This window comes from Bacteroides sp. AM32-11AC, from assembly GCF_003603515.1.
Taxonomy (GTDB): domain Bacteria; phylum Bacteroidota; class Bacteroidia; order Bacteroidales; family Bacteroidaceae; genus Bacteroides; species Bacteroides uniformis.
Map to the genome: position 1 here is coordinate 230,685 of NZ_QTNH01000005.1, position 57,671 is coordinate 288,355.

Annotated in this window: 37 protein-coding genes and 1 pseudogene (2 of these 38 cut by a window edge); 17 read left to right on the top strand and 21 right to left on the bottom strand. The window is 46.9% G+C overall.

All coding sequences use genetic code 11. The annotated features are described in order from the left end of the window. Window positions 1-665: the 5' portion of a transporter gene (locus DW800_RS07405; RefSeq protein ID WP_117599994.1), read on the bottom strand. It extends 289 nt beyond the left edge of the window; 665 of the gene's 954 nt are visible here — the first part of the coding sequence; its start codon is at window positions 663-665; the stop codon falls past the left edge of the window. A 200-nt stretch (window positions 666-865) separates the two neighbouring features. Here DW800_RS07405 and DW800_RS07410 point away from each other — a divergent pair, with 200 nt between their 5' ends. From DW800_RS07410 to dnaA, 3 genes are all read left to right on the top strand, one after another. Further along, window positions 866-2,101 carry an N-acetylmuramoyl-L-alanine amidase gene (locus DW800_RS07410; RefSeq protein WP_009037934.1) on the top strand — a complete coding sequence of 412 codons (1,236 nt, stop codon included), beginning with the start codon at window positions 866-868 and terminating at the stop codon, window positions 2,099-2,101. A 13-nt stretch (window positions 2,102-2,114) separates the two neighbouring features. Then, complete coding sequence (locus DW800_RS07415; protein WP_005827282.1) at window positions 2,115-3,008, top strand: MlaD family protein; 894 nt, start codon at window positions 2,115-2,117, stop codon at window positions 3,006-3,008. A 351-nt stretch (window positions 3,009-3,359) separates the two neighbouring features. Continuing rightward, window positions 3,360-4,745: a chromosomal replication initiator protein DnaA gene (gene dnaA / locus DW800_RS07420; RefSeq protein ID WP_005827286.1), complete on the top strand. Its 1,386-nt coding sequence runs from the start codon at window positions 3,360-3,362 to the stop codon at window positions 4,743-4,745. Between the two features lie 78 nt (window positions 4,746-4,823). Here the strand turns inward: dnaA and DW800_RS07425 are convergent, their stop codons facing one another. Further along, window positions 4,824-5,558, bottom strand: coding sequence for an NADPH-dependent oxidoreductase (locus DW800_RS07425; RefSeq protein ID WP_044468986.1), 735 nt, complete (start codon window positions 5,556-5,558; stop codon window positions 4,824-4,826). Between the two features lie 417 nt (window positions 5,559-5,975). On the opposite strand from DW800_RS07425, the gene DW800_RS07430 reads away from it, so the two are divergent. The 3 genes from DW800_RS07430 to folB all read left to right on the top strand — a co-directional run bounded on the left by DW800_RS07430 (window position 5,976) and on the right by folB (window position 11,978). After that, complete coding sequence (locus tag DW800_RS07430; RefSeq protein WP_009037933.1) at window positions 5,976-8,513, top strand: adenosylcobalamin-dependent ribonucleoside-diphosphate reductase; 2,538 nt, start codon at window positions 5,976-5,978, stop codon at window positions 8,511-8,513. A gap of 131 nt (window positions 8,514-8,644) precedes the next feature. Next, the gene (locus DW800_RS07435; RefSeq protein WP_119957938.1) at window positions 8,645-11,338 is read left to right on the top strand and encodes a 4-alpha-glucanotransferase; all 2,694 of its coding nucleotides are present in this window, start codon (window positions 8,645-8,647) and stop codon (window positions 11,336-11,338) included. Between the two features lie 274 nt (window positions 11,339-11,612). Further along, window positions 11,613-11,978 carry a dihydroneopterin aldolase gene (folB, locus tag DW800_RS07440; RefSeq protein ID WP_005830212.1) on the top strand — a complete coding sequence of 122 codons (366 nt, stop codon included), beginning with the start codon at window positions 11,613-11,615 and terminating at the stop codon, window positions 11,976-11,978. 653 nt (window positions 11,979-12,631) lie between these two features. Here folB and DW800_RS07450 read toward each other — a convergent pair. Genes DW800_RS07450 through mtaB form a run of 4 tightly spaced genes read right to left on the bottom strand, consistent with a single transcriptional unit; the run spans window position 12,632 to window position 16,477 of the window. Further along, window positions 12,632-13,150 (bottom strand): methylglyoxal synthase, encoded by a 519-nt coding sequence (locus tag DW800_RS07450; protein ID WP_005830204.1) that lies wholly within the window; start codon window positions 13,148-13,150, stop codon window positions 12,632-12,634. 47 nt (window positions 13,151-13,197) lie between these two features. Beyond that, the gene (locus DW800_RS07455; protein WP_119957939.1) at window positions 13,198-14,214 is read right to left on the bottom strand and encodes a glycosyltransferase family 2 protein; all 1,017 of its coding nucleotides are present in this window, start codon (window positions 14,212-14,214) and stop codon (window positions 13,198-13,200) included. After that, window positions 14,207-15,106, bottom strand: coding sequence for a lysophospholipid acyltransferase family protein (locus tag DW800_RS07460; protein ID WP_005833230.1), 900 nt, complete (start codon window positions 15,104-15,106; stop codon window positions 14,207-14,209). The genes DW800_RS07455 and DW800_RS07460 overlap by 8 nt, the downstream gene beginning before the upstream one ends. A gap of 54 nt (window positions 15,107-15,160) precedes the next feature. After that, entirely contained in the window at window positions 15,161-16,477 is a 1,317-nt protein-coding gene (gene mtaB, locus DW800_RS07465) for a tRNA (N(6)-L-threonylcarbamoyladenosine(37)-C(2))-methylthiotransferase MtaB (protein ID WP_005830199.1), read from the bottom strand. Window positions 16,478-16,562: 85 nt separating this feature from the next. Here mtaB and DW800_RS07470 point away from each other — a divergent pair, with 85 nt between their 5' ends. The 3 genes from DW800_RS07470 to DW800_RS07480 all read left to right on the top strand — a co-directional run bounded on the left by DW800_RS07470 (window position 16,563) and on the right by DW800_RS07480 (window position 19,185). Next, entirely contained in the window at window positions 16,563-18,236 is a 1,674-nt protein-coding gene (locus DW800_RS07470) for a long-chain fatty acid--CoA ligase (RefSeq protein WP_005833234.1), read from the top strand. Between the two features lie 157 nt (window positions 18,237-18,393). After that, window positions 18,394-18,606, top strand: a complete 213-nt coding sequence (locus tag DW800_RS07475) for a hypothetical protein (protein WP_005833237.1) — start codon at window positions 18,394-18,396, stop codon at window positions 18,604-18,606. A gap of 333 nt (window positions 18,607-18,939) precedes the next feature. Continuing rightward, entirely contained in the window at window positions 18,940-19,185 is a 246-nt protein-coding gene (locus tag DW800_RS07480; protein ID WP_005830186.1) for an RNA recognition motif domain-containing protein, read from the top strand. Window positions 19,186-19,450: 265 nt separating this feature from the next. Here the strand turns inward: DW800_RS07480 and rplI are convergent, their stop codons facing one another. The 3 genes from rplI to rpsF are packed head-to-tail and all read right to left on the bottom strand — an operon-like array spanning window position 19,451 to window position 20,535. Continuing rightward, window positions 19,451-19,900, bottom strand: coding sequence for a 50S ribosomal protein L9 (gene rplI / locus DW800_RS07490; RefSeq protein ID WP_016273037.1), 450 nt, complete (start codon window positions 19,898-19,900; stop codon window positions 19,451-19,453). A 15-nt stretch (window positions 19,901-19,915) separates the two neighbouring features. Beyond that, window positions 19,916-20,188 (bottom strand): 30S ribosomal protein S18, encoded by a 273-nt coding sequence (rpsR, locus tag DW800_RS07495; protein ID WP_004288442.1) that lies wholly within the window; start codon window positions 20,186-20,188, stop codon window positions 19,916-19,918. Between the two features lie 2 nt (window positions 20,189-20,190). Next, complete coding sequence (gene rpsF / locus DW800_RS07500; protein ID WP_005657357.1) at window positions 20,191-20,535, bottom strand: 30S ribosomal protein S6; 345 nt, start codon at window positions 20,533-20,535, stop codon at window positions 20,191-20,193. A 159-nt stretch (window positions 20,536-20,694) separates the two neighbouring features. Here rpsF and DW800_RS07505 point away from each other — a divergent pair, with 159 nt between their 5' ends. Together DW800_RS07505 and DW800_RS19640 are read left to right on the top strand one after the other, a co-directional pair. Further along, entirely contained in the window at window positions 20,695-21,141 is a 447-nt protein-coding gene (locus DW800_RS07505) for a MarR family winged helix-turn-helix transcriptional regulator (protein WP_005830183.1), read from the top strand. 200 nt (window positions 21,142-21,341) lie between these two features. Then, complete coding sequence (locus DW800_RS19640; RefSeq protein WP_005830181.1) at window positions 21,342-21,518, top strand: hypothetical protein; 177 nt, start codon at window positions 21,342-21,344, stop codon at window positions 21,516-21,518. A gap of 88 nt (window positions 21,519-21,606) precedes the next feature. Here DW800_RS19640 and DW800_RS07510 read toward each other — a convergent pair whose 3' ends face one another. From DW800_RS07510 to DW800_RS07520, 3 genes are all read right to left on the bottom strand, one after another. After that, window positions 21,607-22,308: a response regulator transcription factor gene (locus DW800_RS07510; protein ID WP_005830176.1), complete on the bottom strand. Its 702-nt coding sequence runs from the start codon at window positions 22,306-22,308 to the stop codon at window positions 21,607-21,609. A gap of 5 nt (window positions 22,309-22,313) precedes the next feature. Then, on the bottom strand, window positions 22,314-23,858 hold the full coding sequence (locus DW800_RS07515) for a sensor histidine kinase (RefSeq protein WP_005830174.1): 1,545 nt from the start codon (window positions 23,856-23,858) through the stop codon (window positions 22,314-22,316). Between the two features lie 300 nt (window positions 23,859-24,158). Continuing rightward, the gene (locus tag DW800_RS07520) at window positions 24,159-26,315 is read right to left on the bottom strand and encodes an elongation factor G (RefSeq protein WP_008664112.1); all 2,157 of its coding nucleotides are present in this window, start codon (window positions 26,313-26,315) and stop codon (window positions 24,159-24,161) included. A gap of 250 nt (window positions 26,316-26,565) precedes the next feature. On the opposite strand from DW800_RS07520, the gene DW800_RS07525 reads away from it, so the two are divergent. Further along, complete coding sequence (locus tag DW800_RS07525) at window positions 26,566-28,335, top strand: gamma-glutamyl-gamma-aminobutyrate hydrolase family protein (RefSeq protein ID WP_119957940.1); 1,770 nt, start codon at window positions 26,566-26,568, stop codon at window positions 28,333-28,335. A 147-nt stretch (window positions 28,336-28,482) separates the two neighbouring features. Further along, window positions 28,483-31,803, top strand: a complete 3,321-nt coding sequence (locus DW800_RS07530) for a beta-galactosidase (protein WP_119957941.1) — start codon at window positions 28,483-28,485, stop codon at window positions 31,801-31,803. A gap of 114 nt (window positions 31,804-31,917) precedes the next feature. Here the strand turns inward: DW800_RS07530 and uxuA are convergent, their stop codons facing one another. From uxuA to DW800_RS07560, 7 genes and pseudogenes are all read right to left on the bottom strand, one after another. Further along, the gene (gene uxuA / locus DW800_RS07535; RefSeq protein WP_044468165.1) at window positions 31,918-33,099 is read right to left on the bottom strand and encodes a mannonate dehydratase; all 1,182 of its coding nucleotides are present in this window, start codon (window positions 33,097-33,099) and stop codon (window positions 31,918-31,920) included. A gap of 129 nt (window positions 33,100-33,228) precedes the next feature. After that, window positions 33,229-35,568: a glycosyl hydrolase 115 family protein gene (locus tag DW800_RS07540; protein WP_044468166.1), complete on the bottom strand. Its 2,340-nt coding sequence runs from the start codon at window positions 35,566-35,568 to the stop codon at window positions 33,229-33,231. Window positions 35,569-35,628: 60 nt separating this feature from the next. Continuing rightward, entirely contained in the window at window positions 35,629-36,939 is a 1,311-nt protein-coding gene (locus tag DW800_RS19795) for a family 43 glycosylhydrolase (protein WP_227224301.1), read from the bottom strand. After that, window positions 36,940-38,298, bottom strand: a pseudogene (locus tag DW800_RS19920) (glycoside hydrolase family 28 protein); the annotation flags it as partial. Window positions 38,299-38,306: 8 nt separating this feature from the next. Then, a complete protein-coding gene (locus DW800_RS07550; RefSeq protein WP_119957943.1) occupies window positions 38,307-40,391 on the bottom strand; it encodes a six-hairpin glycosidase in 2,085 nt (694 codons plus the stop codon). Window positions 40,392-40,414: 23 nt separating this feature from the next. After that, entirely contained in the window at window positions 40,415-42,439 is a 2,025-nt protein-coding gene (locus tag DW800_RS07555) for a RagB/SusD family nutrient uptake outer membrane protein (RefSeq protein ID WP_044468179.1), read from the bottom strand. Between the two features lie 12 nt (window positions 42,440-42,451). Then, window positions 42,452-45,775 carry a SusC/RagA family TonB-linked outer membrane protein gene (locus DW800_RS07560; protein ID WP_044468177.1) on the bottom strand — a complete coding sequence of 1,108 codons (3,324 nt, stop codon included), beginning with the start codon at window positions 45,773-45,775 and terminating at the stop codon, window positions 42,452-42,454. A 316-nt stretch (window positions 45,776-46,091) separates the two neighbouring features. On the opposite strand from DW800_RS07560, the gene DW800_RS07565 reads away from it, so the two are divergent. The 3 genes from DW800_RS07565 to DW800_RS07575 all read left to right on the top strand — a co-directional run bounded on the left by DW800_RS07565 (window position 46,092) and on the right by DW800_RS07575 (window position 53,308). Next, window positions 46,092-50,132, top strand: a complete 4,041-nt coding sequence (locus tag DW800_RS07565) for a two-component regulator propeller domain-containing protein (protein ID WP_044468176.1) — start codon at window positions 46,092-46,094, stop codon at window positions 50,130-50,132. Window positions 50,133-50,201: 69 nt separating this feature from the next. Next, on the top strand, window positions 50,202-50,642 hold the full coding sequence (locus tag DW800_RS07570) for a DUF6078 family protein (protein WP_044468175.1): 441 nt from the start codon (window positions 50,202-50,204) through the stop codon (window positions 50,640-50,642). Window positions 50,643-51,214: 572 nt separating this feature from the next. Beyond that, the gene (locus DW800_RS07575; RefSeq protein ID WP_005830140.1) at window positions 51,215-53,308 is read left to right on the top strand and encodes a BT4734/BF3469 family protein; all 2,094 of its coding nucleotides are present in this window, start codon (window positions 51,215-51,217) and stop codon (window positions 53,306-53,308) included. On the opposite strand, the gene DW800_RS07580 is transcribed toward DW800_RS07575, so the two are convergent. Then, window positions 53,305-54,525 (bottom strand): ATP-binding protein, encoded by a 1,221-nt coding sequence (locus DW800_RS07580; protein WP_005830138.1) that lies wholly within the window; start codon window positions 54,523-54,525, stop codon window positions 53,305-53,307. The genes DW800_RS07575 and DW800_RS07580 overlap by 4 nt on opposite strands. 137 nt (window positions 54,526-54,662) lie before the next feature. Between DW800_RS07580 and DW800_RS07585 the strand changes: the two genes are divergently transcribed. Further along, window positions 54,663-55,241: a DNA-3-methyladenine glycosylase I gene (locus tag DW800_RS07585; RefSeq protein ID WP_119957944.1), complete on the top strand. Its 579-nt coding sequence runs from the start codon at window positions 54,663-54,665 to the stop codon at window positions 55,239-55,241. A 125-nt stretch (window positions 55,242-55,366) separates the two neighbouring features. On the opposite strand, the gene DW800_RS07590 is transcribed toward DW800_RS07585, so the two are convergent. Beyond that, window positions 55,367-57,671: the 3' portion of a glycoside hydrolase family 2 TIM barrel-domain containing protein gene (locus DW800_RS07590; protein WP_117681301.1), read on the bottom strand. It continues 791 nt past the right edge of the window; only the last 2,305 of its 3,096 coding nucleotides appear in the window; its start codon lies off the right edge, out of view — the gene reads right to left on this strand; the stop codon is at window positions 55,367-55,369.

The following is a 57,671-nucleotide window of genomic DNA, read 5'->3' on the forward strand; positions in this document are numbered from 1 at the left end:
CGTACCGTCTGCCCTGAGACAATGGCAAGAGCTACCGCCCACAAATAGAAGGCTGCATCATGGAAACCCAACAGAAAATGATGCACCTTCGGCACAAACGCACGCAGAAACCATGCCAGCAAGAAAGGACAAAGCAGCAATGGAAAGACTTTACTCAGAATTTTCAGGAATGCAACAAAAAAAGTAATGTCAGCATGAGGCTCCACCAACGGGAAAACCAAAGGAACAGCCACAGCCGCCAGAAGATTGGACAACAACGTATAGGTCGTCAGGCTGGATGCGCTTCCACCCAGTTTACCGGTAATGACAGCCGCAGCGGTTGCAGTGGGACAAATGAGACAGACCATTGCACCTTCAAACACTTCCCGGTAGACCTCCTCCATAGGGCAACACACCAACAATACCGCAACAATCAAGCAAGAAACCGTCTGGAACAGCAGTAACCATCCATGCCACGATTTGGGTTTCAGTTCATGCACCTCCACCTTACAGAAAGTGAGCAGAAGTTGGGAAAAAATCAAAAGTGGAGTCAGGAAAGCCACTAACACATTCACATAAGGTTTGGCAGGCGCCACAAAAGGAATGTCTGCAAAAAAGAAATATCCCAAAGTACCGGCAAGCATTGCCAAAGGCAACGTCCAGTTCTTTATAAAACGAACCAGCATACTTGATTTGCTATTTTAATTATCTGCCGCAAAGTTACGCATATTATCAATACATTGAGCCACTAATTACTCAAACACAGACATTAATTACACTAAAAATGAGAAGAAGAACAATAAAACTGAACATAATCCATTAGTTTTCTATAAATTTCCACTACATTTGCCAAGCGAAAAGGAAGCATTGTCTTTGCTACAATTATATGAAACTATACAGACGATACATATTATATATAAGTATATGCTTAGGGCTGCTTATCTCCCCCTTTTGCAGTGGCAGCGCTGAAGCGAAAGACTTTGTTGTCGTTATAGACCCCGGACACGGTGGACACGACCCGGGTGCAGTGGGAAAAATTTCCAAAGAGAAGAATATCAACCTGAATGTAGCACTCAAACTTGGCAAACAAATCAAGAAGAACTGCCCTGATGTAAAAGTTATCTATACGCGGGACCGGGACATATTCATCCCCCTGGACCGGCGCGCTGAAATTGCCAATAACGCCAAAGCTGATTTGTTCATCTCCATACATACCAATGCCCTGGCCAAAAACCGGACGGCCAAAGGAGCCTCCACCTGGACACTGGGTCTGGCAAAATCGGATGCCAATCTGGAAGTAGCCAAGCGCGAAAATGCCGTTATCCTCTACGAAAGCGACTACAAGACGCGGTATGCCGGCTTCAATCCCAACTCGGCAGAGTCCTACATCATCTTCGAATTCATGCAAGACAAATACATGTCACAGAGTGTGCACCTCGCCTCCCTCGTACAAAAGCATTTCCGCCAAACCTGCAAACGTACAGATCGGGGCGTGCACCAGGCAGGTTTTCTGGTATTGAAGGCCAGTGCCATGCCAAGCATACTGGTGGAACTCGGATTCATCTCCACACCGGAAGAGGAACGGTACCTGAACACTGAAGCAGGAACCACCTCACTTGCCAACGGTATCTTCCGCGCTTTCCTCACCTATAAGCGCGAGCAGGAAATCCGGTTGAACGGAAGCAGCAATACCATTCTTCCGGAGGATGTACCCGAGCCCGTTCAAGAAGAAGGCAACGCAGCTACAGCGACACCGGAAAAGAAAAATGCACCTCAAGCGGAGAGTAACCAAGCTGCCCAACGCCCGCAAAGGTCAGAAAATGCAGCCGTTTCCCAAACAGAACAGAGCGGCATCGTGTTTAAGATACAGATACTCACTTCTTCACGTCCTCTGGCCAAGAATGACAAAAGACTGAAAGGAGTGAAAGACGTGGATTATTATAAAGAAGGCGGAATCTACAAATATACGTACGGCGCATCACCCGATTACAACAAGGTGCTGCGCAGCAAACGTAGCATTACGGACAAATTCAAGGACGCATTCATCATTGCGTTCAAGAATGGAGAAAAGATAAACGTCAACACAGCCATCAGCGAATTTAAAAAGAACAGAAATAAATAACAAAAGATACATCATGAAGTATATTACAAAAGAAGTTAGAATAGGAATAGCAGGCATAGCTGCACTTTGCATATTGGTATACGGCATCAACTACCTGAAAGGGATAAATATGTTCAAGCCCTCCAGCTATTTCTACGTAAAATTCCAGAATGTCAATGGACTGACAAAATCCAGCCCGGTCTTTGCCGACGGCTTCCGCGTGGGTATTGTCCGCGACTTGTACTACGACTATACCCAACCGGGCAAAGTCGTTGCCGAAATAGATGTTGACCCAGAGCTACGCATTCCCAAAGGAAGTACGGCAGAACTGGCAGCCGAAATGCTTGGCGGCGTAAAGATGAACCTGCTGCTTGCCAATAACCCACGGGAGAAATACCAGATTGGAGACACAATCCCCGGCGTGCTGAACAACGGAATGATGGAAAAAGTTGCCACCATGATGCCGCAAGTAGAGAAGATGCTGCCCAAGCTGGATTCCATCCTCGCATCCTTAAATGTCATACTAGCCGACCCCGCCATCCCTGCAACCTTGCATAACGTACAAGATTTAACAGCAAGTATGGCCGTCACAAGCCGCCAGTTGCAAACTCTAATGAAGGATGATATTCCACAACTGACCGGCAAGCTCAATACCATTGGAGACAACTTTGCACTCATTTCCAACAACTTAAAGGAGATAGATTATGCTGCCGCCATGCAAAAGGTAGACGCAACTTTGAACAATGTAAAAATGATTACAGACAAATTGAACCAGAAAGACAATACCGTCGGACTTTTGCTAAACGACCCTTCTCTATATAATAATCTGAACGCCACCACTGCCAACGCAGCAAGTTTATTGGAAGACTTGAAATCGCATCCGAAACGATACGTCCATTTCTCCCTATTCGGCAAGAAAGATAAGTAAAAGATGGACGTTATATAGATTTTGTCTAAATAACAAGTCTATAAAGGAATTAAAAGGAAAGCCCTCATTTGCTCTATACAAGGAGCGAAAAAGGGCTTTTTCCTGCTCTGGGCACAGAAAGAAAACAAGAGACGCAAAGCTACATAAACCACTATATGACAAAGTATTAGATAAATGCAACACACCTTATATAAGGAGTATACTCATAGTAACCGATAAGTAGCTGAAAGTAAAGAGCTTATTACTTTCCCTAAAAACGCAAGAAAAAAAGGATTTGTTTTTCTCGAATAAGATTGCCAATTTTGCAATCGTAGAAGTTATGCTTAATTAATAAATGTATTTATAGCCGTTATGAGTGAAATAGATCATGTCGGGCTGTGGAACCGCTGTCTTGAAATCATCAGAGACAATGTTCCGGAGCAGACATACAAAACATGGTTTCTTCCCATCATACCTTTAAAATATGAAGACAAAACGCTGGTCGTACAAGTGCCCAGCCAGTTCTTCTATGAGTTTTTGGAGGACAAATTTGTTGATTTGTTGCGCAAGACTCTCTATAAGGTCATTGGTGAGGGAACTAAATTGATGTATAACGTAATGGTGGACAAGAGCTCGCGGAAAACCGTCGACCTGGAGTCTACACAGCGTACCATCATACCGCAAAAACAAGTGATGGACAAAAGGATTCCGCAGATTCCCGTCCCCGAACTTGACCCGCACCTTAATCCAGAATACAACTTTGAAACCTTCATCGAAGGTTACAGCAACAAGCTGTCGCGCAGCGTTGCAGAAGCTGTCGCTCTCAATCCGGCTAAAACAATCTTCAATCCGCTGTTCCTATACGGAGCATCAGGTGTAGGCAAAACCCATCTTGCCAATGCTATCGGAACCAAAATCAAGGAACTATACCCGGAGAAAAGGGTATTGTATGTATCTGCACACCTATTCCAAGTGCAATACACCGATTCCGTACGTAACAATACGACTAACGACTTCATCAACTTCTACCAGACCATTGATATTCTAATCATTGATGATATTCAGGAATTTGCCGGCGTGACCAAAACGCAGAATACATTCTTCCATATCTTCAACCATCTGCATCAGAACGGCAAGCAGCTCATCCTCACTTCCGACCGTGCACCGGTATTGCTGCAGGGCATGGAAGAGCGTCTGATTACACGTTTTAAATGGGGAATGGTGGCTGAGCTGGAGAAACCTACCGTAGAACTCCGCAAGAACATTCTGCGCAACAAGATACACCGTGACGGCCTGCAGTTCCCCCAGGAAGTGATTGACTATATTGCAGAGAACGTGGGCGACAGTGTACGTGACCTGGAGGGCATCGTCATTTCCATTATGGCGCATTCCACCATATACAATAAAGAAATAGACCTGGAACTGACGCAACGTATCGTCCGCAAGGTAGTGAACAGCGAAAGCAAGGCAGTGACTGTCGATGAAATCATCAACACCGTATGCAAGCACTTCGGATTGGAAACTGCCACCATCCACACAAAATCCAGAAAGCGGGAAGTGGTGCAAGCACGACAAATAGCCATGTATTTAGCCAAAAACCATACAGACTTCTCTACTGCAAAAATCGGTGCGCTAATTGGACATAAAGACCATGCCACCGTATTGCATGCATGTAAAACCATCAAAGAACTGAAAGAGGTGGACAAATCATTCCGTGCGGAAATCGACGAGATTCAAGCCGCACTGAAAAAAGGATAAGAATAAAGGATAAGGGATTAAATGCAGCTAAGTATGCATTAGCTTAACCCCTTATCCCTTATCCCTTATCCTTAATTTTCAAAATCCCTGCTTTTTCATTATCTTCCAAAGATTCTCCGACATTGCCTCACTGTCTTTCTTCGTATAACGCACATCTGTAAAGACCTGCGCCAGCGTTTCCTTATTGTTCTCCAAGATGAACTGCTTGTTCTCAGGAAGCGATTCTTTATAGGCATACAACCGGTCAATGTCCTGAGGAGTATAATCATGATAAACCTCTTCGTGTACAATGGCCTCCAGCGGCAAACGGTCCACTTGTTCCGGCTGTTCGGCAGGCCATCCCACTGTGACTGTCGTGATGGGAAACACCAATTCCGGCAACTCCAACGCTTCGACAATCATCTGAGGGTTGTAAGTGGTAGTTCCCAGATAGCAAATGCCCAACCCCTTCTCCTCGGCAGCCACACAAAAAGTCTGTGCCACCAGCAAGGTATCGACAGCCCCCGTCACAAACCACTCAAAGTTGTTGTATCCCGGCTCAGCCTTACGTTGCTCACACCACTTGCTGAAGCGGCGCAAATCTATGCAGAAAGTAAGCACTACCGGCGCCGTCCGAACCATCGGCTGATTGAAATGTGCAGGCGCCAGTTTGGCTTTACGCTCTGCATCACGCGTCACAATCACACTATAAACCTGCATGTTCCCGACTGTAGAAGCCCGGAAAGAGGTTTCAAGCAAATCATTTAACAAATCAGCAGAAATATCCTTCTGCTGGTATTTTCGGATTGTTCTCCTTTGTTTCAAGCTTTCCATTCTTTCTTTTTTTGCAAAGATAATGTAATCCACGAACAATTCATTCAAGAGTTCACACTTTTTTTATCATCATATATCCGGAATAAAATACATCTTTTCAACAAGAAATGAACAATTATTATCTCTACGAGCAGATAAAAGTAACCTTATGTTCGACTAAACCGAGAACCTTTCAGCCCAACAAGTTGTTAATAAATTCCATTTTGGAAAACTTATTCGTTTACTCAAATCATTAAAACATTATAAACCAATAAATTAATAGCAATCAATAGAAAACTATACATCGGTTGATAAAAACATTCATTTTAATTTTGCCAAGTTGAAAAACATTCATAGCTTTGCAAATGCATTTGTTAACGATAAGTACAACTTCTACAACTTTACTTATTTGTAACTAATCCTAAGAGATACAACATTGTGGAAAAGAAAAATTATTCTTATGACGAAGCCTACGGAGAATCTTTAAAATACTTCCAAGGCGACGAGTTGGCTGCCAGAGTTTGGGTAAACAAATATGCAGTCAAAGATTCTTTCGGAAATATTTACGAAAAGTCTCCGGAAGACATGCATTGGCGAATAGCCAATGAGGTAGCCCGCATTGAGGCCAAGTACCCCAATCCATTAAGTTCAGAGGAACTTTTCGGCTTACTCGACCACTTCAAGTACATTGTTCCGCAAGGAAGCCCGATGACCGGAATCGGAAACAACTATCAGGTAGCCTCTCTGTCCAACTGCTTTGTTATCGGTGTGGACGGCGAAGCGGATTCTTATGGTGCCATCTTCAAGATAGACGAAGAACAAGTACAGCTGATGAAACGCCGTGGCGGCGTGGGACACGACTTATCCCATATCCGTCCGAAAGGTTCACCGGTAAAGAACTCGGCACTGACCTCCACCGGCTTGGTTCCCTTCATGGAACGCTATTCAAACTCTACACGCGAAGTAGCTCAAGATGGACGCCGCGGCGCACTGATGCTCAGCGTATCCATCAAACACCCCGACTCGGAAGCCTTCATCGATGCCAAGATGACTGAGGGCAAAGTGACCGGAGCCAACGTTTCCGTAAAACTGACCGACGACTTCATGCAGGCCGCCATCGAAGGCAAACCATATACACAGCAATATCCGATTGACGCCACAGAGCCGGCATTTCAAAAAGACATTGACGCATCCGCATTATGGAAAAAGATTGTGCACAATGCATGGAAATCGGCAGAACCCGGTGTATTGTTCTGGGATACCATATTAAAGGAATCCGTGCCCGACTGCTATGCAGACCTGGGCTACCGTACCGTATCCACCAATCCATGCGGCGAAATTCCACTGTGCCCGTACGACTCCTGCCGTCTGCTCGCCATCAACCTTTACTCATACGTGGTCAATCCGTTCAAGCCGGACGCCTACTTTGACTTTGAGCTATTCAAGAAGCATGTAGCTTTGGCCCAACGCATCATGGACGATATCATCGACCTTGAACTGGAGAAGATAGAGCGCATCATGAGCAAGATAGATGCCGACCCCGAAAGTGAAGACGTAAAACATACAGAACGCGTTTTGTGGCAGAAGATTTACAAGAAAAGCGCCCAAGGCCGCCGTACCGGTGTAGGTATCACGGCAGAAGGCGACATGCTTGCCGCCCTGGGATTGCGTTATGGTACTGAAGAGGCAACCGAGTTCTCGGAGAAAGTACACAAGACGGTGGCACTCAACGCCTATCGCTCCTCCATAGAAATGGCCAAAGAGCGCGGCGCATTCGAGGTGTACGATACAGAACGCGAAAAGAACAACCCGTTCATCAACCGCCTGCGTGAAGCTGACCCGGAAATGTACGAGGAGATGAAGAAGTACGGACGCCGCAACATTGCCTGTCTGACCATCGCCCCGACCGGCACCACCAGCCTGATGACTCAAACCACCTCCGGTATCGAGCCCGTATTCCTGCCCGTGTACAAGCGCCGCCGCAAAGTGAATCCCAACGATACGAACGTCCATGTGGACTTCATCGACGAAACCGGAGATGCCTTTGAAGAATATATCGTGTTCCACCCCAAGTTCGTGACTTGGATGGAAGCACAAGGATACAACCCCGCCAAACGCTACACGCAGGAAGAAGTGGATGCCCTGGTAGAGAAATCACCTTATTATAAAGCAACCTCCAACGACGTGGACTGGCTGATGAAAGTCAAGATGCAGGGACGTATCCAAAAATGGGTGGATCACTCTATCAGCGTAACCATCAACCTGCCGAACGACGTAGACGAAGACCTCGTGAACCGTCTGTATGTAGAAGCATGGAAATCCGGCTGCAAGGGCTGTACGGTTTACCGCGACGGTTCGCGTTCCGGCGTGCTCATCTCTACCAAGAGTGACAAGAAGTCCGAACTTCCCCCGTGCAAACCGCCTACGGTCGTTGAAACACGTCCCAGAATATTGGATGCAGACGTTGTCCGCTTCCAGAACAACAAGGAGAAATGGGTGGCATTCGTCGGCTTGCTGGACAATCATCCCTACGAAATATTCACCGGTGTGCTGGATGATGATGAAGGCATCATCCTGCCGAAGAATGTGGTGTCGGGCCACATCATCAAGAATGTGGATGAGCACGGAAACAAGCGTTACGACTTCCAGTTCGAGAACAAGCGCGGATACAAAGTCACCATCGAGGGTCTGTCCGAGAAGTTCAACAAAGAGTATTGGAACTATGCCAAGCTGATTTCCGGTGTATTGCGCTACCGCATGCCTATCGAGCAGGTCATCAAGCTGGTAGGTTCACTGCAACTGGACAGCGAAAACATCAACACCTGGAAGAACGGTGTGGAACGCGCCCTGAAGAAATACATCCAGGACGGCACGGAAGCCAAAGGCAAGAAATGCCCCAACTGCGGTAACGAAACACTGGTTTACCAAGAAGGTTGCCTCATCTGCAAGACGTGCGGAGCTTCTCGCTGTGGATAATCCCACGGCAAGCACAAACGTTTGCATAGGAATTTAAATGACTTAGATAACGGTAGCTGCATGATTATGAGGAATAATTTCTATACTTGCATAATCATTGCAGCTATTGCTATTTCTAAATCTAATATAATATGACACTAATATTCAATATCGAGTATCGCACCAGCTGGGGTGAAGAAGTCAGAGTCCTGGGTTCCATCCCGGAACTTGGCAACAACCAGCCCAACAAAGCCACCCCCCTGCACACTGTAGACGGCATTCACTGGACCGCGGAAGTGGATATCCAGATTCCCGGTAATGGAAGCGTCGAATACAGTTACCACATCTATCGAGATGGCAGAACCATACGGACAGAGTGGAACAGCCTGCCACGCATCCTGCACGTTGCAGACAATCCGAAGAAAGTTTACCGCATAGAAGATTGTTGGAAGAATCTGCCCGAGCAGCAGTATTTTTATACATCCGCTTTCACAGAATCCCTGCTGGCGCATCGCGAACGCAGTGCCGCCCCGAAAAGCTACAAAAAGGGGTTGCTGATAAAGGCGTACGCCCCCTGCATAGACAGTGACCATTGCCTGGCACTCTGCGGAAACCAGAAGGCGCTGGGTGACTGGAACCCGGACAAAGCTGCCCTTATGAGCGACATCGACTTCCCCGAATGGCAGGTAGAAGTGGATGCCGGCAAAATCAGCTTCCCGCTAGAGTATAAATTCGTCCTTTACAACAAGAAAGAGCGCCGTGCCGTGGCCTGGGAGAACAATCCCAACCGCTATATGGCCGACCCGCAGATAGCCGCCAACGAAACGCTGGCTGTCGGCGACCGTTATGTATACTTCAATCTTCCTGCATGGAAAGGTTCCGGAGTAGCCGTACCCGTATTCTCCCTGCGCTCCGAGAAAAGCTTCGGTGTAGGCGATTTCGGCGACTTGAAGCGCATGATTGACTGGGCAGTTGCCACCAATCAGAAGGCGGTGCAGATTCTGCCCATCAACGACACTACCATGACGCATACCTGGACAGACTCCTACCCTTACAGTAGCATCTCCATCTATGCCTTCCATCCCATGTACGCCGACCTGAAGCAGTTGGGCAGCTTGAAGGACAAGAAGGTGATGGCCGAATTCAACAAACGCCAGAAGGAACTGAATGCCCTGCCCGCCGTGGACTACGAAGCTGTGAACAAGACAAAGTGGGAATACTTCCACCTCATCTTCAAGCAGGAAGGGGAAAAGGTGCTGGCATCGGATGCTTTCCGTAATTTCTACGAAGCCAACAAGGAATGGTTGCAGCCATATGCCGTCTTCAGCTACCTGCGTGATGCCTACAAGACCCCGAATTTCCGCGAGTGGGCCAAGTATGCCACCTACGATGCCAAGGAGATAGAGACATTGTGCCGGCCGGACTCTGCCGACTATCCGCATATTGCCATCTACTACTACATCCAGTTCAATCTGCACCTGCAACTGCTTGCCGCCACCGAACATGCGCGCGCCAACGGCGTAGTGCTGAAAGGCGACATCCCCATCGGCATCAGCCGCAACAGTGTGGAAGCCTGGAAGGAACCCCACTACTTCAACCTGAACGGCCAAGCCGGTGCACCGCCCGATGACTTCTCCGTGAACGGACAGAACTGGGGCCTCCCCACCTACAACTGGGATGTCATGGAAAAAGACGGTTATGCCTGGTGGATGAAACGTTTCCACAAAATGGCAGAATACTTCGATGCCTACCGCATAGACCACATCCTCGGCTTCTTCCGCATTTGGGAGATACCGATGCACGCCGTACACGGGCTGTTGGGACAATTCGTCCCCGCCCTGCCCATGACGCGCGAGGAGATAGAAAGCTACGGGCTGGCATTCCGCGAAGACTTCTTCCTGAAGCCCTATATCCATGAGTACTTCCTCGGACAAATCTTCGGCCCGCATACAGACTATGTGAAACAGACCTTCATAGAGCCGACAGACACGTGGGAGGTTTACCGCATGCGTCCCGAGTTCGACACCCAGCGCAAGGTGGAAGCCTACTTTGCCGGAAAAACGGACGATGACAGCATCTGGATTCGTGACGGGCTTTACGCCCTTATCAGCGATGTGCTGTTCGTGCCCGACCGCAACAATCCGCACGAATACCATCCGCGCATCGGCGTGCAGCACGACTACATCTACCGCGCACTGAACGATTGGGAAAAGGCTGCCTTCAACCGGCTTTATGACCAGTACTACTATCACCGCCACAACGACTTCTGGGGACAGCAAGCCATGAAGAAACTGCCGCAACTGACACAGTCCACGCGCATGCTGGTATGCGGTGAGGACTTAGGCATGATTCCCGATTGCGTGGCATGGGTGATGAACGACCTGCGTATCCTTTCCCTGGAGATACAACGTATGCCGAAAGACCCGAAACAAGAATTCGGCCACACAGACTGGTATCCATACCGTTCGGTCTGCACCATCTCCACGCACGACATGTCTACCCTGCGCGGCTGGTGGGAAGAAGACTTCCAACAGACGCAGCGTTACTACAACACCATGCTCGGGCACTACGGTGCCGCACCGGCAACGGCCACGCCGGAGCTCTGCGAAGAAGTGGTTCGCAATCACCTCCATAGCAACTCCATCCTCTGCATCCTCTCCCTGCAAGACTGGATGTCCATGGACGGCAAATGGCGCAACCCGAACGTGCAGGAAGAACGCATCAATATTCCTGCCAACCCGCGGCACTACTGGCGCTGGCGCATGCACCTGACACTGGAACAACTGATGAAGGCAGAAAGCCTGAACGAGAAAATAAGGAGCATGATAGAAAGCACCGGAAGATAAGAAAGGATTCTTAGCAAAGTATTATTTTAGGCACGGATTACATGGACAATCACGGATAATATTGAAAGTAACCGTGATAACCCGTATAATTCCGTGCCTAAAATAATTCGATAAGTTCATTCCGACCCTCACATAATTGTATTCTATAAAAAACAATTTCGCGCTATTTTTATATTTTACAGAATACAATCCGCAACCTGAATCGTAATAACCGGATACTGATTTGCCCGTACCACAAAATATCAGTAAGTTTGCAGAAAACAATCTACAAGTAATGACCAGTTATATTTTCCTTGACACGCTTCGCTTCTTCGCCCATCACGGCGTGGGCGAACAAGAAACCGTGGTAGGCAATGAGTTTACCGTCAGCCTGCGCCTGCAAGTTGATATCCGGCGTGCGGCAGAAACGGACGACGTAGCCGACACCGTGAGCTATGCCGATGTACATACAGCTGTGAAGGCAGAGATGGACATTCCTTCCAAACTATTGGAACATGTATGCGGGCGAATTATAAACCGATTGTTCCACGACTTCCCACAGATAGAAGAAATAACCCTCAAGCTGGCAAAGCGCAATCCACCGATGGGCGCGGATATAGAGGCTGCAGGAGTGGAAATATGCCAACGCCGCGGAGAATGACAGATTGCCGAATCACCCCATTCACTATTGATACACAGACACTTCCCACTGCAAAGACACTGCATGCTTTTTGCAGTGGCGCTGCAAACGGTTTGCAGTAACACTGCACATATATTTGCAGTAGTACTGCAACAGCTTTGCAGTAACGCTGCAACAGATATGCAGTAGCACTGCAAAATGTATACAGAAGTTCTGCAGTGAGCATGCAGCAACTTTTCTGCCGTAGAATACAACCATTGATACCAATATTCCGTACCTTTGCCCCATCATCAACAAAAAGTCAATGAGAAACGCTATACAACGACTGGCATTACTCCCCATCGTCGCTCTCTTCCTGCTACCGGCCGCTTGCTATCAAATACAGCTCCGAGTTTCATTGGAGAAATGCCCTCTACCTGCCCACCCCTTACGACTTTACAAACCCATACAACTATGCAGACTTCAGAAGGAATGAACTATTGAAAATAAACCTCACAGAGTTCCGCTTCCCCTACCAATACCTCAACGACATAGAATGGGCAGATTCACCAACACCATTATTGTGCAACTCTATGACTTCAAACGGCAAGGGTGGGCTATCGCACCAGTGTGGGCTGTCCATGAACGAAGGGTAGCGATAGATTAAGAATGCCCAGTAGAACCGAGTTTCATCCTTATTTTTGCCGTTTCCGCTTCTTTGCCGATTCCACCGCTTCGGCCACCACCGGCTTATTTGCAAACCGCTTGGTGTAGTTGCTGTAATCGGGAACAGTGCGTTCATACGTCGGGTCGACAAACAACGGGCTGGAAATGATATGGTCTGCCGTACTGCGGTTGCAGCAGAACACGATGTTCTCCACACCGGCAAGGCGGGTCAACGCCTTCACATCCGTATCGTGCGGCTGAAGGGTCATCGGGTCGGTGAAAAAGAAAAGATAGTCAATCTCTCCGTCCACAATGCGCGAGCCCATCTGCTGGTCACCGCCCAAAGGACCGGATTTAAGGATAGTGAAATCCCACTCCACATCAGGATGTTTCTCCCGGAGGGCTTCGAGGATAAGGGTACCCGTGGTGCCCGTACAATAGAATTTATGCCCCATCAGCAATTCCGAGTTCCACAGTACCCACTCGATGAGGTCTTTCTTCATGGCGTCGTGTGCCACTAATCCGATTTTTCTAACTAGTTTTTCCATAATTCAAAACCTTTAATAGATTGAACAATTATAAAAGGCAACAGTTCCTACAATTGGGAAAAGAATTTCTTTCCATGCAGATAAAACTGCGCCAATATACTGTTTTTTGTCCGTTCCGGTATTACGGCAAGCGTAGTTTTTTTCAGATTCTCTTTGCGGGACGCTGCTAATGAAGTGCGGAGGGAGTGGTAGGCACGGCGCGCACGGAATACGGCCAAAGCATTGGGTAACTGGCCTTTCAGCATGAAACTGAACGCAGCCACATAATCGAGCACCGCACGTACACGCATCACGGACGCCAAGTCCTCCTGCGGCAGATTCTTATAAAGCATGACAAGGTTATTACGAAAATTGAGGAAGGTCTTGCGCGGATTCTCCTTCTTCAAAGTGGCCCCTCCCACATGAAATACCACACTCTGCGGTATACATGCCAACTGTCTGCCACGGGCACGAAGCCGCCAACATAAATCTATCTCCTCCATGTGGGCAAAAAAACGTCCGTCCAGCCCACCCGCTTCCCGGTAGTCTGCCAGACGGATGAACAGAGCCGCCCCCGTAGCCCAGAAAATGGGTATCACCGTGTCGTATTGCCCCTTGTCCTCTTCTACCACGCCCATAATACGGCCGCGGCAGAAGGGATAGCCATAGCGGTCGATGAAACCTCCCGCAGCTCCGGCATACTCAAACTGCCCCTTGTTACGCCAACTGCGTATCTTCGGCTGGCAAGCGGCCGTCTCCGGATAGGCATCCATATACTCTGCCAACGGGACAAGCCAGTGCTCGGTGACCTCTACATCGGAATTGAGCAGCACTACATATTCTGCCTCCACTTGCTTCAATGCTAGATTGTATCCGTCGGCAAAACCGTGGTTCTCTTCCTGCAGAATCAAGTGCACAGAAGGAAACTCGCGACGGAGCATTGCCACAGAAGCATCCGTAGAGCCATTGTCCGCCACATACACCACAGCACCATCCGCCTCCGAAAAACGCACAACAGAGGGAAGGAAGGAACGGAGCATATCACATCCGTTCCAATTCAATATGACAACAGCAATCTTATCCATGTTGCACAGATTCTTTTCGTTTATTTTTCCAGCGTTTATGAGACCAGAACCAATAAGCCGGTTCGCGCCGGATGGTCTGCTCCAGACGACGGGCGAAGCACTCGGTTATCTCGCCATCCGCCGTCTGCTTGGGAGTTTCGGTAACCAAATCGAAGAGCACTTTGCAATATCCCCTGGATGTCCGTTCCAATTCACAATAAAAGACGGGGAAGTCCATCAGCTTGGCAATGCGCTCGGCGCCATCCATGAACACGGTGTCCTGATTCAAGAAAGTGGTCCAATAATGGGCCTCGCTGCGGTTGGGCGACTGGTCTGTAATCAGGCCGATGGCTATCCGCCTGCCTTCACGGCGAAGCTTTATCACTTCGCGTGCCGTGGAATGTTTCGCCACATTGTATCCTCCGAACCGGGCGCGGATATGCTTAAACATCTCGTCCAGATACTTATTGCTTAGCGGTTTGTACACCTGCACCGGGATGTCGCCCGGATGCATGATGGCCCCCATGCCTATAATCCACTCAAAATTGGCATAATGGGGAATCAACAGTACAATGCCTCCATGCTTCTCTATCATGGCAAGGTATTCTTCCTTATTATCATACTTCATCCGGCGGCAGAGCTCCTCGAAAGACATGCGCAGCATCTTCACCTCTTCCAGCATATAGTCGCAGATATAATGGTAGAACTTGCGCTCTATCTCCATCAATTCGGTTTCCGACTTCTCCGGAAAGGAATTGCGAAGGTTGCGGCGAACGACTTTCTTCCGATAATGCACGACGTGGCGCATCAGGAAGTACAGCCCGTCAGACAATGCATAAAGCGCCCGGAAAGGCAGAAGTGCCACAAGCCACATGCCCGCATAAGTCAACCAATAGACAATTTTTGATTTCACTTCGTCAGTTATGAGTTATAAGTTATGAGTTATTTGTTGCAAAGGCGGCATTCCTCATTCCATTACTCCCAAGAGTGCGGTGCCGTCGGCATTGAAATCGCCCAGGCGCACAGACACGAGCTGGTTGTCCAAGGCAGCATCATGAGGGACTTCCACACGGATATAATTGGGAGTGAAGCCGTGCATCGGCAGTCCGGGTTTGGGACGTTCCAGCAACACCGGCATCGTCTGCCCGATATGGCGCGCATAAAAAGCACGGGTCTTTTCGTCCGAAAGCTCCAGCAATTGCTGGCTCCTGCGGTGCTTTTCTTCGGGTGCCACCACGTGGTCTATCTTCAAGGCCTGCGTGCCGGGACGCTCCGAATAGCTGAAGACATGGAGCTGCGTCACGTCCAGGCTCTTGATAAACTCATAAGCCTGCCCGAAATACTCCTCCGTCTCTCCACGGGTACCCACAATCACGTCTACCCCTATAAAGGAATCGGGCATCACTTCCTTTATCTTCTTTATCTTCGAGGCAAACAAGGCGGTATCGTAACGGCGTCGCATCAGCTTCAGCACCTCGTCACTGCCCGACTGCAGCGGTATATGGAAATGAGGCATGAAACGCCGGGAACGGGACACGTATTCTATGATTTCATCTGTCAGCAGATTCGGCTCGATGGAGGATATGCGGTAACGCTCAATGCCTTCCACCTCGTCCAGCGCCTTCACCAAGTCGAAGAAAGTCTCACCGGTAGACTTGCCGAAGTCTCCGATATTGACGCCGGTCAATACAATTTCCTTTCCACCTTCGGCAGCCGCCTGGCTGGCCTGCTCCACCATAGAAGCAATGCTGCCGTTACGGCTACGTCCGCGGGCAAAGGGAATGGTGCAATAGGAACAATAATAATCGCAGCCGTCCTGCACTTTCAGGAAGAAACGGGTCCGGTCGCCACGCGAACAAGACGGAGCAAACGAACGTATATCCTTCAAAGCGGAAGTGTAGGCCTCGCCGGTCTCGTGCTTCTGTAGATTGCCCAGGTAGTGGAGCAGGTCCTTCTTCTGCTCGGCTCCCAGCACGACGTCCACACCTTCTATCTTTGCCACCGTCTCCGGTTTCAGCTGGGCATAGCAACCGGTCACCACGACAAATGCACCCGGATGTTGCTTCACCAGTTTGTGGATGGCCTGGCGGCACTTCTTGTCTGCCACTTCCGTCACCGAGCAGGTATTCACTACACAAATATCCGCTTTCTCACCCTTGCGCGCCGTACGTACGCCCGCTTCCCGCAAAATTTTACCGATAGTAGAGGTCTCCGAGAAGTTCAGTTTGCACCCCAACGTATAGTAAACCGCCGTCTTATCTTGAAATATATTGGTATCTATCATGAGCTTATAAACACATTTATGCTGCAAATATATACATTATTAATCTATTTTTCCTACTTTTGCACACTCAACTAAAATTTGTGCAATGATACAAGAGAACTTTATCAAACTATACGAGCATAGTTTCCGCGAGAATTGGGACCTCCCCTGCTATACCAACTATGGAGAAAATGAGAGCTATACTTATGGCGAAGTGGCACAAGAAATAGCCAGACTGCACCTTATTTTCAAGTACTGCCAACTGCGCCGCGGCGACAAGATAGCCGTCATCGGCAAGAACAATGCCCGCTGGTGCATCGCCTATATGGCCACCATCACCTACGGCGGTATCGTAGTCCCCATTCTGCAAGACTTCAACCCCAATGATGTCCATCATATCGTAAACCACTCCGAATCGACGTTCCTCTTCACCAGCGATGCCATTTGGGAACATCTGGAAGAAGAACGGCTTACCGGAATTCGCGGTGTGTTCTCGCTGAGCGACTTCCGCTGTCTGTATCAGCGGGACGGCGAAACCATCCAGCGTTTCCTCAAGCATCTGGGCGATGAAATGGAAGCGACCTACCCGAACGGGTTCCGCAAGGAAGACATCGTTTACACGGACCTTTCCAACGACAAGGTCATGCTGCTGAATTATACCTCGGGCACCACCGGATTCAGTAAGGGCGTCATGCTGACGGGAAACAACCTGGCCGGCAACGTCACCTTCGGCATACGTACCGAGCTGCTGAAGAAAGGGGACAAAGTGCTCTCTTTCCTGCCTTTGGCACATGCATACGGCTGCGCATTCGATTTCCTTACCGCCACGGCCGTCGGCACACACGTCACACTGTTGGGAAAAGTACCTTCCCCAAAGATTCTGATGAAAGCTTTCGAGGAAGTGAAACCCAACCTGATTATCACCGTACCCCTTGTCATTGAAAAGATATACAAGAATGTCATACAGCCCATCATCAACAAAAAGACCATGAAATGGGCACTCAGCATTCCCTTGCTCGACGGACAGATATACGGGCAAATCCGCAAGAAACTGATTGACGCACTGGGCGGACGTTTCAAGGAAGTCATCATAGGAGGCGCGGCCATGAACCCGGAAGTGGAAGAATTCTTCCACCGCATCAAGTTCCCCTTCACCATCGGCTACGGCATGACTGAATGTGCCCCTCTCATCAGCTATGCTCCCTGGAATGAATTTGTCCCGACTTCCTCCGGACGGGTACTCGACATCATGGAAGCCCGTATCTACAAGGAAAACCCGGACGACAAACTCGGCGAAATACAAGTACGTGGTGAGAACGTGATGACGGGTTATTACAAAAACCCCGAAGCCACCAAAGAAGTCTTCACCGAAGACGGATGGCTTCGCACCGGCGACTTGGGTACACTGGACGACGACAACAACCTATACATACGCGGACGCAGCAAGACCATGATTCTCAGTTCCAGTGGACAGAATATCTTCCCCGAAGAGATAGAAGCACGGCTCAACAACATGCCTTTCGTCCTGGAAAGTCTTGTCATCGAACGGAATAAAAGACTGGTGGCACTGGTTTATGCCGACTATGAAGCCTTGGATTCTTTAGGGTTGAACCAGCCGGACAACCTCAAAACCATTATGGATGAGAATCTCAAAAATCTGAATAATAGTGTGGCAGCCTATGAAAAAGTAAGCCAAATCCAACTTTATCCGACTGAATTTGAGAAAACGCCCAAAAGAAGTATCAAGAGATACTTATACAACAGCATTGCCGAAGATTAATATGTTGTAAAACATATAGATAGGGATAAAAACAGCCGAAGCTCCAAAAAAAATATAAAAAAAGTTGGGGTTTCGAGAACAACATATTCAAAAAGTACATACCTTTGCAACGTTTTAATAAAGCAATTGATTGTATTACGTTTTAAAAGTAAAGAAAATGAAAAAATTAGTTTTGATGGCTGCAGCTATCGTAGCAGTATCTTTCGCATCTTGTGGCAACAAAGCAGCTAACGCTGAACAAGCAACTGCAGATTCTATCCGTATCGCTGACTCAATCGCAGCTGTAGAAGCAGCAGCAGCTGAAGCCGCAGCAGCAGCCGCAGCAGCTGACACTGTAGCAGTAGATAGCGCAGCTGTTGTAGCTGAATAATTTCAGTACAACACTCGAGAGAATTGAAAGTCTGACGTGCATACAAGCACACCAGACTTTTTTTATGTCTTATCCTCTCCTTCTGTTCCCTTCCAATTGTTAAGTCTTGGTCTTATTTCACAAAAAAGGGTATTATATGGCAGATAAATGATAAAGTATAGTGCATATACCAAATAAAAGCCGTTACTTTGCATCAACAAAACAATAAGAGGTTTATTACGATCTACGTTTCACTATGTTTCTCCTCGATTAGCCACATTGAGAATTTTCATTTCTGACTACAACTTCCTAAGACTCCTTTATTGAATTATTAATTTTTTATTTTTGTATTTTATGAATATGTACATTGGAAACCTTAGCTACAACGTTAGGGAATCAGATTTGAGACAAGTAATGGAAGAGTATGGAACAGTAGAATCAGTAAAACTGATTATGGACCGTAATACAAACAGATCAAAAGGTTTTGCCTTCGTAGAGATGCCCGAAGCTGCTGAAGCCCAACAAGCAATCAACAAACTGAATGGAGCAGAATATGTAGGCCGCCAAATGGTAGTGAAAGAAGCATTGCCAAGAAACTAAAAGAATTATTGGCTGACAATAAGGCAAAGAGCATACCCCTGAGTGGATATGCTCTTTTTTTTTGCATTAGTAACCTCGTAAAGAGACACAAGAGTATTCTTGCCAAACCTCTATACCACGCGCGTAAACCTCTACTTCAGATTCGTAAACCTCTATAACCGCAGCTTTACGTATCCCTCAATAAGCTCACACACATACGCTCCGAACATAGAAAAGCCCGGTCCTTTATCAGAACCGGGCTTCCTTATCATTATTAAGTCTTTTCTTATGCTTCTTCAGCAACTACTTCGAAAGGAATTTCTACAGAAACTTCCTTGTGCAGCTTAACGATAGCCTTGTAGTTACCAACTTCTTTCACTACGTCCTTAACAACGATAATCTTACGATCGATGTTGTGACCCAATTTAGCCAACTCTTCAGCAATCTGGATGTTACCAACAGAACCGAAGATAGTACCAGTAGAGCTAACCTTAGTAGCAATCTTCAATGATACGCCTTCCAGCTTAGCAGCCAGTTCTTCAGCATCCTTTTTGATTTTCTCCAGCTTGTGAGCACGTTGTTTCAGCTCTTCAGCCAACATTTTCTTTGCAGCCGGTGAAGCGATGACAGCTTTACCAGTCGGGATGAGGTAGTTACGACCGTAACCAGACTTTACTGTTACGATGTCGTTCTTATAACCCAAGTTTACAATGTCTTCTTTCAATATAATTTCCATACTTTCCTCCTCCTATTATTTCATCATGTCAGTTACATAGGGCAGCAACGCCAAGTGACGTGCTCTCTTCACAGCTTGAGCTACACGACGTTGGAACTTCAAAGAAGTACCGGTAATACGACGCGGAAGGATTTTACCTTGCTCATTCAAGAATTTCTTCAAGAATTCGGGATCTTTGTAGTCGATGTACTTAATACCGCTCTTTTTGAAACGGCAGTATTTTTTCTTCTTAACGTCTACTGAGGGCGGAGTTAAATATCTGATTTCTGATTGAACTTGTTGTGCCATGATTAATCCTCCTTTTTAGTTGATTTAACACTTCTTCTCTTCGCAGCATATTCAGCAGCGTACTTGTCTTGCTTGAAAGTCAAGAAACGGATAACGCGCTCATCACGACGGAAGTTTATTTCCAATTTCTCAATGACAGTAGGTTCTGCATTGAACTCAATCAGCTGATAGAAACCGGTTGACTTCTTCTGGATAGGATATGCCAGCTTCTTCAGTCCCCAGTTTTCTTCATTTACAATCTCAGCACCTTCAGCAGTAAGGATGCCTTTGAATTTTTCTACCGCTTCCTTCATCTGAACATCAGACAAAACGGGAGTCAAAATGAAAACGGTTTCGTATTGATTCATACTCGTTTAATTAAATAAATAAATTATTCGTTTTAAAAATGCGGTGCAAAGGTAGACATTTTATTTTGAACTACAAACATTTAATGTTTTTTTGTGTAGGGATATAGGAATTGTCTTCAGCTTGCCTTATCTTTGCAAAGTTGTTTAAACAATAATTTCATGATAGAGCAATTTAACTTTGATATCCGCCTTATCTTTGCCATACTGAACGGTAAAGTGTCGGCTGCCATTAACCGAAAGCTGTCCCGCAACTTCCGCCAGAACGGTTTGGAGATTACTCCGGAACAGTGGACCGTCCTCATCTTCTTATGGGAAAAGGACGGGGTGACGCAACAAGAGTTGTGTAATGCAACTTTCAAAGACAAGCCCAGCATGACGCGCTTGATAGACAATATGGAGCGTCAGCATCTCGTCGTGCGCATATCGGACAAGAAAGACCGCCGAACCAATCTGATACATCTGACCAAGGACGGCAAGGAGCTGGAAGAACGCGCGCGCGTCATTGCCAACCAGACCCTCAAAGAAGCCTTGAAAGGCATCACCATCGAAGAGCTCAGTGTGAGCCAGGAGGTGCTGAGGAAGATTTTCTTCAATACGAAGGACTAAGATATAGGGATTAGGGGTTAAGGATTAGAGATTAAGGGAGGAGAAAATAAGGGGATGAAGCGTCATTTTTCATTCCTCATCTTCCATTCTTTATTAAAATATGGATTTTTTGCAAAAATAATTTCGCTTGTTAAAGAATTATGCTTTTCTTTGTGACAAGAATACGAAAGAATATAATAATCTAATTAAAATACACACACATGAAAGGCTTATTAAAAAATCTGGGATTGATATTAGTCGTAATAGGAGCTGTAATCCTGGTTGCATGTTCTTTTACCGGCAATGTTAACAACAATGCCATCTTGGGCAGTTCTGCCGTTTTGGTTGTAGTGGGATTGATTTCCTACATTGTCATCAACAAGAGAATTGTCGACTAATATCAAAAGAAAAGAAATAAAGAAGGCGGTTGCATATACATGCAAACCGCCTTTTTTATTTTCTCTCCCCCAGAGGAGCCGAGTCTCATCAAGACTCAGCTTCCGGAGTAATCAGTTTATATCCTTTTCCGTGAATGTTGATGATTTCAATCGAATCATCTTCTTTCAGGTGCTTACGCAGCTTTGTGATATATACATCCATACTACGTGCATTGAAATAGTTGTCATCAATCCAAATAGTCTTCAACGCAAAGTCACGCTGCAGAATTTCGTTGGCATGTGCACAAAGCAAGCCCAGCAGTTCGGATTCTTTGGTGGTCAGTTTAGTCTGCTTCTCGGCAGTCGCCAGAATCTGTTTCTGCGTGTCGAATGTAAACTTACCAATCTTATAGATGTTGCTCTCCTTGTTCTTCTTTCCGCGAACACGTCTCAGGATAGCTTCAATTCTGAAAGTCAGCTCTTCCATACTGAAGGGCTTGGTGATGTAGTCATCGGCACCAATCTTGAAACCTTCCAGAATATCTTCCTTCAATGTTTTTGCCGTCAAGAAGATAATAGGTATTTCGGCATTGGCCGCACGCACTTCTTGTGCCAGTGTGAATCCGTCTTTCTTTGGCATCATCACATCAAACACACACAAGTCATATTTATTCTTCAGGAAAGCCTTGTATCCAGCTTCTCCATCGGGATATAACTCGGCAGCGTAACCTTTTGCCTGTAAATATTCTCTTAAAAGCATGCCAAGATTTTCATCATCTTCGCACAATAAAATACGCAGTTTCTCGTCCATATCAATCAATTTTTTAATAAAGGTAATGCAATAATAAATTTAGTTCCTACGTTCAGTTCACTTTCTGCCCGGATAGTTCCCTTATGATCCATGATAATCTTCTTCACATAAGCCAGTCCCAAGCCGAAGCCTTTCACATCGTGCAGATTACCTGTATGCACGCGATAGAACTTCTCGAATATCTTTTTCAAATTCTCCTTCTTGATGCCGATGCCGTTATCTTGGATGGAAATCATCAGTTTGCCAGGCTCATTCCAAGTCTTCACCGTCAGTTGCAGATCCGCATCCGGACGTTTATACTTCACTGCATTATCCATGAGATTGAAAATCACATTGGTGATATGCATCTCATCGGCAAAAATGGCAGAGTTGGTAGCTTTAAGCTCCGATTCAATCTTTCCATTATAACGCTCCACTTTCAGTGTAAACGTGTTGATAACACCCGCTATCAGCTCGTTGGCATCCAGTTCCTTATTCTTCAAAGTAGCCTTCTGACGGTCAAACATCGACATCTGAAGCACTTTTTCTACCTGGAACCTCAAGCGCTTCGTTTCATCGTTGATGACACCCGATATATGCTGGAACATAGTCGGAGACTTGCCCACAGCCGGGTCTTTCAACATCTGTGCCGCCAGAGAAATCGTCGATATCGGCGTCTTGAACTCGTGCGTCATATTGTTGATGAAATCATTCTTCATCTCCGTCAGCTTCTTCTGGCGGAATACGATGTAAATCGTAAAGATGAACGTCACCAGCAGTACAAAAGTAAATATCATCGACGGTATCATAAACCTGACCGAATCGAAGATATAATCCTTCTTTCCCGGAAAATGTATCTTGACGATACTCATACGGGCTGGTGGGTCATTCAAAAACAATGGCTGCGAATAAGAGCTTTCACTCCCTGCATCGCTATAATCCGCACAACGGTATACCTCCCGACCTTCCCGGTCTATCACCTTGAAGTGATAATCCATATCACCGAGACCATTCTCTATCAGACCTGCTTTTAGATACTGGTCCAGACTTTTGAAATTAACACGCTCCTCAATCGGCTTGTCGCTGGCATTGTATACCATCTGCAACACCACCTCGTCTACCAATGCACGCTGGTAAAGATAGCGGTTTTTAAGCATCTCTATCTGCGAGCGTGAAGTCTGAGGAATGGTTTTTGCTCCGTGTTTGCGTGAAATCATTGCTCTTGGCAATTCAGAAGGCTCGTTACTGAAAGTTTTCAATTCCACCGAAGAACGGACACTGCCATCCGGAGCTGTCATCACAAACCGCTGGGTACGCATCACTCCGCTACTGCTTTGCGATTGTTCCCACGCCTTCTTTTCTGCCTCGGAGATATCCTCATTCAGCCAACGCACAACCTCTGCGGACTCTGCCTCTTTCGAAGCAGCCATCAACGCACGCTTCACCGATTCATCAAATTGTCCGTTACGCATCTTCACCATTTCCTCAATATAGCTTATCTGCAGATACAGCAAACTAAGGAAGGAAAGCCCCATAACAACACCTAATATCCATATAGTTGACTTTTTCATAGTCACAAAATTAACACTCCCTAATTAACACTCCTAACCAATTAACCTGATTTAACCGGACGTTCTCGTAAATTAACCGAAGACCATTTTTTAGGTTGTATTATGAGCATTATAACAAAAACACAAGCCTTTGGTTTGCAAATTTAATAAAAAATTAATCATTCAATTCACAATTCTGCATGTTCTTAATCTACGTTAATGAAAAAAGCCGTTATTACTTGCCATGAAGTAACAACGGCTTTAACAATTGTTATATTAGCAGCCGGTAGTTACAACAGCCAAACTACCAACCCCTGAAAATCATTCTTCAGCTTGCTTTGCCTCAAATTCCTTAATCAGTTTATCCTGCACATCACTCGGAACGAGTTCATAGCTGGCAAACTTCATGATGAACGAAGCACGTCCACCAGTCAGTGAGCTAAGTGCCGTAGAGTAGGATGACATTTCCTTCAAAGGCACCTTAGCACTCAGTTTTTCGTAACTGGCCTCGCTGCTCATACCCATAATCATGGCACGGCGTCCCTGCAAGTCCCCCATCACATCACCCATCTTGTCCGACGGAACAAATACTTCCACGTCATAAATGGGTTCTAGAATCTTCGGGCCTGCATTCTTGAACGCTTCGCTGAACGCATTCCGTCCCGCCAGCATAAAGGAGATTTCATTGGAGTCAACCGGATGCATTTTTCCGTCATATACGATGACACGTACATCGCGAGCATACGAACCAGTCAACGGTCCCTGCTCCATACGTGACATGATACCCTTCAAGATGGCCGGCATGAAACGTGCATCAATGGAACCACCCACAATACTATTGACGAATACCAGCTTGCCACCCCATTCCAATGGAACTTCTTCGGTACCCTTGACGTTCATCTTGAACTCCTGACCATTGAATTTATAGGTTTCGGGCAACGGCATGCCTTCGTAGTAAGGCTCAACAATCAGATGAACTTCACCGAACTGGCCTGCACCACCCGACTGCTTCTTATGGCGATAATCCGCACGGGCAGCTTTGGTAATCGTTTCGCGATACGGTATTCTCGGTTCTTCAAACTTGATTTGCAGTTTTTCATTGTTTTCCAGACGCCACTTCAAGGTACGCAAATGGAATTCACCTTGTCCGTGTACAATAGTCTGACGCAATTCTTTAGACTGGTCTATCACCCATGTCGGGTCTTCCTCTCGCATACGGTTCAAAGCAACCATCATCTTTTCTGTATCCGACTCGTTCAACGGCTTGATAGCACGTGAGTATTTGGAGTTCGGATATTTAATGAAGTTGAAACGGTTTTCAGAGCCCTTACCGTTCAATGTATTGCCGGTATGTACATCCTTCAGTTTCACTGTACAGCCGATGTCACCGGCTACCATTTCCTCTACCTTGATACGGTTGGCACCGGCACAAGCATAAATCTGCGCGATGCGTTCCTTGGAACCGCGGTCTGCATTGGTAAAATCATCACCTTCGTGCACTTTACCACTCATAACCTTGAAGTATTGAACATCACCGATATGCGGCTCAACGGCAGTCTTGAAGAAATACAAGGAAGTCGGTCCGTTAGAATCCGGCTTCACCACCTCACCGCGTGTATTGTGCACCGGTGGCATTTCGTCCACAAACGGCACCACATTACCCAGGAACTCCATCAGACGGCGTACACCCATATCCTTGCCGGCACAGACGCAGAATACCGGGAACATACCTCGTGAAGCCAGTCCCTTGCGGATACCTTCGCGCATTTCGTCTTCTGTCAAAGAGTCCTGCTCAAAGAATTTTTCCATCAGGCCTTCGTCATGTTCGGCTGCAGCTTCTACCAAAGCCTTGTGCAGTTCTGTAGCCTTTTCCATTTCTTCGGCCGGAATCTCTTCAATAATGGGAGCGCCACCTTCGGGTCCCCACGAATATTTTTTCATCAAAAGTACATCGATCAACGAATTGAAGTTCGGTCCGGTAGCCAGCGGATATTGCACGGGCACCACCTTCGGACCGTATATGGTTTGCAACTGCTCAAGCACCATATCATAATCGCACTTTTCATTATCAAGCTGGTTTACCAGGAAAATAACCGGTTTGCCCAGTTTCTCGGTGTAGCGGAAATGGTTCTGCGTACCTACCTCGGGACCGTATTGCCCGTTCAGCAGCAGAATGGCAGTATCTGTAACGTTGAGCGCCGTCATGGCAGCCCCTACAAAGTCATCACTACCCGGGCAGTCAATGATATTCAGTTTCTTGCCGTTCCACTCCACATGGAAAACGGTGGAAAACACAGAATAGCCGTATTCCTGCTCCACCGGGAAGTAATCGCTGACTGTATTCTTGGCAGTAATCCTGCCGCGACGTTTTATAATACCACTCTCAAAGAGCAGCGCTTCCGTGAGAGTGGTTTTACCCGAGCCGTCATTGCCAAGGAGGGCAATGTTCTTAATTTCATTCGTCTGATATACTTTCATGATATATTAAGATTTTAAGTGAATAACCTGACATACGATGATGCCGTTAACTTTTTGTGAGGCGCAAATTAGGCATTAATTCAAAGAAAAGCAACATCGGGAAGCATGTTATATAACACACTTCCTCCACCAACAAAGAATATAATGTTCTTCTGCCAATAAACTGCCCGAATTCACAAGTCATCCAACTTCTTGGACGGCTTAAATATTTCTTATAACTTTGCAGGAAAAAGAATTCCCCCCGAAAACCATGAACAAACTACTGTTAACAACACCGCTCGTTCTATGTCCATATTTGGCAATGGGACAGTCCAACCAAAAAACAACCAGGAAAGCCCCTCTCATCGGCATTTCCTGCTCACATCCGGGCCGAAGCTCATCCACACAGATGACGTATACCGAGTCTGTAATCCAGGCAGGTGGAACACCTATACTGATTTCCATCACTACCGATAGCCTTGTCTTGACAGACATTGCCAACCGGCTGGACGGTATCATTCTGATAGGAGGAGGAGACATCCACCCTTCCTATTTCAATGAATCGCCCATCGAACAGCTGGGAGAGGTGGACTCCCTGCGTGATGTATACGACATGGCACTCATCCGCCTGGCTACCCGGCGTAACATTCCGATGTTTGGCATCTGCCGGGGAGAACAGTTAATCAATGTAGCTTTCGGCGGAACCCTTTATCAGGATATCCCTACCCAGCATCCCGACACCACTGTCTGCCACCAGCAGCAGGAACCGAGCAGTATACCAACTCATACCGTCCACCTCACTCCCGGTTCTGCCATGGCATCCATAACCGGACAGACACAACTTTTCACCAATACTCACCATCACCAGGCGGTCAAGCAAGTTGCCCCGGGATTCAGCGTAACGGGTTGGTCGTCAGACAGTATTCCCGAAGCTATAGAGTCTTCTCACGAATATCCGATATGGGGTGTGCAATTCCATCCCGAAGCTCTGGCTACGGCAGGCGACAGCATCTCTGCCAGATTCTTCTATTTTCTGGTTCAAAAGGCAGCTACCTACCGGCATGCCAAAGAGATTCATCGCCGCATCCTCTCCCTCGACACGCATACAGACACCCCACTTGATTTTGACGTTTCCTATAATATAGGTACGCGCGAAAAAACGCAGGTTTGCCTGCCCAAGATGCGAGAAGGAAAATTGGATGGACAATACCTGGCATGCTGGGTGCGTCAAGGCCCGTGCGATGAAGAGAACAGTCTGAAAGCCATTGACCGAGTGGATGAGTTGATACGCCACATCTACCGACAAGTGGAGATGAACGGGGAGCAATGTGCCATAGCCCGCACGCCCGATGATTTGTCCAGGCTCAAGACCGAAGGAAAGAAAGCCTTTTATATTGGCATCGAAAACGGATACGGCATCAGCAAGGATTTGAAGAATATCACCCGTTTCCATGATGCAGGCGTTACCTACATCACCCTTTGCCACACCCGCAACAATGACATCTGCGACAGTTCTTCGGACACGACTGCCCGTTGGAACGGCTTAAGTCCTTACGGTAGAAAAGTGGTGAAAGAAATGAACCGGCTGGGAATAATGATAGACCTTTCCCATGCAGCCGAAAGCACCTTCTGGGATGTACTGAAATATTCAAAAGCACCGGTCATAGTCTCCCACTCCTCTGCAAGCGCCATCTACAGACACGACCGCAATCTGACCGACGAACAGCTACGCGCCCTTGCCGCACATGGCGGTGTGGCTCAAGCCTGCCTGGTAGACGAGTTTCTGAACCCGGATGCCAAGAAAACCAACCTTACGGACTTCATGAAACACCTGCTGCACATGGTTGAAGTGGCAGGCATAGACCACGTGGGCATTGGCTCGGACTTCGACGGTGGAGGCGGGGTCAAAGGATGCAATGGGGACAATGATTTCATCAATATCACCGTCCGTCTGCTGGAACATGGATTTACAGAAACAGACATCGCCAAGATATGGGGTGGAAATTTCCTCCGGGTGATGAAACAAGTACAAACCAAATAGAAAAGACCGAAAAACATCACAAAAAGGAGAGATTAGAGCTATAATCTCTCCTTTTTGACACATTTACATACCCTCCATTTCTCAACTTTCGCATATCTTTGCCCAAAACATAAACGATTTATTAATTATCTAATACCGAATTCTTAAATGAAAAGGAAAATTATTTGGAGTTTTGCATTGCTGGCCTGCCTTTGCTGCCTGCCATCTGCAAAAACAAAAGCACAAACGAAAAATGCCGCAATCATACCCGGGGAAGTATGGAAAGACACCGACGGCAATCCCATCAACGCCCATGGCGGCGGCCTTCTTTACCACGAAGGGACCTACTATTGGTATGGCGAATACAAAAAAGGGGAAACCATCCTGCCCGAATGGGCTACGTGGGAATGCTACCGCACCGACGTAACCGGTGTCAGCTGCTACTCTTCGAAAGACCTGCTGAACTGGAAGTTCGAGGGTATCGTACTTCCTGCCGTGAAAGACGACGAGAAACACGACCTGCACCCCAGCAAGGTGTTGGAACGTCCCAAAGTGATTTACAACGAAAAAACAAAGAAATTCGTCATGTGGGCGCATGTGGAAAGCGCCGACTACAGTAAGGCATGTGCCGGCGTAGCGGTCAGCGATTCTCCTACCGGGACATTCACCTATGTAGGCAGCTTCCGTCCCAACGGTGCGATGAGCCGCGACCAAACAGTGTTCGTTGATGATAACGGCAAGGCATATCAGTTCTACTCTTCGGAAAACAACGCTACCTTATATATAAGCGAGCTAACGGATGACTACCTGAAGCCCACTGGTCGCTATACACGCAATTTCGTGAAGCAAAGCCGCGAAGCACCCGCCGTATTCAAGTATAACGGCAAGTACTATATGCTCTCTTCCGGTTGTACCGGCTGGGATCCCAATGTTGCCGAACTGGCTGTAGCCGACTCCATCATGGGGCAATGGACTACCATCGGCAATCCGTGTACCGGTCCTGATGCAGACAAGACCTTCTATGCACAAAGTACTTACGTGCAGCAAATATACGGAAAAGGAAATGCCTACATTGCCATGTTCGACCGCTGGAAAAAGAAAGACCTTGAGGACTCACGCTACGTATGGCTCCCGCTTGAATTCGGCAAGGACGGAACAATCACGATACCCTGGCGCGACAGGTGGGACCCGCGTACCCAGTGGGAAGGACAAGGCGACTTCTCTGCCGGCAAAGGAACATTCCTATTGAATGGCAAGCCGTTTGTCATCAAAGCCGCAGAGCTGCACTATCCACGTATCCCCAAGGCCTATTGGGACCAACGCATCAAGCTATGCAAGGCACTGGGCATGAACACCATCTGCCTTTATGTATTCTGGAACTCCCACGAGTCTCAGCCGGGAGTGTTCGACTTCACCGGACAGAATGACCTGGCGGAATTCTGCCGCCTATGCCAGCAGAACGACATGTATGTCATCCTGCGCCCGGGACCGTATGTCTGTGCCGAATGGGAAATGGGCGGACTGCCCTGGTGGTTACTCAAGAAAAAAGATATCCGCCTGCGCGAATCCGACCCCTACTTTATGGAGCGTGTAAGTATCTTCGAAAAAGCTGTTGCCGAGCAGGTAGCCGGTATGACCATACAGAACGGAGGTCCCATCATCATGGTACAAGTAGAGAACGAATACGGCTCCTACGGGGAAGACAAAGGTTACGTATCGCAAATCCGTGACATCGTACGCGCCAATTACCCCGGCGTAGCACTGTTCCAGTGCGACTGGGCGTCCAACTTCACCAAGAACGGGCTCCATGACTTGGTATGGACCATGAACTTCGGTACAGGAGCCAACATCGACCAACAGTTTGCACCGCTGAAGAAACTCCGTCCTGACAGTCCGCTGATGTGCTCCGAATTCTGGAGCGGCTGGTTCGACAAGTGGGGAGCCAACCACGAAACCCGTCCGGCTGCCGACATGATTGCCGGAATTGACGAGATGTTGTCCAAAGGCATCTCCTTCAGCCTCTACATGACCCATGGAGGAACCAATTGGGGACACTGGGCAGGAGCCAACTCACCCGGATTCGCCCCTGACGTAACCTCTTACGACTACGACGCCCCCATCAGCGAATCGGGACAGACCACTCCCAAATACTGGGAATTGCGAAAAGCATTGTCCAAATACATGAACGGCGAGAAGCAGGCTAAAGTTCCCGCTTTAATCAAGCCCATCCGTATTCCGTCTTTCCAATTTACAGAGATGGCTCCTTTGTTCGACAATCTTCCTGCTGCCAAGAAAGACCGCAATATCCGTACCATGGAGGAATATAACCAGGGATTCGGAAGTATTCTCTACCGCACCACACTGCCCGAGATGAAAACCCCGTCCCTGCTCACTGTGAACGATGCGCACGATTATGCCCAAGTTTTCCTGAATGGTAAATACATCGGCAAACTGGACCGCCGCAACGGTGAAAAGCAACTGGAATTCCCCGCCTGCCCCAAAGGTGCACGCCTCGACATTCTGGTAGAAGCCATGGGCCGCATCAACTTTGGACGTGCCATCAAGGACTTCAAGGGTATCACCCAAAGCGTAGAACTTACCGTAGACATCGACGGCCGTCCTTTCACCTGCAACCTGAAGGATTGGGAAGTCTATAATCTCGAAGATACATACGATTTCTATAAGAACATGAAGTTCCAGCCCATCGGCTCACTGAAAGATGAGTTAGGACAACGCATTCCGGGTTGCTACCGTGCCACCTTTAAGGTGAACAAGCCCAGCGACACATTCCTAAACTTCGAGACTTGGGGCAAGGGACTTGTCTACGTCAACGGGCACGCCATGGGACGCATTTGGGAAATCGGCCCGCAACAGACCCTCTACATCCCGGGATGCTGGTTGAAGAAAGGCGAGAATGAAGTGATTGTCTTCGACCTCATCGGTCCCAAAGAGGCTAAGTCCGAAGGACTGAGCGAGCCATTGCTAGACCAACTACTCGTTACCAAACCGCTGACGCACCGCAATGAGGGTGAAAATCTCGACTTGTCCGGTGAGCAGCCCGTCCTCTCCGGCAGCTTCAATCCCGGCAACGGTTGGCAGGAACGCAAATTCGGCCAACCCGTCACCGGACGTTACGTCTGCCTGGAAGCCTTGAGTGCACAAGATAGAAAAGACCTGGCTTGCATTGCCGAAATGTATCTGCTGGATGAGAATGGGGAACGTCTGTCACGCGAACCCTGGATTGTCAATTATGCCGACAGCGAAGACGTATCCCACGTCAACTGTTCTGCGGACAAAATCTTCGACCTCCAGGAATCAACCTATTGGAGCACAACAAAAGACACTCCATACCCGCATGCTGTCGTGATTGACTTGGGTAGTACCCACACCCTGACCGGCATACAATATCTACCCAGAATGGAAAGCGAGGTACCGGGTGGAATCAAAGACTTCAAGGTTTACGTAAAATCCAAGACTTTCAACTATTAAGCCGGATTTACAACACTAATAGATTCTTTAGACGCGGATTACGCGAAAAATCATGGATATTTTTCATTTATTATCCATGATTTTTCGCGTAATCCGCGTCTAACTTTAAATCAATCAAACTGATTTTCCGGACAATTCATCATCCACCACAGCCATCATCCCCTCCACTTGTGCCAATGCCAGTAGACGTCCATGAAAAGAATAACCTGCGTTGTACCCCTTGTCCTCGTCGCCCAACATCATGCGACCGTGGTCCACACGCATCGGCAACCCCGGATTTTCCTTCTCAAAGATACGAATCAAGTCAATGAGGTGTCCCCTTCCCTCCAGATGGGAACTTTCGATAAAGTTTCCACCCGGCATGGCCTTCGTACTGCGCAAATGCACAAAGTGGGTACGCTTGGCAAACTTCCTTGCCAGTTCACGGGTATCATTCTGTTCACCGGCACTCAATGAACCGGCGCAAAAAGTCAGGCCGTTATGGGGATTGTCCACTGCACTCAGTATCCAGGCAATATCCGCCTCGTCTGTCACAATGCGCGGCAACCCCAATACCTGGAAAGGAGGGTCATCGGGGTGTACACACATATTCACCCCATATTCCTCGCATACCGGCATGACGGCAGACAAGAAATAACGCATATTCCCGCGCAGAGCCTCCCGGTCTATCCCCTTGTATAGCGCCAGCAAACGCTTGAACAGGATTACCGGCTCCTTGTCCCCTTCCTTGATGTTGCCGTTTACGAATCCTTGTGTCTTTACGATAATCGTATCTACCAGTTCTGCCTTTTCGGACTCCGTAATCACCTTATCCAGTTCTGCCACCTTGTCCAGCTCTTCCGGAGAATAATCGGCTTCCGCATTCTCCCGTTCCAATATCTTCAGGTCGAAGTAGGCAAAACGGATTCTGTCGAAATAAAGGGAAGAAGTCCCGTCTTCCCAGGGATGTTGCAAGTCCGTGCGAATCCAGTCAATCACCGGCATGAAGTTGTAGCATACCGTCCGGATGCCTGCCTTGCCAAGATTGGCAAGGCTTATCTTATAGTTCTCTATCAATCGGTCACGCTCACTCCCCGCATATTTGACAGCCTCGCATACCGGCAGACTTTCTACTACAGACCAGCGCAATCCGAAGGATTCAATATAATCCCTCAAATCTTCAATGGCTTCCAACGTCCATATTTCACCATTGGGAACTTCATGCAAGGCAGTGACAACGCCTTCCACTCCTATCTGTCGCAACATGGCAAGGGTTATCTTGTCCTTCTTGCCAAACCATCTCCAAGTCTTTTCCATTCTTTATATTAATTATCTATAAGCATGTCGCCATAATTAGCTTATATTAAATAGAGTATCTTCATTCCCCTCCTCCGGGGAGGGGAATGAAGTTACTATCAATAATACAAACTAATTCTGATGACATACTTAACGGTACAGCAGAATTTGATCCAGTACAACCCCTTCGCCAAGCGCCTTGATTGTCAGCCGGTGTTTTTTTCTTTTTCCTACAGGAAGAATGATCCGTCTGATGGCCTGATTGCGCAAGACATTTTCCTTCCACTCTTCACTACGTCCTTTTGTTTCATAAGTTATAGGAGCAGAATACTTATTATCCAGTGAAAGGATGAAACCCAGTTGTTCTCCATCAATCGGATGATTCGGCAGCAGACGAATCTCCACTTCCACCGAATCGGCCCGGCAATCATTAAAGTCGAAAACCAATTCTTCACCTTTCGCCAGCATCACCGCCTTGCCTTCATATCCTAATCCTTCGCAAAATACCGGATTCCCGTCTGAGAAATCCGCAGCATTCCACTTATGCAGACTTGAATGTTCTTCGAGCACAGGCACTTCAACAGATGACCGGTCTACCGGTTCAAACACCGGCAACTTACGTGGCTGATAATCCATCATACGATGCCACTTGCCGTTGTTTTCTATACCTTTATTATAGATACGGGTAAGCGACACAATACTGTCATAAGCAGCATCACTCTTACCCCAATCCATTTCCCCATGACGGGCAAACTGTGCATAGAGCATTTTCTTGTTCATTTCAGCAGATGCCTGTACCGGATACTTCACTAACTGAAAATAAGCATCCCGGCGTCCCTGCGGTATTTGCGAAGCCAACCGTTCAGCCTCATCCGAGATAGTCTGATAATCTTCCAGACGTTTATTGATAAACTCTCTGCTCCATGGCATGTCTTTCACTATGCGGTAGTCATTCGTATGATATTCTTCCTCGCGGGTATTCCCCATAAACTCCGGTTTGCGGATATATGCCAAACGATAATGTTCCTGCATAACCGGTAGCAATTGATTGCCTACCGTCTCTCCAAACTCGCGCTTCAGGAAGTTGCATAAATGTCTATACACCCCTTCTCCGGCTACTTTATCTATGTTCCACGCCATATCAAGAAAGAGTTCCATCTGATATTCGGCCGGTTTGATGTCACCCACATTCAGCACCCACATCTTTTGAATGCCGTGGTCATAAGCCGTTTTCATCTGCTGATACAGCAACGCCGGACTGAAGGTTCCCAACCAAAGATAATCGTGTGGACGTCCCCAATAGGATACATGATAATAAATACCGTTTCCACCTTTACGGGCACGTTCCTCCTTATTGGGGAAATGGCGGATATATCCGTAATTATCATCACACCACATCAACGTTACATCCTCCGGCACCTGCAAACCGGCATGATAAATATCGAGCACTTCCTTATAAGGAATAAAGACCTGCGGCACAGCAGTCACATCTTTATCAACATACTTCTGCAACAAGTTGCGCTGGTCTTTGAGTACACGTTCCAACACCGCTTTCTGTTCTTCCACCGTCCGGGCTCCCTGCATCTGTCCGTCGTGCACGCCACGCATTCCCACGGTGTATAGAATTTCCTGCCCGGCCACCTCTTTCACCCGGTCTTCCCAGAATTTACAGACAGCCTCGCTGTTATTCACATAGTCATAATCGCCTTTTCCCCTTCTGCTCCATTCGCCGGCAGCATTGCATGCCATCGGCTCACAGTGGGAAGAACCGATATAAATACCAAACTTTTCGGCAACTTCCCGATTCCCTTCCGTCAGGAAAAACGGAACGGTACACTCGTGCATGGCAGGCCAATAGACATTGGCACGCAAACGCAACAATAACTCAAAAATACGTTCATTGGTACGCGGGCCAATGCGTCCGGGCTTATACCACGGTTCATAGTTCAAGCTGCTCCAAGGCATCAATCCCCAGTCTTCATCATTGATAAAGATGCCGCGATACTCCACAGAAGGTGCTTGAATCGTCTTATAACCGGCCGGAAGTTCAAATCGGTCTTTCCTTTCAGGCGTTACATCCGCCCACCACTCCCACGGAGATACGCCCATCGAGCGGGAAAGTTCCATGATGCCATAGGCTGTACCATATTGGTCGCTGCCGGCAACCAGCAATTTTCCATCCGGAAGTACAGTCAACAGAAAAGCCTGCTTCTTGCCTTCCAAAACAGAAACATCTGCCCCGGTCTCCGCTATCAACGGGCTCTTGCCAACAGTACCTATTACTATATGACCTGCTTTGCCATCTTGCTGCACGGGAGCAGAAAGCACAGCCTGACAGTCCCGGGTGAACAGTTCCAAAGCTGTATGCACCACCATTCCCTCGGATTTGTCATAAGCCAGCACTACGGGCTTTCCTGCATTCAAGATGAATTGTGCCCAAGAAACTTGCGCCACAGCGAACAAGAGCAAACTTAAGATTATTTTCTTCATGGTATTTATTCAATTCCCATTTATATCCTACAAAAGTAAGTAAAACATCACTATTGGTTGCTATCTGAATCGATAAATATTATCAATCGTAACAAATGTATTGTCGCTTCCATAAATAGCTTTTGTCTTGTCAGTCCATACCGGCTTTATCCCCGTCACCTCTATTGACAGAGTATAGTCTGCCTCAGGCATTTCAGGAGTAATAATCCGGATAGCTTTCTCCGGATATTTACTGTAGAAGTCCACCAACGAAGAATAAACCGTATCTTTCTTTGCATCCAATATGCTCACTTTTGCATATCCGCTATGAGAATCAGACTCCCCCACCACGGCTACAGCAGTTCCCTTGAAAGCTACCGACAACACACTGCCTTTTGTATTTGAAGTCCATCGGCCGTCCTTTCTCCTCCAGCCGGCAGAGGGCATCATATCCTTAAAAGCTATTTCTTCCTTACCTTGCAATATATCCACCGGTTGCAAAGTATGAATATCCCAGCATTGCCAATACTCGGGGATTGACAGTTTTGTTCCGTCCACTTGCATCGGCATCCACACATATGTAGCAGCAGAAGCCTGATGAGGATAAGACCAACGGTCGCCCATGAACATAGGTATCGTATCGTTTCCGCGTTTCAACGGGAAGACAAACGTACTTTGAGAATTGTACGTCAACTTGCCTGCGGGACAGAACAGTCCTTGCTTCGTCCAGGGACCTTCAATCTTCGGAGCTGTGAAGTAGAAATTATCATTCTTTTCCCAACTGGTCAGATTGGAGTATAACATATAATAAACACCATTCTTCCTAAACATGGCCGGCGATTCACCGGCACCTTCCACATAAGCCACTTCTGCTTCCACCGAACGGTAATCATCACTCAAACGATAGATCGGTCCATGATGAATAAGCAGATACCCTTTACCGTCCGTATCCTGAAAGGTTCCCATATCCCAACGCTTCACGGGCTTGCCTTGATAAAGCAGCGGCCCTTGCAGCTCATAGTCGCCATTAATCGTCTTGCAAATGGCAACACCGATATAAGGGTCTTTATATCCCATATCATCGGCATGCATCAGCATCACGTACTCTCCGGTCTTGGGACACTTCATCACCTTCACACGCTCACCTACCCGGTCAGGGCCAAGTATTCCATCCGGCTGTACCTTCAGCACTACATTCTCGAATTTCCAGTTCACCAAGTCGTCCGAAGAATAACAACTGAAACCGGGAAAGGCATTACTCTCATCCGACTTCCATTCACCAAAAAGATAATAACGTCCTCCGTCTTCTACAATGCAGGCACCGTGTGCATTGACAATGTTTCCACGGTCATCAAACCAGGGAATGCCGTTACGTACCAGGCTGTTGCCTATCGTTACATTCTTCTCTTGTACATGCTCGGCATGACTGATTCTTTTAATAAAGTCATTGACCTTGCCTACATGTACATCTTCAATGAATACATTCCGGATAGGCAGCTTTGCATCTCCTTTCAGTTCATAAACCGCATCGGCCGAATCACACAAAACATTCTTCAGATAGATGCCGTCAATGCGGGTGATGCGTTCTTCATAAGTGGGCACAAGGTCTTTCCACTGATAAAGCACATCCGTATCAATCTCCAACACGCGCTGCACGTGCCCGGTCTTGATATTTTCCATGTAGATGTTCTCAACAAAAGCCCCCCGGCGATGGTTGGTCTTTACAAAGAAAAGACGTCGGACAGATTGGGGAACTTTGCAATCGTGCATATACACATTACGGATACCTCCCGATATTTCGCTACCAATGCCTAACAGAGTATGCCCTTCCAGAATATTGCAATGGCGGATAACGATATTCTCAGTCGGCATATTCAGTCGCCATGCATCCCGGTTGCGTCCGGCTTTAATAACCACTGCATCATCTCCCTGATCGAAAGTGCAATCTTCTATCAAGAAGTTGCGTGTCATTTCCAGGTCGATACCATCGTTGTTGTGTCCGTGCGCTTTTACATCCAGATTACGGGCTATGCCACCATCGCACATATACATATGAATAGTCCAGAATGGGCTTTCACGTATCTTGAATCCATCGAGCAACACATTCTTGCAACGGTTGAACTGAATCAGATGGGGACGCAGATGGTTCTTGCCCACTGCCATCTGCCTTTCCTCAACCGGAACATCTGTTGAAGCCATCGTATAAAGCTGCTTCAGTGCCTCCATGTGAGCCTCCGGACGGGCAAACCAACTTTTCCAGGTATCCATTTCCGGGCTTAACATCCCCTTGCCCGTTATGGCAATATTCTCACATTCAAAAGCATAAACCAACGGAGAGTAGTTATAACACTCCATACCTTCCCACGAAGTCATTACGGCAGGCAGATAATCTGATGGATTGCCCGTAAAACGCAATATAGCATTTTCCGTAAGGTAAAGGTTTACATTACTCCTGAAGTGAATAGGGCCCGTCAGCCATTCCCCCTCGGGCACCACTACTCTACCGCCACCAGCTTTGTTGCAAGCGTCGATAGCCTTAGCAATGGCTTCCGTATTATCTGTCACTCCACCTTTGGCTGCTCCATACTCTGTGATGGAGAAATCTTTCTGAGGATAAACAAACTCCTTTATGGAATTCATTGGGAAAGGAGCGTCCACATTTATCGCCTTATACTGCCCATAGGCAGAAAACAAAGAAATGGCTGACAAGCCGAACGCCCCCAAAGCTCTTTTCAATAATCCGTTTCGCATAGTATATTCTATAATCCTTTATTAACCAATAAATAGTAGACCAGCGCCCAATCCTGATCATTGCCATAAGGATCGTAGAACTGAGCCTTCACCCCATCAATCTTATATGGATACATGTAGGCGCAAGAAGCCTTCCCATCTTCAAAGAATAGGCAAAGATTATTCCTTACTACATCCTCGGCGCGCTTCTGGTAACGTTTATCACCGGTGCAGAGTGCATAAAAATGATAAACAGCTCCGGTTGCCGTACTCCAATAATGCGGGAAGGTATCACCAAACATTTCCCGTTTACCAAACCAGTGCCCGTCCCAGTGACGGATAGCCACCTCATTCAGATGATAACTGGGCTGAAAGCCATTAAAGGCCTCCAACACCGGCATCTGGCGTTTCACTTCATCCAGATATTTCCGGCTGCCGGTTTCCAGATAAAGTTGTGCAAGGAACTGAATAGCCGGAGCTACGATGCTTTGTTCGTAATTCACTTCATGCGCCGGATAGTTCAATCCATTCCTGATGAAGACATCTCCCGTCTTTATGAAATCGTCCAGCAATTTCTCGTACTCCTTCTTCATGCCGGTTTCTCTCAGAGCCTGCAATCCCAGGCGTACCGGGATGCCGATGGCGTAAAAACCATTACCAAACTGGCGGAACATTGCCTGAAGCGTTTGATAACCATCCATAGCATATTGTTTGTCTCCGGTCACTTTATACATCTGAAAATAGAACTCTGCCACCCACATATAATTATATCCACGGTTACGATTCTTCCGGTCAACGCTCGAATAGGTTACGTAATCATCGGTCTGCAGTTTCCCGCGTATAAACGTTGCATATCTCAGGAGCGATGTTTTCAGCTCCGGGTCTTTTGTCAACAAGTACTGTTTAGCCAACAATACTCCCATGCCTACACGCTCCGCCCCTTCATCACGATCCACCGGATTGCAATTCGGCGTGTCATTCAGGTAGATGCTGTCTCCTTCATTATCATAAACCATGTAAGCGCCGTCGCGCAAATCTGCCGGATTATTCATTTGCTGATGAGTGCGGATAAAGTCAACACGCTTTTGTATCAGTCCATCCGTATTGTTGATTACCAGACAGTCGGCATGTGTCTGCTTATCTCCGTTATAATAAAAATCAAATCGGGCTTCACCAGCCTGTTCCATCGGCATCTCCACCACATACATGTTTCCTTCCGGCTTGACAGATACCGGAACGCCGTTCAGCCTGGCCGTACATTCCTTCAAGGGCCGTGCACTGCGAAGTTCCACACGTGCCTTTTCTCCTTTTTCAAAAACATACTTATTGCACGAAACGAGTACACTGCCACGTTCCAGCAGTTTGTTGCGGAAATCCTCATTACCGGCATGAGAGAACAGATGCCATTCCAACGAATAGCTTTCTCCCGGTTTCAGTTGCATATCGGGCAAGTTCAAAGCAAAGATGCCTCTTGTATGGGAGTTCGCTTTCTGACGTCCACGTTCCCATACCTCATAACTCTTGATGGCACCCTCTGTCACCACCAGTCCCAAGTGAGGAGCAAAGCCTCCCATACGAATGGCATTTACATAAGCCGCACTCCCACCTTCCCAGATATGGGCATTAGCACGGGTGTTGATGCACTGTTCCGCATCAGGATAGTTATCGTTGAAAGGCGTATAGATGCCGATATCATAGATGGAAACCGGTACTCCGCCTTCATTGGTGAAAGTATATCTTTCTACCAGGTCGTCCTGTTCAAACACCCTTATCACCCGGATGCCGATATCACTCTCACGATAAGTCACTTCCATGCCGTCGGCACTCATTTTAGTAGGATTCATCCATTCCTTCTTTATGCTCTCCCGACCTTTGACTACAGTAAAATAGCCCAATCCCCAGCCATAATTCTCCTTTATCCAAGGATACTGGGTACCGTCTGTTTTTACCACCCAATTCATGTTGCGCTCATCACCTTGTATCTTCATTTCGCTGAGAGCACCGGTAGAAGCATTACTCTTCACTTCTATAGGAGAACTCCCCGCAAACAGGAAACCTGATACACTCAACATACCGACAAGCGTCCCTATTCTCTTCAATAAATGTTTCTTCATGATATTTGTTTTAGCATTTACGTCTATCGTTCAGCCGGCGTATCGGCATCAGTCTTCCAATACGGGTTCTGATAGATAGGAGAACTTTCGACAGATACTCCGTCCGGGGCTGTAATCAAGAATTGTTTTGCCATAATCGGTTCAAGGTAATGCCCCATCTTCCAGGTATAACCATCATAACACCTCTGACCACTGTTACGCCGATAAGGACGAAGATACTCACTATCCGATTTCTGCGATACGGTAGCACTTGCTGAACCGTCGGCCACCAAACCGTTATACCATTTCTCCATCGGAGTATTCCAAAGATGTATTCCCTCAGGAATATACGGTTTGGCAATCAACTGATCCATTGCCCGCCAACGACATACATCCATGTATCGAAGCCCTTCGGAAAGGAATTCGCAACGGCGTTCACGACGGATATTATACAGAGTCTTGTCCGTCAACAATTGTCCGGCAGAATAAGCGCCCCAATCATTCTCAGCTTCCTTGCTCATATCGGTGGCCGCAATGGTAGCTTCAATATTATCACTGACATTGGCACGACGACGAATAATCTGCCAATATTCACGGGCCGTACCATCAAGCATTCCGTTCCTTTCATAACTGGCTTCCATGTAATTCAGCAATGCCTCTACAGAACGATATAGAACTACGCCGACAAAACCTGCCCATACATCCTGATAATGCTTTACATCAAAAGCTCCACCTTTTCGTAAGAGATAGCCGGTAGTGGCACGTGTCTGGTTAGCGCCATCCGTTATGCCGGGATATGGCTCCGTACGATAGAAGGTACTGAGCGGACTTGTGCCATCAACCAGAATATTCTTCTGTCCGGGTTCCTTCAGGAAGACAGAAAGACGTGAATCCCGATTGGCACGAACATCGGCAATCGTCTTATCTCCTTTATAGACTCCATTACCTTCGGCATAAGAGCCATTGGCATAAACCGGCGTACCGTCCGCCATCAGGAAATTCTGTACGTAACTACGGGTCACCCCCAATGCCCAATTACCTTGATTGGCACCTACACACACACCATGCGTAGATATTCCATAGGTATATTGCTTCCACAGCAATACTTCCGAATAAGAAGAAAGGTCGTCCGACACATACATATCGTAAAACGGATTGGCAACTTCGCTTGCGCTTTGTGGCAGTATGCCTGTATTGGCTGTCAACGAGTTCTTATACTTCTCCGCTACCTCTTTCGAAGCAGAGATAGCTTCATCAAGAAAGTAATTGATTTCATTTTCAATGCTCCCACTCGGATACTGATAATTGGCATTATAATCCTTTGACTTACCCGGCCATCCATCACCATTGGGTACAAACGCCGTCCCCTTAAAATATTTCAGCCAGGTTCCTTCGTACAAGGCAACCCGCGATTTGATGAGCAGCGCAAGGTCACGGTTAATGCGGGTAGTTGCCATATTTTTCCCATCCATCAAAGTTGCCGCCTTATCCAAATCCGACAAAATAAAACGTGCAACCTCGTTACGTGGCATACGTTTACTGGCTTCACTCAGCACAGTTTCATCATCCGGCAATGGTTCAGTGATAATAGGGAAATCACCAAAAGCCCGATAGCGCTTAAAATATTCGAGCGCACGCAAAACGTACAACTCACCGATATAGTGCCTGATACTTGCCAAATCACCGGAAATTGTATTTTGTGAGCCACTCAGGTCTTCTCCAAACCGAGGCAGCACTTCCGAAAAAAAGAAATTCAATCTATAAATCGTTTCAAACGACCAGTTTCCCTCCGAATAGGGTACTTTCCATTGTCCCTCAAAGAAACGGTCGGGAGCCACTTCGGATATTTGGTTATCGGTATATTGATCATCTGTTTCATAATACCCGCGATTACTGCCGGGAAGAACGCGTGGATATATTTCATCCGCATAGGCTTGTAACTGGGAAACTTCCGTAAAGTATCTGTCCGGATCTACCGCAGACTGTGGTTCACTGTCCAAAAAATCGTCGCAAGACACAAAAGAGAAAACAAATGTTGCGGCTAACGCTATTCTATATAATGATTTCATATTATAATACATTTAAAAAGTTAAACTCAAACCGAATGACCACGTGCTTGACAACGGATATACGTTACCTCCGATACCACCAGTACAAGTCTCAGGATCAAACACATCAAACAAAGAAGTAAAAGTCAACAAGTTCTCGCCTGATACAAACAAACGGCATTTGGATATACCGGCTTTCCGAGTCCACATGTCAGGTAAGGTATATCCTAATTGCAGATTCTTCAAACGCATATATGCTGCATTCTGCATATAGCGGCTCTGTATCCGCTGGTTCTTGGCACCATCCGCATCGGTCAGCAACGGGCGTGGAAAATAAGAATCAGTATTTGCAGAAAGCTGATGACCTTCCAGTCCTACCGGTTCCTCACGGAAATAGTCATTATGCTGTTCAAAACCACGTATATGCCATTCATTCTGGTTGCCTTTCACTCCCCAGAAATAGCCACCCGCCTCGTCATTTTTAGTAGTTGCATCACCACCGGGCCAGAAATCGTGCTTCAATACCCCCTGCAAGAAACAACGGAAATCAAAGCCTTTCCAGTCGGCAGTAAGGTCGATACCAAAGAAATAGTGCGGATTGGCATCACCCAGTAATTTCAAATCACCATGATCGCCCAAAGTATTGGCACCCGTAGAGATTTTACCATCGCCATTCAGGTCTTTGTACATAATGTCACCGGCACTCCATTGCGAACCGATAGCGCTTTGTCCGCCATTAGGCAACGATGCGAGATGCGCATCCATTTCCTGCTGTGTCTTAGCTATGCCGATTGTTTCGAATCCCCAGATTTCATTCAGTTTCCTACCGGCCAGATATGCCGACTTATTCACTCCTCTACTGGAATCGTAAGTAGTCAGGGAGTTTGTTTTGTTACTCGGATAACTGTCTATGTAAGTCTGTTGGTCGGACAATGATATTGCAATGCCATAGTTCAAACCGTTCTTCAAGCGGTCTCTCCATGCCAATGAAACTTCCCATCCTTTGGTTTTCAAATCACAGTTATTGGTTTGAGGAGGATTGACTCCCAATGTTAGAGGTAATTCAGGAGCATCTCCCACCATATCCTTTGTATAACGAACAAAGTAATCGAACGAACCGGTCAGGCGGTTATTAAAGAAACCATAGTCAAGGCCGATGTCCCAAGTACGCACCTTTTCCCAAGTCAAAACCGTACTAATCAAATCACCAACCTTTGCCGTATTGGGCTTGGTTCCCCCTTGCAACCAACCTCCATTCAGAATACCCAAAGACATAGTCCGGTAAGTAGGATACCACGTGTTTGTATTTTGATTACCCAATTGTCCATAAGAGAAACGAAGTTTCAACAAATTGGCCACGTCTTGTATCGGTTCCCAGAACTCTTCTTGTGCAATGTTCCAACCCAAAGAGAAAGATGGAGACCACTGCCAACGATTGCCGCGACGGAAACGGGAAGTACCGTCATAACGGATGTTGGCCTCTGCCAGATAACGCCCCTGATAATCATAATTCAGACGTCCAAAGAATCCGGCAGTCGCCCATCTGTTGCTATATCCCTTGACAGTAGCATCTTTAGACAATCCGCTACTTAACTGTCCGTTTGTCAGGTCAAACTCCGGCATGTCTTCCATGATCAGCCCATTCTTAAACACATTAAGATTGCTTTGCTCCATCTCTTCAACCTGAAAACCTCCCATAATCTTGAAATTGTGTACAGTGTTGAATGAATGTGCATATTCGCTATAGACATTCAGGTTCAGATAGTTTTCCTTCTTGTCTTCCTGATATAATCCAGAATCCTGCTCACGATATAACCTGGTCCCGGTGGGTCCCAATTGATAGGAAGGCAGAGTAGTTTCCTTTATCTTCTGGTTCATGATGCTGTAATTAAACTCCACGTTCGTAATCCAATTCTTCACCGGTTCAAAGATTAGAGCGGCCTGATAGTAATGTCGGTCGGTCTGTACGTCACGCTGCCCTCCTTGTTCCAATTCAACAGCATTATAGCCAAAGATATTTCCGTTAGGATCATACATCGGAATATTAGGCCAGTTCTGACGGCCGAACATGCGGTAAAAGTTATCATTGAACTTACGCGGACGCCACACATCGTTCCGGGTAAAGCGTGCCGTAAAATTGAATTTCAGCCAATCGGTCAATTCACTGGTAAACTTACCCGTAGCATTGTAGCGCTTCATGCCATCTTCGCCAATTCTCAACAAACCACCCTGGTCAAGATAGTTGAACGACCCATAATAGGTCATCTTTTCACTACCACCCGATATGCTGACGTTGTGTTCCTGAGAAAAGACCGAACCCTCGTATAGCTCATCATAAATATCATTATTGCCATAAGCATATGCCCATACATCATTCCATGCTTCGGGATTGCTGGGGCTGGGGTCCATTCCTCCCGTAAGCTTACCGGATTGATAGTCAAGCATCTTCTGCATGGTTTCCGTAGAAAAACGAGCGTCTTTATTGCTATTCCTGAGAGCCGAATTCATATAAACAGCAAAGGTATATGAGTCCATCGACTCCGGAAGCCCGATAGGACTGGCCACGCGAAAACTGTTGTTATAGTTAACAGTTGCTTTTCCTGCCTTTCCTTTCTTCGTCGTAACCAAAATTACGCCAAATGGTGCACGGGAACCGTAGATAGAGGAAGCGGCCGCATCTTTCAGTACCGAGATGTTCTCAATATCCTGTGGGTTCACCGTATTGATGTCACCTTCCATACCATCAATCAGAATCAACGGCGAACCGCTTGAAGAACCAATAGTCCCCGTACCACGTACGGAAATATTCATATTCTGGTCCAAAGCTCCGGAGTTGGTCGTAATCTTCAATCCCGGCACCAGCCCTTGCAAAGCCTGAGTGGCCGATGATACCGGACGAGATTCCAGCTCTTTCGCTGTAGCAATGCCCACCGAGCCGGTCAGGTTCACTTTCTTCTGCGTACCAAAACCTACTACAACCACTTCATCGAGCATTTCCGTATCATCTTCCAACATCACATTAACAACTTTACCGGCAACCGCTTGCACTTCCTGTGTCTTATAACCTATATAAGAGATGACAAGTGTGGCTCCCGGTTTCACCGTAAGAGAGAAATTACCGTCCATATCCGTGATAGTTCCATTGGCAGGATTGCCTTTTTCTACGACACTGGCACCAATAACCGGTCCCATTGCATCTTTCACCACACCCGAAACGTAGATTTGTTGCTGAACAACTTCCATAGCGGCGTCATTGCTTTCAGCCATCACCGCAAGGGGATGTCCGGCAATGCAACCAGTACAAAGCAATAAGGCTGCAAGCGCCTTCCGATTGTTTCTAAAAGAATCTGATTTCATTGTTTTCCTTTTAAATTAGATAATAATAAGGTTAATTGAATCTCCAAGTTATCCCCGAAAAGGGATGTGCAAATATATCGCAGTTTATTCTAAAAGGCCGGAGACAAATTCGTTTTCAAATAAGGACAAATTCGTCACGACTGTTTCGCCCCTGCATTTGACATATCTGTCTCTTCGTAGGGAAAAAGGGTGCACATAGAGGCAAATTCATCAAACAACAGAGGCTGATAGGGCAAAAACGCAATGGAAAGTATACACAAAAAAGATTTATTGTATCTTTGGGGTGCAAAGATAATCACCAAATTCAGGAACTACCATGCGAACATATACACACTTCTTGCTGCTATTTTGCTTGTGGTTGCTACCTGCTGCCGACAGCTTGGCACAACCTTATACCCTACGACATCTGGGAGTGGAAGACGGGCTGTCCAACAACTACGTGCGCGACATTGCACAAGACCGTCAAGGATGTATCTGGATAGCAACAGAACTCGGACTGAACAGGTTTGACGGATGCAACTTCACCACCTACAAAAGCAATAACACCGGACTGAGCAGCGATGCGTTGAATGTGCTGTTGTACGACGAAACGGAGAACTTACTTTGGATAAGCGGTAAGTTCAAAGGCATTTGTGCACTGGACTGCTCCACTTACCGGTTCAGAAGCTACGGCGAAGCGGAAGGAGCAAATATCGACAATGTCGTTCACTTATCACACGCCGCCAATGAAGGGATATGGATTACAATGCATCATGGAGACATTGTTTATTATGACAAGCGTTCCCAAACCTTCACATCACTATCGGACAAAGGAATCAAAAGCCTGAACACTTCGAACTGGTGTACTTTTGATGATGGGGCAGAAAATCTATACATCGGACATGCCCAGGGAGGAATGAGCATTGTCAACCTGAAAGACAAAAGCATCCGTAACTTCCGCTATGAAGCCGGCAACCCCAAGAGCTTGCCCGGCAACAGTGTCTATTCCATTTATAAAGACCATCTGGAAAATATCTGGGTAGGAACTAACCGCGGGCTCGGCCTATTCAATCCCAGAACCGAAGAATTTACAGTATTCCGGCACGAATACAATAATCCCTACTCCCTAATTGCCGATCACATTTACAATATCAGGGAAATGGCCGACGGCACCCTATGGATAGCCAGCGACATAGGCGGCATCAGCATATTAGACCTTCACAGCATCACATTCCGCAATCCCGAAAGCATCCGGTTCCATAACATAACAGCCGACAACGGCAAGCACGGAGTATCCTCTGGTAATATCCGCAGCCTACTGCAAGACTCTTTCGGTAACATCTGGATAGGGAACTATGGCAGCGGAATAGATTTCATCAGCCATACACAACCCGTGTTCCATTCATTACCTTATATGACAGGAAACGGCAAGGAGTTGAAATACAAACCGGTATGGGGGCTTTGCAAAGATGCAAAAGAACAAATCTGGTTGGGAGGCGAAAATGAAGTATGCCTTTTCAAAGATAATAAGTTCATAAAAAGCATTGACATTACAAGCAAATTATCAAGACCTTACGGTCAGGTTTTCTCTATCATTGACGCCGAAGATGACATCTTATTGCTCGGAATCTATGACGATGGCCTTTTGAAATACAATACCAACACCAATCATATTGAAAGGATTCTGCTGGATATAGAAAACATAGATATAATCACTTTCTTTAAAGACACCGATGGAACGATATATATAGGTGCGGAATATGGCATATACACTTATACCGACGGCATCCTCAACAAAGAGAACAATATAACCAAGCTGCTCCCTGACAAATCGGTATATGGAATCTGCCGTGACCGCCAAGGCAAACTTTGGGTAGGTACCTATGGAGGAGGAATAGCCATTTTCAACAAAGACAACACACTCCTTACTATTCTCAGTACAAACACCAGTTTCTGCTCCAATGCCATCAATCACCTCCACATGGACATCCAGGGAGGAATCTGGGCAGCAACCCGTAACGGTATAGGTTACATAAAAGACACCAACCGCCCTGAAGAATTCGAGTTCTATGGCTATAGCCAGGGACTCGAAGATACCTTTGTCCGCACTATACAGGAAGACAAGAAAGGAGGCATCTGGCTTAGTACCAACGATGGAATCTCTCACTGGAATCCGCAAAGGCAAAAGTTCGAGAATTACGACTATCGGGATGGAATTCCCATAGGAAATTTTATCGAAGGCTCGGCATGCTGCATGCAAGACGGTACACTCTATTTCGGCTCATTGAATGGAGTCTGCTTTTTCAATCCAAAGAACCTTACAGCAGAACAGCAAGTGGCTCCCATACAAATCATCGAATGCAAAGGCCTTAACAACCAAATAGAAAACCGTAGTGGAGAAACAATGATACAGCCATCCGGCGGAAGTATCGAATTGCCACACAACCGGAACTCATTTCGTATATCCTTCTCCGTACCCGACTATTCACAAAGCCGCCTGGTAGAGTATGCCTATCTCATTGAAGGCTTGGAAAACTCATGGACCAATACATTGGGAGATAACCAAGTGACCTTCCGAAACATTGCTCCGGGTGAATATACTTTCAAGGTAAAAGCACGGTTAAGAAATCAAGAATGGGATGACAAGCATATTGCTGCCATGAAAGTCCATATTCATCCTCCCATATGGCTGACTTGGTATGCTAAAGCATTCTACATATTAATCCTATTATTGGGGGGATATATTTGGTTCCGCTTCTACAAACGCAAGCTGATGTTGGAAAGCTCACTCGAACTGGAACGTAAAAAGAGCTTAAACGAACAAGAACTCAACAATGAACGCCTACGTTTCTACACCAATATTACCCATGAGCTACGCACTCCGCTGACGCTGATACTCGGTCCGCTTGAAGACTTGGTGAATGACTCCAATCTACCGGTATTCTACAGCAACAAGATAAGGGTGATTCATGACAGTGCACTACGATTGCTAAACCTGATAAATCAGATACTGGAATTTCGCAAGACAGAAACGCAAAACCGAAAACTCACAGTAGCAAAGGGAAATTTGGGAAATCTGGTTACAGAAATCGGATTACGGTACAAAGAATTGAACCGCAACACTAAAGTGAAGTTCCACATCAGCATTGATACGGATAAGACTAAACTTTACTTTGATGCAGACATCATCACTACCATATTGAACAATCTGTTGAGCAATGCCATAAAATACACCCCGGAGGGAACTATTTGTCTGATTATGCAGTCTGTGCAAGAGCAAGATAACATGTATACGGAAATCATTGTCAGTGACACCGGATATGGAATCAGTACGGAAGTATTGCCGCACATTTTCGACCGCTACTATCAAGCCGACAGCAAACATCAAGCATCGGGAACCGGTATAGGACTTGCATTGGTCAAAGCCCTGGCCGACTTGCACGAAGGTATTCTGTCAGTTGAAAGTGAAGTAAGTAAAGGGACAACCTTCACTTTCAGATTACTGACCCAAAACACTTATCCTCATGCTCTGCACAAAGAAGAAAACCCGGAAACCGTTCAGAAAGAAAAACCAAAGGAAGAAGAGGAAAAAGAAGAGACAGACATGCTTCCCGTAATCCTGATAATAGAAGACAATGATGACATCCGCGAATACATAGCCACATCCTTCAGCAGCAACTACCGGATTATCACAGCCGCCAACGGCAAAGAAGGTGTGAAGCAGGCTTTGAAGTGCATACCGGACATCATCATCAGCGACATCATGATGCCCGTTATGGACGGTATCGAGCTTTGCAAGACCATCAAGGAAGATATACGTACCAGCCATATCCCCATCATTCTCCTTACAGCCAAAGATTCCATACAAGATAAGGAAGAAGGTTACGAAAGCGGTGCAGATTCGTATCTGACAAAACCTTTCAGTGCCAAATTACTGAACAGCCGCGTACAGAATCTGCTGGAATCACGCAGAAAGTTGGCTCACTTAATTGCTGACCGTACCAAAGAACTGAAACCGGAAATTCTTCGAGAACCCATGAAGATAAACAAGCTGGATGAGGAATTTCTAAACAAGCTGACCCGGATTATTGAAGAAAACATAGAAACCGAAAAGTTAGACATATCCTTCATAATGGACAAGATGCACATGAGTCATTCCACCCTCTACCGAAAAATAAAAGGACTGACCGACATGTCGGGCAATGAGTTTATCCGGAAAATCAGACTCAAAAACAGTTTGAGACTACTGATGGAAGAAGGCAACAACATATCGGAAGCGGCATATGCCAGCGGTTTCAACGATTTGGGGTATTTCCGGGCTTGCTTTAAGGAAGAATACGGAATGACACCTTCAGAATACATCAAACGACAAAGGTAGATATTCAGGAAAAAAACAGTCGATTCCATATTTTATCTTTACCTTTGCACATATATATAGAACATAATAATGGAAGATTATTTCGACTACCAGTCTGTGCCTTATGGCTTTGCGCATTGCTTCCACAGCCAGTGCATCCATAAGGAAGAATGCCTGCACCATCTGGCCGCTATCAATTGTACCTCGCAATATCCCACCTTAAGTATCATCAACCCGAACCGTATCCCTGCCGATACCACCGACTGCCCTTATTTTCGGAAAGCCCAAAAGTACCGAGTAGCATGGGGCATCCGGCATCTGCTGGACAATGTACCCCACAAATGTGCAGCCCCGATGAGGAACCAGCTTGTAGGACACTTTGGCAAGACCACCTATTATCGCTTTTACCGCCAGGAACAAGGCTTGTTTCCAAAGGCACAAGCATATATCCGTCAGGTTTTCAAACAATACGGAATTGCCGAAGAACCGAAATTCGAGAGATACAGCGAAGAATACAGCTACAACGATTGAAGCATCCGGACAGCTCAGCTCTTACAAAGTTTATTTTTGAAAAACATCTGTCATGCTATCACGCAGAGGGGGATATCCTTTTGATTATAAACCGATTAAAGCGTGAAAGATACCCGTGATAGATAAAAATCTTCACAACCATCCATCACGCCATAACAAAAGCAGTATCCGATACTTACTTCATTCACCACAGAATAGTGCTATATGCTTAGTTCTCAGTATGAAACTTTTAGTTTCTTAATCAAATACTATTGGTTTCAACCTTCTAAAATAAAAGTTTCAACAAGAGAAACTGAGAGTTTCCCTTAGGAAAACCATTGGTTTCAACAAGTAAAACCTTTTGTTTCAATAGCCGGAAACTATTGTTCCGACAAGCAAAACCAGCGTGGAAGTCTGCACAAAGCATCCCAAATCACCAGCTTTTTCGACTCAAAACATCAGATTTTCCACAGAAAAACGCTGGAATCGACCTAAAAAAGCATGGAATCACTTGCAAAAAGAGCCTAATTGTCGTACCTTAGTACACTGTAAGCAAACCATTTTGCCTGCATGTGACAAAACAAAAAATAGAAATGAAAATCACCCAACTGAGAGAAAAAGACGGGAATCTGACACTGAGCACGACAGACTTGGACACCTTCCTACAGAAAATCAAAACGGAGACCAAAACCCAGCCCGTATCCACTTTCCGCCAGCAACTGCGATACTGCTTGCCCGGCAAGCGCTGCAACGAGGCAGACCGACTGCCCAAAGTACTCCCGGCAGCCGAATTCCGCAAGACGAACGGTGTCTGCCAGATGAAAACCTACAACGGCATCGTGGAACTGACCGTAGGCCCGCTTTCCGGCAAGTCCGAAATAGCCCTTGTGAAACGTCTTGCCTGGGAACAGCCCCAGACGCGGCTCGTATTCACCGGTTCCAGCGGACGGACTGTAAAGATTTGGACTACCTTCACCCGTCCGAACAATTCGCTGCCGGGCAAACGGGAAGAAGCCGAAGTATTCCACGCCCATGCCTACCGCCTTGCCGTGAAATGCTACCAGCCCCAACTGCCTTTCGACATTCTGCTGAAAGAGCCCAAGCTGGAACAGTACTCCCGCCTCTCCTTCGACCCCGAAGCCATGTACCGCCCGGACTCCATACAGTTCTATCTTGCACAGCCCGCCTCCATGCCCGACGAAACCACCTATCGGGAAGCCCTGCAAGACGAGAAGTCACCCCTGACGCGCGCCGTGCCGGGATATGAAGCCGAAGAAGCCATCATCATGCTGTTTGAAGCCGCCTTGCAGAAGACTTTCGCCGAAGCGACGGGTGCCGGTGCCGACAACAGCCTGCACTCGCTGACCGTACGCCTTGCCGAGAACTGTTTCCGTTCGGGCATCCCCGAAGAAGAGACCGTGAAGCGTACCTATTTCCATTATTATCTGCGCCAAAAAGAGACTGTCATCCGGCAGATTGTAAGAAGCGTTTACCAAGAGAACAAAGGCTTCAATACCCAAAGCAGCCTCAGCAAAGAGCAAAGACTTGCCATACAGACGGACGAGTTCATGAAACGCCGCTACGACTTCCGCTACAACACCCAAGTGGGTGAGGTGGAATACCGTGAACGCCACTCGTTCCGTTTCCGCTTCTCCCCCATCGACAAGCGCACGCTGAACAGCATTGCCCTCGACGCACAGAGCGAAGGCATTCCCCTGTGGGATAGGGACATCAGCCGATATATCTACTCCAACCGCATCCCGGTATTCAATCCGCTGGAAGATTATCTGTACGACCTTCCGCACTGGGACGGGAAAGACCGTATCCTGGCACTCGCCCAGACAGTACCCTGCAACAACCCGTACTGGGCCGAACTGTTCCACCGCTGGTTTCTCAACATGGTGGCACACTGGCGCGGCAATACCGACAAGAAATATGCCAACAGCGTCTCCCCCTTATTGGTAGGTGCACAAGGCACCCGCAAAAGCACCTTTTGCCGAAGCATTGTCCCGCCCGAGCTGCGTGCCTATTATACGGACAGCATCGACTTCTCGCGCAAGCGCGACGCCGAACTTTACCTCAACCGTTTTGCGCTCATCAACATCGATGAATTCGACCAAATAAGCAGCACCCAGCAAGGATTCCTGAAACATATCCTCCAGAAGCCGGTGGTCAACGTGCGCAAGCCATACGCCAATGCCGTGCTCGAGATGCGCCGATACGCCTCGTTCATCGCCACCAGCAACCAGAAGGACTTGCTGACCGACCCCAGCGGCAGTCGCCGGTTCATCTGCATAGAAGTGACGGAAGCAATAGACACCAACCGCCCGATAGACTACAACCAGCTTTATACCCAGGCCATGCACGAACTGGACCACGGCGAACGCTATTGGTTCGACCAGTCGGACGAACGGATTATGACGGAAAACAACCACGATTTCGAACAGATACCGCCCGAAGAGCAACTGTTCTACCACTATTTCCGCGTTGCCGGAAATGACGAGGAGGGAGAATGGCTGTCGTCTGCCGAAATACTGAACCGCCTGCGCCGGTACAGCGCCATCCCGCTGTCCACCAAGAGAGTGAATGTATTCGGAAGGATACTGCAGAAACATGAAGTGCCATCCCGCAGAACACGGTTCGGCACGCTGTATCATGTGGTGGAGTGCAAGAGACAAGAAGATTAGTCTTTAAAATATTCAGACACCGGCAATGCTTCTATCGTTTTATCTCCTACGGAAAATTTGTCATGTTGGTTATAAGTGAGTATCAGTCCATGCCCCATCTTGAAGAAAGACAAGGCATCCAGTAAGCCATCTACTTCCCTTTTCCGGTTTTCTGCGGTCAAGGCATAGCATACCTGGATGGCAAGCTGGGGCACAGAATTGCGTACAACTATAAAGTCGCATTCCTTCCGGTTCTCATTATAATAGAATATCTCAGAATAACGGCGACGCAATTCCGCAAAAACCATGTTCTCCAGCCTCCGACCCTCATCACGGGTGAAAGATGGAGAGGTGACAAATACAACACCATTGTCCACACAATACACTTTCTTCGGGTTCAACAGTTGCGCTTTATATGAATATGAAAATTTCGGAACAAAGTTTATCAAGTAAGTCTGTTCGAAATAAGAGAAATAATCAGACACAGTAGAAGTACTTTTCATTCCCAGTATCTGTTTCAGTTTTGTAGCAGACACCAGATTGCCCACATTCCCCATCAAATAGGCCAAGAGACTTTTCAAAGAGTGGTCATCACGTATATTATATCTCACGGCAATATCACGATATACTATATCATTGACTAAATCCGTCAGAACATCCTGATCATCCAGTTGCAAGTATTGAGGGAAGCCACCCTGATGCAGATAGTCGTACAAGGAACTGTCACCGATAGTCTTACCCGTAAAACCGCAATATTCAGCATACGAAAAAGGGAACAGTTCTTTCGTAATATGTCTTCCTGTCAACTTCGTGCCCAATTCACGACTCAACATCGAAGCATTGGAGCCGGTGATTCCCACATAAAACCCTTCATCCAACTTGCCCCGAATATACACCTCCCAACCATCAACAATCTGTATTTCGTCAAAAAGAAGAGCGATACACCCTTCATGTTCCTTAATAACTTCATCCACTATACGGAAATCACTGAATTCAAATCCATACAGTAAAGGGGTATCAAAATTCAAGGAGAGCACCTCTTCCGGCTTGTATCTATCCACCGATAATTGTGCCAGCAATGTACTCTTACCACAACGGCGAATACCAGATATAATCAGTGCATAGTCTGCTACCAAGGGAGGTAAAGACAACAATAGGTCACGTCGGAAACTTTGAAATTTCCTCAACCGTTCACGTTGCACACGTATGGCTTCTACTATATCCGATTTGCTTATCATAGGGCTATGTCATTTATATTCAGATACAAATATAAACATTCCATTCCGAATAAACAAATCTATCCATTTAGAATAGATAGATTTGTTTATTCGGAATGAAAGCACTACCTTAGCACCTCATTACAAAAATAACGCTTATGCAAGACATTATAAACGGACGTTGCGGCTGGTGCGGAACCTACGAGCTGTATGTGAAATACCACGATGAAGAGTGGGGAAAACCGGTAACAGACGACAAGACACTATTCGAGTTTCTTGTATTGGAAAGTGCCCAGGCGGGACTGAGCTGGATAACCATCCTCAAAAAGCGGGAAGGCTACCGCAAAGCCTTTTGCAATTTCGATGCCGCGCAAGTGGCGCAAATGACCGACGAAGACGTGGAACGGCTGATGCACTTTGACGGCATCGTGAAAAACCGTCTGAAAATCAAGTCGACCATCACCAATGCAAAGCAGTTTCTTGCCATACAGAAAGAATTCGGCAGCTTTTACAACTATACGCTATCCTTCTTCCCCGACCGGAACCCCATTATCAATCATTTCCAGTCATTGAGTGAGATTCCGGTATCATCTCCCGAATCAGATGCCATGAGCAAAGACATGAAAAAACGGGGATTCAAGTTCTTCGGCTCTACCATTTGCTATGCCCATCTGCAAGCTTCGGGGTTTATCAACGACCATCTGACGGATTGCATTTGCCGAAATCAGAAACAATAAAACAAAGAAATATACAGAAGCAAGCAAAACATCAACACAAAGCGGTCACCCTCCCCCATCGGAAAGGCGACCGCTTCAGTGTTATAAAATCTGTTTCTCAGTATGTAATACACTGAGAAGAAATGTTATTCTATTCCGATACTATGGCATACGGGAAAAAGGATGAACGTAAACTCATAATCAGCGTATGGCACCAGGTATTCCGGACGGGCTATACGTCCCCAACTGTCTTCGCAACCCAGACCGGCTTGCACCTTGTCGATACAGAGATTAGTCAAATCAGCTTCATCCACCTCTTGCGAGTGTCCTTGCTCTTTGCTCCAGCCTTCATCTAAAGACTCGATGGTATAGTGCAAGGCAGATGCGGAGAAGGGAGCGGCTGCCACAATCTTGATGCCATTACCAGACTGATCCAACATCTTCCACCAACGAATATCGGTCTTTGTTCCGTTTTCCTGCGGACGGATGTAGGGATAGAACTGCTCGGCCACACTTTGGCGATAAATGCCTAAGTCGGCGCAATGATTACGGTCAATATAGTTTTCAACCGGACCGCGTCCATAGTATTCAACGGTTTCAAAGCTGCGCGGCATAGGCATCTGCAGACCGAAACGGAACATGTTCGATACTTTGGCATTCTTGTCGGCAGTCAGCTTCTGGGTCACCTTGACGGCACCGGCATTGTTGATGACATAAACAAGGTTCAGCTTAGCTGAAACACCCGGCATGTCGTAAGCAGATTCTACAATCACCTGATTGTTCTCCGTGCGCTGTTTGAAAGAGGTCAGTTTGATTTCCGGATTCTTCCAAGCGATATATTTGCGTTGCAGATTGGCACCGTAGTCGTTGTCAACAGGCGCACGCCAGAAGTTTGGTTTTAAAGCCTCGCCGTCTTTAATCATATCCCGGCCATTCACTTTGTACTTGGTCAGATAACCGTTGTGCTTGTTGATTTCTACACGGAAAGCATCACCGGAGACGATGAGGTAGTTCCAATCGTTATCCTGTACTTGGGGAGCCGTCATCTCGATATTGCTCTGTTCGCAGTTCTTCAATTCCATGGAAGGAGCTTGGTAAGGATTGAGCGTCAACTGGTCTTTTGCCACTACATGTCCGGCGGAAAGCAATCCTTCACGGTTCTTCAGCTTATAGGAAACATTCAGCAACCACTCGGTGCATTGGCAAGTCTTGCCCAAGTCCAACTTGATTTTGGCTGTCTGTTGGGGAGCTACATTCAGATTATCCACACGACCGGTCCGTATCACCTTACCGCCTTTCAGTACCTCCCACTCCATATAATAGGCAGAAAGATCACGGAAGAAGTATTCATTGAACACATTGATTTCGCCGTTCTTCAAGTCGGCCGGAGTAGTCCAGATGTCCTGATAGATACGGCCTACCTCATACATGTGGGGATTGGGCACACGGTCGGGGCTGATAAGACCGTTATCGCAGAAGTTACCATCGCTGGCATCAAAACGGTTAAAGTCACCGCCGTAGGCATAAATCATCTTACCGTTTTTTCCTGTCCAACGTACAGACTGATCAACAAAATCCCAAATAAAGCCACCTTGGAATTTGGAATATTTACGCACCAAATCCCAATATTCTTTAAAACCTCCTTGCGAGTTTCCCATCGCGTGAGCATATTCGCACTGAATCAGGGGCTTTGTCATAGAATCATCCTCACTGTATTTCTTACATCCGTCATAGCCATAATACATCGGGCAATAGATGTCTGTCTTGCCTGTTTTACCGGCTTGTTCATATTGTACGGCACGGCTCGGGTCTTCAGCCTTTATCCAATCGTAGGCAGCTTCGAAATTAGCGCCATAGCCGGCTTCGTTGCCCAAAGACCAGAAAATGATGCTGGGATGATTGAAGCTACGCTGCACATTGCGCTGGTTACGCTCCATATGTGCTTTCCTATAGTCCTCACGTTTGGCAAGTGTCTCTTCCCCATAACCCATTCCGTGGGATTCGATATTGGCTTCGGCCACTACGTAAATACCATATTGGTCGCAGAGGTCGTACCAGAGATTATTGTCGGGATAGTGGCAGGTGCGCACGGCATTCAGGTTGAACTGCTTCATCACCTGAATATCCTGAATCATGCGTTCGCGAGAAATGACGTAACCACCGTCCGGATCCATCTCGTGGCGGTTGGCTCCCTTGAAGAGAACGGGCTGGCCGTTGACAAGTATCTGACTTCCTTTCAGCTCTATCTTTCGGAAGCCCACCTTTACGGGAATCACTTCACTGCTGCCTTGCAAAGTGGCACGTAGGGTATACAAGTAGGGCGTTTCCGCCGTCCACTTATGAGGATTCTCCACATTTATCAAGGCAGTAGCGTTACCTTTGGCGACAGCTGTAGCCACCTGTTTTCCGGCAGCGTCCAGCAGTTCAAGACTGACATTGCCGCCACCCTTC

What these genes read in the sequence shown, in the direction of transcription:
- rplI (WP_016273037.1), bottom strand. Translation starts at nt 19,900, where the DNA reads ATGGAAATTATATTGAAAGAAGACATTGTAAACTTGGGTTATAAGAAC.
- DW800_RS07510 (WP_005830176.1), bottom strand. Translation starts at nt 22,308, where the DNA reads ATGGACGAGAAACTGCGTATTTTATTGTGCGAAGATGATGAAAATCTT.
- DW800_RS07585 (WP_119957944.1), top strand. Translation starts at nt 54,663, where the DNA reads ATGCAAGACATTATAAACGGACGTTGCGGCTGGTGCGGAACCTACGAG.
- rpsR (WP_004288442.1), bottom strand. Translation starts at nt 20,188, where the DNA reads ATGGCACAACAAGTTCAATCAGAAATCAGATATTTAACTCCGCCCTCA.
- DW800_RS07530 (WP_119957941.1), top strand. Translation starts at nt 28,483, where the DNA reads ATGAAAAGGAAAATTATTTGGAGTTTTGCATTGCTGGCCTGCCTTTGC.
- DW800_RS07475 (WP_005833237.1), top strand. Translation starts at nt 18,394, where the DNA reads ATGAAAAAATTAGTTTTGATGGCTGCAGCTATCGTAGCAGTATCTTTC.
- DW800_RS19640 (WP_005830181.1), top strand. Translation starts at nt 21,342, where the DNA reads ATGAAAGGCTTATTAAAAAATCTGGGATTGATATTAGTCGTAATAGGA.
- DW800_RS07520 (WP_008664112.1), bottom strand. Translation starts at nt 26,315, where the DNA reads ATGAAAGTATATCAGACGAATGAAATTAAGAACATTGCCCTCCTTGGC.
- DW800_RS07410 (WP_009037934.1), top strand. Translation starts at nt 866, where the DNA reads ATGAAACTATACAGACGATACATATTATATATAAGTATATGCTTAGGG.
- DW800_RS07540 (WP_044468166.1), bottom strand. Translation starts at nt 35,568, where the DNA reads ATGAAGAAAATAATCTTAAGTTTGCTCTTGTTCGCTGTGGCGCAAGTT.
- DW800_RS07450 (WP_005830204.1), bottom strand. Translation starts at nt 13,150, where the DNA reads ATGGAAAAACTAGTTAGAAAAATCGGATTAGTGGCACACGACGCCATG.
- dnaA (WP_005827286.1), top strand. Translation starts at nt 3,360, where the DNA reads ATGAGTGAAATAGATCATGTCGGGCTGTGGAACCGCTGTCTTGAAATC.
- DW800_RS07415 (WP_005827282.1), top strand. Translation starts at nt 2,115, where the DNA reads ATGAAGTATATTACAAAAGAAGTTAGAATAGGAATAGCAGGCATAGCT.
- DW800_RS07425 (WP_044468986.1), bottom strand. Translation starts at nt 5,558, where the DNA reads ATGGAAAGCTTGAAACAAAGGAGAACAATCCGAAAATACCAGCAGAAG.
- DW800_RS07565 (WP_044468176.1), top strand. Translation starts at nt 46,092, where the DNA reads ATGCGAACATATACACACTTCTTGCTGCTATTTTGCTTGTGGTTGCTA.
- DW800_RS07515 (WP_005830174.1), bottom strand. Translation starts at nt 23,858, where the DNA reads ATGAAAAAGTCAACTATATGGATATTAGGTGTTGTTATGGGGCTTTCC.
- DW800_RS07575 (WP_005830140.1), top strand. Translation starts at nt 51,215, where the DNA reads ATGAAAATCACCCAACTGAGAGAAAAAGACGGGAATCTGACACTGAGC.
- DW800_RS07555 (WP_044468179.1), bottom strand. Translation starts at nt 42,439, where the DNA reads ATGAAATCATTATATAGAATAGCGTTAGCCGCAACATTTGTTTTCTCT.
- DW800_RS07550 (WP_119957943.1), bottom strand. Translation starts at nt 40,391, where the DNA reads ATGAAGAAACATTTATTGAAGAGAATAGGGACGCTTGTCGGTATGTTG.
- DW800_RS07455 (WP_119957939.1), bottom strand. Translation starts at nt 14,214, where the DNA reads ATGGATAAGATTGCTGTTGTCATATTGAATTGGAACGGATGTGATATG.
- DW800_RS07570 (WP_044468175.1), top strand. Translation starts at nt 50,202, where the DNA reads ATGGAAGATTATTTCGACTACCAGTCTGTGCCTTATGGCTTTGCGCAT.
- DW800_RS07505 (WP_005830183.1), top strand. Translation starts at nt 20,695, where the DNA reads ATGATAGAGCAATTTAACTTTGATATCCGCCTTATCTTTGCCATACTG.
- uxuA (WP_044468165.1), bottom strand. Translation starts at nt 33,099, where the DNA reads ATGGAAAAGACTTGGAGATGGTTTGGCAAGAAGGACAAGATAACCCTT.
- folB (WP_005830212.1), top strand. Translation starts at nt 11,613, where the DNA reads ATGACCAGTTATATTTTCCTTGACACGCTTCGCTTCTTCGCCCATCAC.
- DW800_RS07560 (WP_044468177.1), bottom strand. Translation starts at nt 45,775, where the DNA reads ATGAAATCAGATTCTTTTAGAAACAATCGGAAGGCGCTTGCAGCCTTA.
- DW800_RS07580 (WP_005830138.1), bottom strand. Translation starts at nt 54,525, where the DNA reads ATGATAAGCAAATCGGATATAGTAGAAGCCATACGTGTGCAACGTGAA.
- DW800_RS07480 (WP_005830186.1), top strand. Translation starts at nt 18,940, where the DNA reads ATGAATATGTACATTGGAAACCTTAGCTACAACGTTAGGGAATCAGAT.
- mtaB (WP_005830199.1), bottom strand. Translation starts at nt 16,477, where the DNA reads ATGATAGATACCAATATATTTCAAGATAAGACGGCGGTTTACTATACG.
- DW800_RS07435 (WP_119957938.1), top strand. Translation starts at nt 8,645, where the DNA reads ATGACACTAATATTCAATATCGAGTATCGCACCAGCTGGGGTGAAGAA.
- rpsF (WP_005657357.1), bottom strand. Translation starts at nt 20,535, where the DNA reads ATGAATCAATACGAAACCGTTTTCATTTTGACTCCCGTTTTGTCTGAT.
- DW800_RS07470 (WP_005833234.1), top strand. Translation starts at nt 16,563, where the DNA reads ATGATACAAGAGAACTTTATCAAACTATACGAGCATAGTTTCCGCGAG.
- DW800_RS07525 (WP_119957940.1), top strand. Translation starts at nt 26,566, where the DNA reads ATGAACAAACTACTGTTAACAACACCGCTCGTTCTATGTCCATATTTG.